The organism is Streptococcus sp. CF4-3 (assembly GCF_024295385.1).
GTDB classification, from domain to species: Bacteria; Bacillota; Bacilli; order Lactobacillales; family Streptococcaceae; genus Streptococcus; species Streptococcus infantis_I.
Window position 1 is genome coordinate 57,672 of the sequence record NZ_JANCPN010000001.1, and the last position, 57,671, is coordinate 115,342.

General features: G+C 41.1%; 56 protein-coding genes, 1 tRNA gene and 1 pseudogene (1 of these 58 only partly in view). 18 read left to right on the top strand and 40 right to left on the bottom strand.

The genetic code is table 11. The annotated features are described in order from the left end of the window. The 3 genes from NML75_RS00300 to NML75_RS00310 form a co-directional block, all read left to right on the top strand. Positions 1-473 carry the end of a replication initiation factor domain-containing protein gene (locus NML75_RS00300; protein ID WP_201041726.1) on the top strand. 556 nt of this gene lie to the left of the window's left edge, so 473 of the gene's 1,029 nt are visible here — the last part of the coding sequence; the start codon falls outside the window, past its left edge; the stop codon is at positions 471-473. Between the two features lie 59 nt (positions 474-532). Further along, positions 533-793 carry a helix-turn-helix transcriptional regulator gene (locus NML75_RS00305; protein ID WP_201041725.1) on the top strand — a complete coding sequence of 87 codons (261 nt, stop codon included), beginning with the start codon at positions 533-535 and terminating at the stop codon, positions 791-793. A gap of 70 nt (positions 794-863) precedes the next feature. Beyond that, on the top strand, positions 864-2,081 hold the full coding sequence (locus NML75_RS00310; RefSeq protein WP_201041724.1) for a tyrosine-type recombinase/integrase: 1,218 nt from the start codon (positions 864-866) through the stop codon (positions 2,079-2,081). A gap of 110 nt (positions 2,082-2,191) precedes the next feature. On the opposite strand, the gene rpsI is transcribed toward NML75_RS00310, so the two are convergent. From rpsI to pbp2b, 7 genes are all read right to left on the bottom strand, one after another. After that, positions 2,192-2,584, bottom strand: coding sequence for a 30S ribosomal protein S9 (rpsI, locus tag NML75_RS00315; protein WP_000075969.1), 393 nt, complete (start codon positions 2,582-2,584; stop codon positions 2,192-2,194). A gap of 18 nt (positions 2,585-2,602) precedes the next feature. Then, positions 2,603-3,049, bottom strand: a complete 447-nt coding sequence (gene rplM / locus NML75_RS00320; protein ID WP_002876943.1) for a 50S ribosomal protein L13 — start codon at positions 3,047-3,049, stop codon at positions 2,603-2,605. 158 nt (positions 3,050-3,207) lie between these two features. Further along, on the bottom strand, positions 3,208-3,915 hold the full coding sequence (locus NML75_RS00325; RefSeq protein ID WP_254731104.1) for a YwaF family protein: 708 nt from the start codon (positions 3,913-3,915) through the stop codon (positions 3,208-3,210). A 148-nt stretch (positions 3,916-4,063) separates the two neighbouring features. Then, positions 4,064-5,431, bottom strand: coding sequence for a UDP-N-acetylmuramoyl-tripeptide--D-alanyl-D-alanine ligase (locus tag NML75_RS00330; protein ID WP_254731106.1), 1,368 nt, complete (start codon positions 5,429-5,431; stop codon positions 4,064-4,066). A 53-nt stretch (positions 5,432-5,484) separates the two neighbouring features. Then, positions 5,485-6,528, bottom strand: coding sequence for a D-alanine--D-alanine ligase (locus tag NML75_RS00335; protein WP_254731109.1), 1,044 nt, complete (start codon positions 6,526-6,528; stop codon positions 5,485-5,487). 165 nt (positions 6,529-6,693) lie between these two features. Further along, positions 6,694-7,290 carry a recombination mediator RecR gene (gene recR / locus NML75_RS00340; RefSeq protein ID WP_000966742.1) on the bottom strand — a complete coding sequence of 199 codons (597 nt, stop codon included), beginning with the start codon at positions 7,288-7,290 and terminating at the stop codon, positions 6,694-6,696. Positions 7,291-7,300: 10 nt separating this feature from the next. Next, positions 7,301-9,343, bottom strand: coding sequence for a penicillin-binding protein PBP2B (gene pbp2b / locus NML75_RS00345; protein ID WP_302851142.1), 2,043 nt, complete (start codon positions 9,341-9,343; stop codon positions 7,301-7,303). Positions 9,344-9,535: 192 nt separating this feature from the next. Here pbp2b and NML75_RS00350 point away from each other — a divergent pair, with 192 nt between their 5' ends. Then, complete coding sequence (locus NML75_RS00350) at positions 9,536-10,387, top strand: MurR/RpiR family transcriptional regulator (protein ID WP_254731115.1); 852 nt, start codon at positions 9,536-9,538, stop codon at positions 10,385-10,387. 87 nt (positions 10,388-10,474) lie between these two features. Here NML75_RS00350 and NML75_RS00355 read toward each other — a convergent pair. From NML75_RS00355 to nrdR, 24 genes and pseudogenes are all read right to left on the bottom strand, one after another. Continuing rightward, a pseudogene (locus NML75_RS00355) lies at positions 10,475-12,595 on the bottom strand (alpha-L-fucosidase); the annotation flags it as partial. Positions 12,596-12,789: 194 nt separating this feature from the next. Then, positions 12,790-13,674, bottom strand: coding sequence for an ROK family protein (locus NML75_RS00360; RefSeq protein WP_006149429.1), 885 nt, complete (start codon positions 13,672-13,674; stop codon positions 12,790-12,792). A 15-nt stretch (positions 13,675-13,689) separates the two neighbouring features. Beyond that, on the bottom strand, positions 13,690-14,607 hold the full coding sequence (locus NML75_RS00365) for a dihydrodipicolinate synthase family protein (protein WP_254731121.1): 918 nt from the start codon (positions 14,605-14,607) through the stop codon (positions 13,690-13,692). A gap of 163 nt (positions 14,608-14,770) precedes the next feature. After that, positions 14,771-15,421, bottom strand: a complete 651-nt coding sequence (locus NML75_RS00370) for a YesL family protein (RefSeq protein WP_254731124.1) — start codon at positions 15,419-15,421, stop codon at positions 14,771-14,773. Positions 15,422-15,440: 19 nt separating this feature from the next. After that, on the bottom strand, positions 15,441-15,893 hold the full coding sequence (locus NML75_RS00375) for a YhcH/YjgK/YiaL family protein (protein ID WP_006155741.1): 453 nt from the start codon (positions 15,891-15,893) through the stop codon (positions 15,441-15,443). A 200-nt stretch (positions 15,894-16,093) separates the two neighbouring features. Next, complete coding sequence (locus NML75_RS00380; RefSeq protein WP_004250812.1) at positions 16,094-16,933, bottom strand: carbohydrate ABC transporter permease; 840 nt, start codon at positions 16,931-16,933, stop codon at positions 16,094-16,096. 20 nt (positions 16,934-16,953) lie between these two features. After that, positions 16,954-17,820 (bottom strand): carbohydrate ABC transporter permease, encoded by an 867-nt coding sequence (locus NML75_RS00385; protein ID WP_053092415.1) that lies wholly within the window; start codon positions 17,818-17,820, stop codon positions 16,954-16,956. 234 nt (positions 17,821-18,054) lie between these two features. Next, entirely contained in the window at positions 18,055-19,374 is a 1,320-nt protein-coding gene (locus NML75_RS00390; RefSeq protein WP_074324554.1) for an ABC transporter substrate-binding protein, read from the bottom strand. Between the two features lie 116 nt (positions 19,375-19,490). Then, entirely contained in the window at positions 19,491-20,189 is a 699-nt protein-coding gene (locus NML75_RS00395) for an N-acetylmannosamine-6-phosphate 2-epimerase (RefSeq protein WP_006152943.1), read from the bottom strand. Positions 20,190-20,479: 290 nt separating this feature from the next. After that, a complete protein-coding gene (locus tag NML75_RS00400) occupies positions 20,480-24,157 on the bottom strand; it encodes an SIALI-17 repeat-containing surface protein (RefSeq protein ID WP_254731127.1) in 3,678 nt (1,225 codons plus the stop codon). 355 nt (positions 24,158-24,512) lie between these two features. Beyond that, positions 24,513-25,496 (bottom strand): acetylxylan esterase, encoded by a 984-nt coding sequence (locus tag NML75_RS00405; RefSeq protein ID WP_254731130.1) that lies wholly within the window; start codon positions 25,494-25,496, stop codon positions 24,513-24,515. A gap of 311 nt (positions 25,497-25,807) precedes the next feature. Beyond that, complete coding sequence (gene recG / locus NML75_RS00410) at positions 25,808-27,823, bottom strand: ATP-dependent DNA helicase RecG (RefSeq protein ID WP_254731133.1); 2,016 nt, start codon at positions 27,821-27,823, stop codon at positions 25,808-25,810. Between the two features lie 24 nt (positions 27,824-27,847). Beyond that, positions 27,848-28,951 carry an alanine racemase gene (alr, locus tag NML75_RS00415; RefSeq protein WP_254731137.1) on the bottom strand — a complete coding sequence of 368 codons (1,104 nt, stop codon included), beginning with the start codon at positions 28,949-28,951 and terminating at the stop codon, positions 27,848-27,850. Then, positions 28,941-29,303 (bottom strand): holo-ACP synthase, encoded by a 363-nt coding sequence (gene acpS / locus NML75_RS00420; protein ID WP_254731452.1) that lies wholly within the window; start codon positions 29,301-29,303, stop codon positions 28,941-28,943. The genes alr and acpS overlap by 11 nt, the downstream gene beginning before the upstream one ends. Before the next feature lie 45 nt (positions 29,304-29,348). After that, the gene (locus tag NML75_RS00425) at positions 29,349-30,380 is read right to left on the bottom strand and encodes a 3-deoxy-7-phosphoheptulonate synthase (RefSeq protein WP_049495369.1); all 1,032 of its coding nucleotides are present in this window, start codon (positions 30,378-30,380) and stop codon (positions 29,349-29,351) included. 1 nt (position 30,381) lies between these two features. Next, the gene (locus tag NML75_RS00430) at positions 30,382-31,413 is read right to left on the bottom strand and encodes a 3-deoxy-7-phosphoheptulonate synthase (protein WP_004250795.1); all 1,032 of its coding nucleotides are present in this window, start codon (positions 31,411-31,413) and stop codon (positions 30,382-30,384) included. Positions 31,414-31,493: 80 nt separating this feature from the next. Next, entirely contained in the window at positions 31,494-34,007 is a 2,514-nt protein-coding gene (gene secA, locus NML75_RS00435; RefSeq protein ID WP_254731139.1) for a preprotein translocase subunit SecA, read from the bottom strand. 179 nt (positions 34,008-34,186) lie between these two features. Continuing rightward, positions 34,187-34,780, bottom strand: coding sequence for a LemA family protein (locus NML75_RS00440; protein WP_004250792.1), 594 nt, complete (start codon positions 34,778-34,780; stop codon positions 34,187-34,189). A 38-nt stretch (positions 34,781-34,818) separates the two neighbouring features. Next, complete coding sequence (locus NML75_RS00445; protein WP_254731143.1) at positions 34,819-35,661, bottom strand: TPM domain-containing protein; 843 nt, start codon at positions 35,659-35,661, stop codon at positions 34,819-34,821. 192 nt (positions 35,662-35,853) lie between these two features. Beyond that, complete coding sequence (der, locus tag NML75_RS00450; protein WP_004250788.1) at positions 35,854-37,164, bottom strand: ribosome biogenesis GTPase Der; 1,311 nt, start codon at positions 37,162-37,164, stop codon at positions 35,854-35,856. 13 nt (positions 37,165-37,177) lie between these two features. After that, positions 37,178-37,891: an NADPH-dependent oxidoreductase gene (locus NML75_RS00455; RefSeq protein ID WP_254731146.1), complete on the bottom strand. Its 714-nt coding sequence runs from the start codon at positions 37,889-37,891 to the stop codon at positions 37,178-37,180. Then, positions 37,888-38,784, bottom strand: coding sequence for a primosomal protein DnaI (gene dnaI, locus NML75_RS00460; protein WP_254731152.1), 897 nt, complete (start codon positions 38,782-38,784; stop codon positions 37,888-37,890). The genes NML75_RS00455 and dnaI overlap by 4 nt, the downstream gene beginning before the upstream one ends. After that, complete coding sequence (locus tag NML75_RS00465; RefSeq protein WP_254731156.1) at positions 38,785-39,954, bottom strand: DNA helicase; 1,170 nt, start codon at positions 39,952-39,954, stop codon at positions 38,785-38,787. It abuts the gene before it with no gap. Then, complete coding sequence (gene nrdR / locus NML75_RS00470; RefSeq protein WP_004250782.1) at positions 39,955-40,428, bottom strand: transcriptional regulator NrdR; 474 nt, start codon at positions 40,426-40,428, stop codon at positions 39,955-39,957. Positions 40,429-40,567: 139 nt separating this feature from the next. Between nrdR and NML75_RS00475 the strand changes: the two genes are divergently transcribed. Genes NML75_RS00475 through NML75_RS00485 form a run of 3 tightly spaced genes read left to right on the top strand, consistent with a single transcriptional unit; the run spans position 40,568 to position 42,379 of the window. Continuing rightward, the gene (locus NML75_RS00475) at positions 40,568-40,933 is read left to right on the top strand and encodes a GntR family transcriptional regulator (protein WP_006149409.1); all 366 of its coding nucleotides are present in this window, start codon (positions 40,568-40,570) and stop codon (positions 40,931-40,933) included. A gap of 3 nt (positions 40,934-40,936) precedes the next feature. Then, positions 40,937-41,632: an ABC transporter ATP-binding protein gene (locus NML75_RS00480; protein WP_254731159.1), complete on the top strand. Its 696-nt coding sequence runs from the start codon at positions 40,937-40,939 to the stop codon at positions 41,630-41,632. Positions 41,633-41,647: 15 nt separating this feature from the next. Next, positions 41,648-42,379 (top strand): hypothetical protein, encoded by a 732-nt coding sequence (locus NML75_RS00485; RefSeq protein ID WP_254731162.1) that lies wholly within the window; start codon positions 41,648-41,650, stop codon positions 42,377-42,379. A gap of 83 nt (positions 42,380-42,462) precedes the next feature. On the opposite strand, the gene NML75_RS00490 is transcribed toward NML75_RS00485, so the two are convergent. Both NML75_RS00490 and NML75_RS00495 read right to left on the bottom strand, forming a co-directional pair. After that, a complete protein-coding gene (locus tag NML75_RS00490) occupies positions 42,463-43,158 on the bottom strand; it encodes an LrgB family protein (protein ID WP_254731165.1) in 696 nt (231 codons plus the stop codon). Then, on the bottom strand, positions 43,155-43,529 hold the full coding sequence (locus NML75_RS00495; protein WP_004250774.1) for a CidA/LrgA family protein: 375 nt from the start codon (positions 43,527-43,529) through the stop codon (positions 43,155-43,157). Before NML75_RS00495 ends, NML75_RS00490 begins: the two co-directional genes overlap by 4 nt. Before the next feature lie 180 nt (positions 43,530-43,709). On the opposite strand from NML75_RS00495, the gene NML75_RS00500 reads away from it, so the two are divergent. From NML75_RS00500 to queF, 7 genes are all read left to right on the top strand, one after another. Then, a complete protein-coding gene (locus NML75_RS00500; protein ID WP_254731168.1) occupies positions 43,710-44,090 on the top strand; it encodes a MarR family winged helix-turn-helix transcriptional regulator in 381 nt (126 codons plus the stop codon). A gap of 96 nt (positions 44,091-44,186) precedes the next feature. After that, entirely contained in the window at positions 44,187-44,408 is a 222-nt protein-coding gene (locus tag NML75_RS00505; protein ID WP_004250771.1) for a DUF4649 family protein, read from the top strand. A 14-nt stretch (positions 44,409-44,422) separates the two neighbouring features. Continuing rightward, positions 44,423-44,737: a thioredoxin gene (gene trxA, locus NML75_RS00510; RefSeq protein WP_001029581.1), complete on the top strand. Its 315-nt coding sequence runs from the start codon at positions 44,423-44,425 to the stop codon at positions 44,735-44,737. A 202-nt stretch (positions 44,738-44,939) separates the two neighbouring features. After that, entirely contained in the window at positions 44,940-45,593 is a 654-nt protein-coding gene (queC, locus tag NML75_RS00515) for a 7-cyano-7-deazaguanine synthase QueC (protein ID WP_254731171.1), read from the top strand. Then, positions 45,593-46,036 carry a 6-carboxytetrahydropterin synthase QueD gene (gene queD, locus NML75_RS00520; RefSeq protein ID WP_254731174.1) on the top strand — a complete coding sequence of 148 codons (444 nt, stop codon included), beginning with the start codon at positions 45,593-45,595 and terminating at the stop codon, positions 46,034-46,036. Before queC ends, queD begins: the two co-directional genes overlap by 1 nt. Further along, positions 46,029-46,745, top strand: a complete 717-nt coding sequence (queE, locus tag NML75_RS00525) for a 7-carboxy-7-deazaguanine synthase QueE (protein WP_254731177.1) — start codon at positions 46,029-46,031, stop codon at positions 46,743-46,745. The genes queD and queE overlap by 8 nt, the downstream gene beginning before the upstream one ends. 18 nt (positions 46,746-46,763) lie before the next feature. Beyond that, positions 46,764-47,255 carry a preQ(1) synthase gene (gene queF, locus NML75_RS00530; protein WP_000082589.1) on the top strand — a complete coding sequence of 164 codons (492 nt, stop codon included), beginning with the start codon at positions 46,764-46,766 and terminating at the stop codon, positions 47,253-47,255. 217 nt (positions 47,256-47,472) lie between these two features. Here the strand turns inward: queF and NML75_RS00535 are convergent, their stop codons facing one another. Then, complete coding sequence (locus NML75_RS00535; protein WP_254731180.1) at positions 47,473-48,141, bottom strand: MIP/aquaporin family protein; 669 nt, start codon at positions 48,139-48,141, stop codon at positions 47,473-47,475. 333 nt (positions 48,142-48,474) lie between these two features. Between NML75_RS00535 and NML75_RS00540 the strand changes: the two genes are divergently transcribed. Next, positions 48,475-49,239, top strand: coding sequence for a (S)-acetoin forming diacetyl reductase (locus tag NML75_RS00540; protein WP_004250763.1), 765 nt, complete (start codon positions 48,475-48,477; stop codon positions 49,237-49,239). A gap of 329 nt (positions 49,240-49,568) precedes the next feature. Here the strand turns inward: NML75_RS00540 and pepF are convergent, their stop codons facing one another. From pepF to NML75_RS00570, 6 genes are all read right to left on the bottom strand, one after another. Continuing rightward, positions 49,569-51,365 carry an oligoendopeptidase F gene (gene pepF, locus NML75_RS00545; protein WP_254731183.1) on the bottom strand — a complete coding sequence of 599 codons (1,797 nt, stop codon included), beginning with the start codon at positions 51,363-51,365 and terminating at the stop codon, positions 49,569-49,571. 10 nt (positions 51,366-51,375) lie between these two features. Further along, complete coding sequence (locus NML75_RS00550) at positions 51,376-52,119, bottom strand: 16S rRNA (uracil(1498)-N(3))-methyltransferase (protein WP_254731187.1); 744 nt, start codon at positions 52,117-52,119, stop codon at positions 51,376-51,378. A 1-nt stretch (position 52,120) separates the two neighbouring features. Continuing rightward, positions 52,121-53,071, bottom strand: coding sequence for a 50S ribosomal protein L11 methyltransferase (prmA, locus tag NML75_RS00555; RefSeq protein WP_254731455.1), 951 nt, complete (start codon positions 53,069-53,071; stop codon positions 52,121-52,123). 137 nt (positions 53,072-53,208) lie between these two features. Further along, a complete protein-coding gene (locus NML75_RS00560; RefSeq protein WP_006149392.1) occupies positions 53,209-53,682 on the bottom strand; it encodes a GNAT family N-acetyltransferase in 474 nt (157 codons plus the stop codon). After that, on the bottom strand, positions 53,679-54,107 hold the full coding sequence (locus NML75_RS00565; RefSeq protein ID WP_254731190.1) for an NUDIX hydrolase: 429 nt from the start codon (positions 54,105-54,107) through the stop codon (positions 53,679-53,681). Before NML75_RS00565 ends, NML75_RS00560 begins: the two co-directional genes overlap by 4 nt. Positions 54,108-54,116: 9 nt before the next feature. Then, positions 54,117-54,587: a DUF3013 family protein gene (locus NML75_RS00570; protein WP_254731192.1), complete on the bottom strand. Its 471-nt coding sequence runs from the start codon at positions 54,585-54,587 to the stop codon at positions 54,117-54,119. Between the two features lie 115 nt (positions 54,588-54,702). On the opposite strand from NML75_RS00570, the gene NML75_RS00575 reads away from it, so the two are divergent. The 3 genes from NML75_RS00575 to NML75_RS00585 all read left to right on the top strand — a co-directional run bounded on the left by NML75_RS00575 (position 54,703) and on the right by NML75_RS00585 (position 57,175). Continuing rightward, positions 54,703-55,974, top strand: coding sequence for a replication-associated recombination protein A (locus NML75_RS00575; protein WP_254731458.1), 1,272 nt, complete (start codon positions 54,703-54,705; stop codon positions 55,972-55,974). Positions 55,975-56,236: 262 nt separating this feature from the next. Beyond that, positions 56,237-56,309, top strand: a tRNA-Lys gene (locus NML75_RS00580). A gap of 350 nt (positions 56,310-56,659) precedes the next feature. Further along, positions 56,660-57,175: a DUF308 domain-containing protein gene (locus tag NML75_RS00585; protein ID WP_254731195.1), complete on the top strand. Its 516-nt coding sequence runs from the start codon at positions 56,660-56,662 to the stop codon at positions 57,173-57,175. Positions 57,176-57,671 lie beyond the last annotated feature (496 nt).

Consider the following 57,671-nt stretch of genomic DNA (forward strand, 5'->3'; position numbering starts at 1 on the left):
ATTCTTGGGTCAGAGCAGAGCTACGTTGTTGGCAAGGCAAAGCTAATATCATTGCTCAACAAATATTCCTTAAAAAACCTTTAACAGCCATTTACTTTGAAGCTATCAACGGACACTACCGCTTTGTCAGACCTAATGACAAGGACACCAATAAGCGCAGAAGACAGCCGGTCAAATGGTGGCTTGATTACCTCCAGACGGAAACCAAAACACGCTTGAGTATTGAACGTACCAAGCCAACGCTTAGACAATCAGAACAATGGACGGAAAAACAGGTCTCAAAGACTTTAGCCAAACTCTATGTGGCTAAATATGAAGCAACCACACTTGAAAGAGCAGACCAATTTCTCCAAGACCTCTTAAAGTTGGGATTATCGAAATTTACTAACAGCGATGAAAAGGAGATTGACCAATATGTCCGTGAACACCAGAGCTCCGACACTTGGGGCATACAAAAAGACGACTTGCCGTAAACAAATCGCCTTAGAAATAATAACCGCTAACATTATATCATGAAAGGACAGAAAAGACTATGCAAGTGATTTTACCAGACGAACAAATCCATCAGTTACAACTGTTAATTAGCCAGCTTATAGAAAACGAAATAAAAAATAAATTGGATAGTAACAACATTGAAAGTCCCTTCTTGAACAAACAACAAACTTGTAAGTATCTAGGAATTGCCAATAATACGCTTGATTCTTGGATAAAAAAGGGATTACCAGTTATTCGCATTGGAAAAACTGTCCGCTTTGATAGAGCCGAACTTAATCACTGGTTACAAAATCAGTAGCATTCTAACCGTGGTCTGATATAATGAAGCCACGGTATTTTTCTAGCTCAATTCAAAAAAGGAGAATACTATGTCAATTACAAAAACTAAAAACGGAACTTATCGCTTACGTATCTATGTCCCAGAAGAAGTCAAATCCTCATTGGGAATTAATAAAAAAGTGATTGAAAAACGTTTCAAATTAAGGAGTGAGGCTAAAAAATACGAACTTGAATTACAAAACAAGATTGATAAAATTTTAAGCGGAGAATCAACCTCATTGGAAACAAATGGCTCAATCCTCTTTTCCGATTTTTATCACAATGTTTGGTGGGAATCCTATAAAGCAGGTCAAACAACATCTACCACAAAACCACCTTCACAAGCTACTATTGACGGTACCGAAATTGCCTTTAGAAAACATATCCTACCCTTGCTTGGTAATTATTCCATTGATTTTCTCAATCAAAATAAACAGGTTATCTTGAACCTTTTGACACAAAAGGCAGAAGAATATGCAAACTTTAAAGTCATTAGAAGTTACGTTAATTCTATTTTTGATTGGGCTGAGGAATTGGAATATATCGAAACTAATCGCCTCTCTAAAACAATTAGCCGTATTAAGGCAACTAAAAAAATTAAACTACAAGAGAGTAAAAATGATGAAGATTTATATCTGTCACAATCAGAACTTCAAGCATGGTTCACCGCTTTTGAAGAAGATTTAGAAAACGACAAGCTCCTATTCAAAGATTATGTGTTATTCTATACAACTTTTTTCTTAGGAGATAGGAAATCCGAAAGTTACGCTTTGCAATGGAAACACATTAACCTAAAGAAACAAGAAATTCAGTTAGTGAAAGCCTTGGACAAGTATAAAAATCCAAAATCAACTAAGGGAAATAAAAGGACAACTTTCCATATTCCTATTGAACTAACTGATTTACTCTGTGCTTGGAAAAAACAACAAAAATTGGAATTGGCAAAATTCAATATTATCCAATCTGATGAACAGTATGTTTTTACTTATATTGATACAAAAGGGAATGTTAATAGTCCCTTACACGCTGATTATCTTAATAATAAGATGAAGTCAGTCGAACGCCGTCATAAGGAACTAACACACGCTACACCTCATAAATTACGTCATACGGGTGCAACTCTTGCCAAACAATTTGGCACATCACTAGAGGACATTTCGGAAGCTTTAACGCATAGCGATACTCTCACAACTAAGACCTATGTCAACACTTCAAATGTCATACCAATGGCTGTTGGTGAAATTGCCTACCGTAACCTTAAAAAGTAATGGTGTGAATTTGGTGTGAAAAGTGGTGTGAATTTTGCTAAAAAAACATCAAAAAACACCCCATGGTGTGAACCATGAAGTGTTGATAAATGCTGTATTGTAGCCGTTTCTTAACGTTTAGAGAACTGGCTAGCTTTACGAGCTTTCTTAAGACCTGGTTTCTTACGCTCAACTTTACGTGAGTCACGTGTAAGAAGTCCTGCGCGTTTCAATGAATCGCGGAAGTCTGGGTCTACTTGAAGAAGGGCACGAGCGATACCGTGACGGATAGCTCCTGCTTGACCAGCGTAACCACCACCTACAACGTTAACGAAAACGTCGTATGAACCTACAGTTGAAGTAACTGCGAATGGTTGGTTGATTACAAGACGAAGGTCAGCGTGTGGGATGTACTCTTCAACATCTTTTTTGTTAACAGTGATTTTACCAGTTCCTGGAACAAGGCGAACGCGTGCAACAGCGTTTTTACGACGTCCAGTACCTGCATATTGTGCTTGTGACATACTTTATTGTTCCTTTCCTTAGATAAGTCCTGAAATATCAAGAACTTCTGGTTGTTGTGCAGCGTGAGTGTGCTCAGCTCCAACGAATACTTTCAATTTCATACCTTGAGCGCGGCCAAGAGTATTGTGTGGAAGCATACCTTTAACTGATTTCTCGATCAAACGAACTGCATTTTTAGAACGAAGTTCACCAGCAGAGATTGATTTCAATCCACCTGGGTGGTTTGAGTGAGTGTAGTAGATCTTATCAGTTGCTTTTTTACCAGTCAATTTAACTTTTTCAGCATTGATAACGATTACGAAGTCACCTGTATCAGTGTGTGGTGTGAATGTTGGTTTGTTTTTTCCGCGAAGTACGCTAGCAACAACTGCTGAAAGGCGTCCAAGAGGTACATCAGTTGCGTCAACAACGTACCATTTGCGTTCTACTTGGCCTGGTTTAGCCATGAATGTAGTTTTGTTCATGATTTCTCCTATATGAATGTCGTTTTTGTTTACAGGGCGGATGTTCCGGTCCGCAGGGTATTTGAAAGGTTCCGGGGCCTTACAAATGGGGTAAACAATACCGCCTACTATTGTATCAAAATTCTCAGATAAAAGTCAAGCGGTTGGGAAAATATTTTTTATTTCTGCCAGATTTTCAATCTTCTTTCTGCCTTCTCCTGAGTGATGACTTGAAAACCTTTAGAGAAGAGGAAAATAGCACAAGTCAAAAATAGAGTGACAATGATGTAATTAACCACAAGACCATGGTCTCCCACCAATGGTGGTTTTGTCATAAAACCGTAATCTCCACCCGTCAATAAATTGATTATAAAAATCAAACCATTGAGTAAAGAGGTCAGTATAAGAATACCTTTGAAATCCAAGAGACGAGCATTGTAGTTGTTTAAAAGATAAATCAAGGAATTTCCAAGAAGGGCTAGATGTCCGAAAATAAAGGACAGAATTACAATGTGCGGGAAAGAGTACGCGTCGGGGATTGGATAAACAAAGGCTGCAATCGTCCCGAAGGTTCCAAGCAAAGCAAAATATTGTTTGGTTTTTGAAACACCTGGAAGCAAGAGAACTACAAACATGGCTAATCGGCAATGATAAAAAGGCAAGCTTTCTGACAGCGGGAATTGATTGATCCAATACCAGCTGTAAAGCGAGATTAACTGTATTGCCTGTATAATCTGGAAGAATCGTTGACAAACCTTACTATCACGATAGCGATAAGCAAGATAAATTGTCAAAAACAGTAAGGCAAATGTGCTTGCGTACCAAGTAAATCCAAATTGGGGTGGCTCCGTCGGATGGGTGGTAAATAAAGCATCCCAAATATTCATATAACTTTCCTCATTTTCATATAAGCAGGCCTCTTACTTATCTCCATAGAGCCTAGCTTACATTTATTTCTTATAGTTTTGTGTTCAAAAGAAGCTGATCCTTCGAGACAAATTAACTCTTAAAAATTTTTCCTTAGATAGAAGACCATTAGTCTTCTTGCAAACTTTCTACTAGCTTAGCTAGGTTCATAGAGTTGGAACCTTTAAGTAGAATTTGGTCATTTGCACCAAGACTCTCCTTGACCTGCTTAAGCATGGCTTCAAACTGGTCTTCATCAGCTGTTTTCTTAAAGTAATAAACATGACCGATTGGGAACATTTGACTGGCTAATTGAGCTAGGTCAGCGATATCTTCACCGTAGAAAATAACGGTATCAAGTACATCAGGTGATAGGCTCAAAATCATTTGATTATGGAGTTGAACAGACTGGTCTCCAAGTTCTTTCATATCCGCCAGAACTGCGATTTTCTTACCACCTTCATTAGCTGGGATATCAGAGAAAGTTTCTAAAATCAACTTCATAGCAGTTGGGTTGGCATTGTAAACATCTGATAGGATATCTGCTCCATTGGTAGCTTTTTTCCACTCGGTACGATTTCGGGTCAACTCTAGATTTTGGAAGGCTTGACCAATCTGCTCCTCAGTCACTCCCTCTTGCAGGGCAACGTAAGAAGCAATCATAGCATTAGTCGCATTGTACTTACCTGTTACTGGCAAATCAAGGGATTTCTCCAAGAAATTAGGCTTGAAAGTCAAGCTATCCTTACGCTCAGTTAATTCTGTAATCTCGAGTTCTGCACCCGGACCAAAACGAACTACTTTTTGGTCAGCAGGTAGATAATCCTCTACAATGGGATCAGCTGGCGCCAAAAGCAAGCTACCGTTCCCCATTCCATCAGCAATCTGTAATTTACCTTTGGCAATCTCTGAACGATCTTTGAAAAAGGCTAAATGTGCCTCTCCGACCAGAGTCACAATAGCTGTTTTCGGATGAGCCAGTTCAGACAAAAGATGAATATCTCCCAAGTGATCCTGTCCCATCTCCAAGACCAACTTTTCAGTATCATCCGGCATATGGAGAACTGTATAAGGTAATCCAATCTCGTTATTGTAATTTCCTTGCGTTTTGTAGGTTTTGTAGCTTGTAGAAAGCAAATGAGCCAACATATCCTTGGTCGTTGTCTTCCCATTTGAACCTGTAACAGCAAAGACATCTACTCCTGTTTTTTGAAGGTAATAAGCTGCAAGAGCTTGAAAGGCTGTCAAAACATCCTCTACTAAAATGTAAGGATGACCCGCTACTTCCTTTTCTGACAGGGTTACAGCAGCGCAGTTTTCAAAAGCAGTCTCGATAAAGTCATGACCATCACGCGCCCCCTTGAGTGGCACAAATAGATCACCAGGTCCAATCAAACGACTATCAAACTCAGCCTTGACTAGCGCGCTGTCCGCATAGCTTGTCACATCATTTTTTGCACCGACAACACGCGCAACTTCGTGAATCGTAAGTTTCATGTTTACTCCTTTAAAAAGGGGCAGGGAGTCTTATCCCGCCCTTATAGCTATCTTTACAATAGGTGCGCTTCACGCTTATTAAAGCTTTCCTTAGCAAGCTCAACCAAACGCTCGATTAGTTCTGGATAGCTAATCCCCATATTGTCCCAGAGCAATGGATACATAGACCACTGGGTAAATCCTGGCATGGTGTTGAGCTCATTTAGGAAAACTTCTCCCTTATCTGTATAGAAGAAATCACAACGTGAGAGACCAAGCCCGCCAATAGCACGGAAGGCAGCTTCTGCATTTTTACGCATGACTGCTACTACATCATCATTAATCTTGGCTGGAATATCCATAGTAATCTTGTTATCGATGTATTTTGCTTCGTAGTCATAGAAAGCTACATCCTTGATAACTTCACCAGGTAGAGTGCTCTTGACATCATAGTTTCCTAAAAGTCCAACTTCGATTTCACGCGCAGTGACACCTTGCTCTACCAAGACACGGCTATCATATTTAAAGGCGAGTTCGAGAGCTTGATGGAGTTCCTCTTTATTTTCAGACTTAGAAATACCAACACTAGAACCCATATTAGATGGTTTAGTAAAGACTGGATACCTTAATTTTTCTTCAACTTCTGCGATCTTAGAGGCTAAGTCATCCCCTTCAACAATGGCTACGTAAGGAACTTGGGCAATCCCAGCAGACTCCAAAACACGTTTAGTCGTGATTTTGTCCATAGCAAGGCTTGAAGACAAGATGTTGCAACCGACATAAGGCATTTTCAAGACTTCTAGGAAACCTTGAACGGAACCGTCTTCTCCCATAGGTCCATGAAGAACTGGAAAAACAACTGCGCCTTCTTCGTAGATAGCACTTGGAGCAATTTTCTTGTCCCAATCAATCGTTTCATTGGTCATGAGACGTTCATCTTGGCCAGGAGTTTGGGTAAATTCTTGGGTTTTGATGAAATCACCAGACTGGCTGATAAAGAAAGTTTTGACTTCAAAACGGTCATAGTTAACCGCACGCATGACACTCTCAGCTGACAATACAGACACTTCACGCTCTGCACTTCGTCCACCATATAATAGAATAATTGTTTGTTTCATATGATTGTCCTATTTCTACTAGAATACTCGCTTTTTAGTATATCACATTTGTTTATTTTTTTAAACTTGAATAGTACAAAAGAGACTGGATTAAAAATAAATCCAGTCTCTTGATTTTTTGAAATCTTATCTGCTAGCTAATTGCCTGTTCTATATTCTTACAGACTAAAGTTCTGTACGATTTTCAATAGCTCTTAGGAGCGTTACTTCATCTGCATATTCGATATCAGCTCCGACTGCTAGACCTCGTGCTAGACGAGTAACCTTAATCCCTGCAGGTTTGAGAAGCCGAGAGAGATACATGGAGGTCGCTTCCCCATCAGCTGTTGCATTGGTAGCTACGATGACCTCTGAAACCTCACTGTCCATCAGACGAGTCATAAGACTCTTAAGGTTGATATCATCCGGACTAATTCCATTCATGGGTGAAATCAACCCATGCAAAACATGGTATAACCCATGATATTCCTGAATATTTTCCATAGCAGCTACATCTCGACTATCCTCTAGGACGAGGATAGTTGTTTGGTCCCGACTTGGATCTGTGCAGATAGAACAGGGATCTTCATCGGTTAAACGTCCACAGATAGAACAATAGGTCAACTCTCTTTTAGCTGAAAGGAGATTTTTAGCAAATTCGTTGACGTCATCATCCGGCATTCCAATAGTATAAAAGGCTAGACGGGTTGCTGTCTTAATCCCAATACCAGGAAGTTTGGAATAACTGTCAATCAACTTAGCAATAGGTGTTGGATAAAGCATGGCTTCCTTTCTAATTCATTGGATGGTGTTGGTTATATAAATTGATAATGTCGCGAGCAATTGCTGGCCCAACATTTTTGGTTAAATTGGTATTATGAGGAAAGACTACTGCAACTGCAATTTGAGGATTTTCTGTTGGAGCATAGGCCACGGCATTGGTATTATTAGCTTCTTGACCACCAGCTACATAGCTTTCAGCTGTACCGGTCTTACCACTGATAGAAACAGTGGCGCCATCTGAAAACGCCCGTCCTGTCGTAAGGGGACTAGTTCCATGCGATACTTGGTAAAATCCTTGGTGCAAGATTGCCATATCTGATTCAGAAATATTGACCTTGTTGATTTCCTTGGTATCTATTGCTTGGATTAATTCCCCAAGGCCACCCTTATCATTGTTGTCGTAGACTCCTTCCACGATATGAGGAGCTAAGCGGACACCATTATTGGCAATGGTTGCAACGTACTGAGCTAACTGCATCGGTGTATAGTTATCAAACTGACCAAATGCATTGTACAGATAATTAGCTAAATCAAATTCTTTAGGGATAAATCCTGTTGATTCCTCGGGCAAGTCAATACCTGTAGAAGCACCCAAACCATACTCACTAAAAGTCGCGCGTAGTTTTCCCATGGCAGACTCAAGTTGGTTGGTTTTGACTGTCATATTTGGTTGATAGGTCTGACCCATCATTCCTAGCGCAGTTTGAACCATGTAGGCATTAGATGAATATTCTAGAGCCTCAACGGCTGTAACCGGAAAGGAACCGTAATAAGGGGTATACCAGGAATTGATAGGGGCAGAACCTTGGAAGACGATTGGTTGGTCTGTCAAGGTTTGGTTGCCTGACAAGACTCCATTTTCCCAACCAGAACTGATGGTTGCCGCCTTAACGACAGACCCTGGTACAAAAACATTGGTCACTGTTCCTAGTGAGTCTGGTGTCAAGTCTCCTGTTTCTAGATTGTGTTTAATTCCTGACATTGCCAATACAGCACCTGTCTTAGGATTAAGGGCTACTGCATAAACACCTTCTGAGTATTTAGCACCACCATTTGCAAGTTCAGAATTAAAATAACTCTTTAAGAGGCTGTCTACGCTATCTTGGAAGGCCAAATCAATGGTTAATTTGATGTTTTTTCCCTTGCTACCTTCTTCTATATTCTCTACGCTCTCCATGTCTCCATGCTTGTCCAAATGGATTTCCTTGACGGTCCGTTTCCCTTGCAAGACTTCTTCGTATTGTTTTTCAAGATAGGAAGTCCCGACGCGATCATTGAGCGAATAACCTTTTTTCAAATAAGCGTCTACTTCTTCTGCTGGAAGACCTGATTTTTCACTAGAAACAGTTCCGACAATAGATGAAAGAGAAGTTTCTAAGACCTTTCGATCCCATGAGGTAGAGATAGAAATACCTGGCAATTCCTTTGAAGCAGAAGCAATTACAGCTACCTGTGTATCACTCAAAGGATCTGTTTGAATATTCCCGGTTGCAAAATTACCAACTGCATTGAGCTGGTTAAAGAGGTAGATAACCTTCTTTTCATCCTCTGAATAGTTCAGTTGATCAGAAGTGATACTCTCAGCAGCATTGTTATAAAGTTGAGCTTCGGACAGCTGATTGCCATCAGAATCAAAACGTTTATCCTTAGGAAGAGCTTCAACTGTTTTCTTATAAGCTTCGGCATCCGCCAAGTAGTAGTCTGCCATTTGTCGGTCCGTCAACTCTGGAGAAGTGACTGTGACATAAGTCAACAATTTTTTAGAAATATCCTTCAAATCAGCCGCAGTCATCTTGTTACTTCGTGTGAATGAAACAACTTGTTTAACGGTGTTTTGGACTAAAGGTTTTCCTGTTGCATCATAAATTTCTCCACGAGCGGAACCCATGGTTACTCGAGTTTGGCTAGCAGAAGCTAGTTTATTTTCATAAAAATCCTTATGAAGAACTTGCATATAAAGCAAACGGCCAATAATTGTTAAAAAAAGCAAAATGACGATTGCAAATAACAAATTAAGCCGTATCGGTATCGAGTGGCTATTGAATTTTCTCATACACATCAATCTCATTTCTAATCAAAATCACACTCTTCATTGTACCATAATTTAATCAGAAAATTATGGTAAAAGAAAAGACTTTTCCTTTTTGGCCCAAAAATTATTTTCTATGATATAATGGAAGTGTGCACTATTTTATTTGTTAGATTTATCAAATAAATTCAGGCAAATAGCTGTCAAAGGAGTCCCATGAATAAGCAAGATATTTCTACAATCATTGAGCTTCACTTTGAAGAAATGACCGATTTAGAGCAAGAAATTGCCCGCTATTTTCTGCAGGCAGATACCATAAATGATGACTTATCCTCTCAACAAGTCACGCAAAAACTTCATATTTCCCAGGCGGCGCTCACTCGTTTTGCCAAGAAGTGTGGTTTTAAGGGCTATCGAGAATTCATCTTCAAATATCAACAACAAAAAGACACTCTTTCTGCTCCTCAACAGGATATGAATCCTTTGACTCAGAGAGTTCTCAGAAGTTATGCAAATGTGCGAGATTTTTCTCAAGGATTGATTGACGATGAGCAGTTGGAACGTGTAGCTCAGATGATTGAGCAATCCGAACGAGTGTATTTTTTCGGAACTGGGAGTTCTGGTCTAGTCGCACGTGAGATGAAGCTACGTTTTATGAGATTGGGTGTCGTCTGTGAAGCCTTAACAGATCCAGACGGTTTTGCCTGGACGACTAGTATCATTGATGAAAAATGTTTGGTCTTTGGTTTTTCCCTCTCAGGAACAACACCGTCCATCATCGATAGCCTATTAGATGCCCAGGACATGGGAGCTAAGACGGTTCTATTTACAAGTTCACCGAATAAGGATACTCAAGCCTTTACAGAAACTATTTTAGTCGCAGGTCAAAACCAAGCCTCTTATATCCAACGAATTTCTGCTCAGATTCCAATGCTGATTATCATTGATTTACTCTACGCTTATTTCCTAGAGATTGATCGTGAAAGTAAAGAAAAAATCTTTAATAGCTATTGGGAGAATAATAGACTGAATGGTTATCGTAGAAATCACAGAAAGGGAAAATCCTAAATTGATAAAATCAATTTAGGATTTTTTATCATTCAAAATTTTTTGCATAAAATCTCGATAGACATTTATCTATACTCGCTAATTTTTCTAAAATAATTCAGCTTTCATCACTCGAATCGTAGCTTCTGAAGCAAAACCAAGAAGGGAATTGTCAGAAACGCTAGTCATTTTCACTTTGAAGTCAAAGATTGAATCAGCTTGCTCTGTAAAGTCGATCGTTGGAATCGTGATTGTTTTCTCAGTTTCACCATCTTGGAAGGTTAAGTCAGCTGTTGTGTCCTTGTACACTTTACCATGAACCCCTGTTCCTGGCTCTGTTACAACATGGACTGTTGCTGCTCCTTTGCTACCACCAACACGTTTAATCGTTACAGTAACCGGTTGACCTTTTTGAACTTCATAGGTCGTTTCTTTCATCTCAAACATACCTTTACCAGCATTGTTGAGCGTGTAGATACCTTCCGTTGCAATAGCTTTACCAGTTTTGTTAACGAGTTTGATGGTATGTTCACCTGGAGCCAAGTCTTCAGTTTCATAAACCATCTGGCTACGTTTACGAGCTGCATTATTCGTTTGTACGTCTGCAACCTTTTGACCATCCACGTAAACGGACATTTCACCGTGGTTTGGATCAACTGTAGACACTACATATGCTTTTGTTCCAGCGAAACGGTAGGTTACGCTAGCATCTTTTTGGTTAGTCCACATAGATGTTCCGCGGACGCCTTCAGATTCATCATACCAAGTTGTATTCTCTTTATCAGCAGTTGTATTTGAATGGTAATCTAGTCCTAGAGGGTAACCATCTGTCTTCTCGATACTGCTTGGTGTCTTATAAACAGAGAAGTTTGTCAAGATTGGAGTCGCTTGTGCACCAGTAATAGTTACACGAATCTTTTGTGCCTCTACTGGTTGACCTTGGATAAGACGACGATAACCAACAGTTGACCCTTCACCATATGGAACCCAACGACCATTGAGTTCAACTTCAACCTTGAAGCCAGAGATACGTTGACCCTTAGCGATATCTTCTTTGAGTTCGACTACGTCAAAGCGTCTCTTTTGTCCAAGATCGACAGTAAATTCACCTGTCTTAGCATCATTTGCTAGTGCCCAGCTCGTATCATCCTTACCATCTGTCAAATGACTTGCTTGATACAAGTGATTCTTACGAGTAGAGCTTGCAGTTACAGTTGCTCCCTTAGCGAAGTCAGTCGCATACATTTGATCCAAGGTTGCTCGGAATTCTTTCAAGCGAGCCACATCTGCTTCTGCGAATTTACCTTCTTTATTAGGTGGAATATTGAGGAGAAGTGGCGTTCCACGACCAACAGACTTGAAGTAGATATCCATCAAATCTTTGATTGATTTTGGCTGTTGATTGTCATGGTAGAACCAACCTGATCGGATAGAAACGTCTGCTTCACCAACTGAGTACATATCTCCTTCTGGATCTCCATGGTTGAGATATTCATTCTTCACATCATCAGTGATTTTAGCTTTCTTGACCTTATGCCAAACTGGATCTCCGGCGATACCACGTTCATTACCGATCCAACGGACACTTGTTGGTTGAGCAGAGAAGATGGCGATGTCTCCTTCAGCTTCCTTGATGTACTTGAACCACTCATCAAAGGCATAAGTTACTTTTTGAGCTCCGCTACCACGCGCACCGTCCATCCAAACTTCGATAAACTTACCATTGTTTCCGTATTTAGGATTTCCAAGGATTTCCTTGAGTTGGTTGAGGTAGTATTCGTTGTACTCTTTCTCAGTTGCAACATGATATTTAGGATGGTTGGCATCCCATGGTGATAGGTAAACACCCATATTCATGTCATACTTAGTCGCTGATTTAGAGATTTCTTCGAGAAGGTCACCCTTACCATCTTTCCATGGACTTGCAGCCACCGTATGGTCTGTATATTTAGATGGATAAATCACAAATCCGTCATGGTGTTTTACAACCATGATTGTTCGTTTGAATCCAGCATCCTTCAAAGTCTTAATCCACTGATCTGTATCAAGATTTGTTGGATTGAAGTACTGAGGATTTTCTCTACCATTTCCCCACTCAGAGTTGGTATAAGTATTCATACCATAGTGGATGAAGGCAGCCAATTCTTCCTTGTGGTAGTCCAATTGAGCCTTGCTTGGAAGTGGACCGTAAGCAGCAATTTCTGTTTCTTGATCCTCAGGGGAGCTTACTTTACTGTTATATTTTTCTTGTTGATTATAGGTCAATGATTGCTCTCCTTTAGTCCATATCTATTGGTGTTACTGATATATATTTGAATTAACTTAAATATACTATATCGAAGTCAAAAATGCAAGATACCTTGCCAGCAGTAAGCAAGTTAGTATTTGCCTTTATTTAAAAATCCTAAATTGGCAAGGCCAATTTAGGATTGTTTTGTTTTGAAATGATAATAAGCACCGAGCATGCCAGCAGTATTCTGATGGTGGGCAAATTCAAGTCGAGTCTTGTCTGCTAAGCTTGGAACAAGCGAATCTTTCAAAGCCTTACGGATTTTTGGTTTCAAAATTGCTTCTTGCCCCATGATCCCACCACCAAGGATGACAACTTCTGGATTGGCAACATAACAAATATTTGCGAGACCCTTACCAAGGTAATCCACCATACGGTCAATCCCCTCCATACAGAGTTTATTGCCTTCGGTAGCTTCTTTGAAAATTCTGCGACCGTTCCACTGTTCCACTTCATCTCCATGTGCATCAGCCACATACTTAACAAGAGCTGTCGTAGACGCTAAATCCTGGAAAGCTCCATCCTGCATATGTAGATAACCAACCTCACAGGCAGAATTACTAAAGCCATGAAAAACTTGGCCATCTATGATCAAGCAACCACCGATACCAGTCCCAATCGTCAAGCAAAGGGTAATATTTGCACCCTTTCCTGAACCAGAGACAGCTTCAGCAAGCCCTGCACAGTTAACATCATTTTCAATTTCACAAGGAATGTTAAAGCTTTCTTCAATTTCCTTTTTAAATTGGGTTCCGGCATAATTTGGAATCTGTGGACCAGCGTAGAAAATCTCACCCTTATCAGGATCGACCATTCCCGCCGAGGAAATGGCTACACCTGACACTGGTCCTTTTTCTAGATAGCTAGCTACGATATCTTTTGTTTTCTGTAAGATGTGTGGACCACCCTTGTGAGCCTCAGTCGCTACTTCGTTAGTCTCTACAAGTTGTCCCTCTTGGTCAATTAAACCGTATTTGATATTAGTTCCACCAATATCAATTGCAACGTAATTAGTCATAAAGCCTCCTATTGATTAGAGGAAACGCTCCTTAGTTTCACGAATCAATTGAGCAGCTGCTTCTACAACTGGACGATCTTCTTCGGTCACTGGTGTAAGTGGAGAACGAACTGATCCGATGTTAAGTCCTTCATTGATTTTCAAGACTTCTTTAATGACACAGTACATATTACCATGGGCTGCAGTCAATTTGTCGATGATAGCGTTGATAGCGTATTGCAATTCACGCGCTGTTTCTAAGTCTTTATCCGCAATCAATTGGTTGAGTTTCAAGAAGAGTTCTGGCATAGCACCATAAGTACCACCGATACCAGCTTTTGCTCCCATGAGACGTCCGCCTAGGAATTGTTCGTCTGGACCGTTAAAGACGATATGGTCATCGCCACCAAGGCTAACGAATGTTTGGATATCTTGAACTGGCATTGAAGAATTTTTAACACCAATGACACGTGGGTTTTTCAACATTTCTGTGTAAAGACTTGGAGTCAAAGCAACACCTGCCAATTGAGGAATGTTGTAGATAACATAGTCTGTATTTGGTGCTGCAGCACTGATGTCGTTCCAGTATTTAGCAACTGAGTACTCAGGCAAACGGAAGTAAATTGGTGGGATTGTTGCAATAGCATCAACACCCAAGCTTTCTGCATGACGAGCCAATTCAATACTATCTTTTGTATTGTTGCAAGCTACGTGAGCAATGATGGTCAATTTACCTTTAGCAACTGCCATAACTTCTTCCAAGATCAATTTACGGTCTTCTACACTTTGGTAGATACACTCACCTGAAGAACCATTAACGTAAAGTCCTTGAACACCTTTATCAATAAAGTATTGTACCAAGGCACGAGTACGTTCTGGGCTAACTTCACCCGCATCATCATAACATGCGTAGAAGGCAGGAATGACACCTTCATATTTTTTTAAATCTGACATAGATTTCTCCTAAGATTTCTTTTTTCTGCTTTGAGCAGATGATTTTTTACTATTTTAGTATACACCTTGTAAAAAGCGCTTTCAATACATCTCAGCCACTTAGATTTTAATTTCTATTCATCTCCCATAGCTTTTCTTGTTTGAAAGTAGTTTCATGTCGTTTTCAATCTGCCTGATATTTAGCAAACAATTTTTCCATTAATCCAGCTTGGCAAAAGGCAAGAAGACCAAAGCCAAAGAGTAGAAATGCTGAACCACCAAGCACTAGAGTAAAGCCTGATAGATAAAGAAGCATAATGATTAACAAAATAATTGCAAGCATCAAGAAGAACCATACGAAGTTAAAGCTGACCAAAAGCAAGCCCTTTTGAAGAACTTCTTTCCAAGTTAATTCATAGCGTGCAGCAATTGGATAGCTAGCCAACATAACTAAGGTTAAAAATATCAGAATTCCCAAGCAAATAGCTTTAATGAGCTGAAAGGCAACACCAGTTTGACTCCAAAATAGTGATAAGTCAACCACACTGATTAAAAAGATTCCTAATTCCAGCAAACCTAACTGAAAACCTAATTTCAAATTTTGCTTAAAGGCTCTAATATAGATTTTGAAAACAGGAATACGACGGCTGCGCTTCACTTCAAAGATTGTCTGATAGAGACTGATTTTAGCTACTCCAATAGTCACAATAGGCAAACAAGACACAACAAAGAGTAGGTTAACCGTCACGATATCTAAAACTTTCTCGCAAAAACGCATCAGAAAGTTATCCGTATCGAATGCCGCTTTTATCAATTCAGATCCTTTATGTGCCATTGTTTCTCCTCCTAACTGACTAATCGATTAAAATTTTAAATAAATATTTGCGAACTTTATCTTCCATACCTGCATAACCGTTAGGCTGATGAGGTTCTCCTGGGAAGAAAACTGCAAAATTGTGATATCCTAACAAGAGTGGGTATTGTTCGTGACAATGAACAAAACCAATATCGCTAGCTTCATCAAAGGCTACAGCCTCATCTTTGATGCGAGAACCGTAGCTAGAATACTCATGTCCTTCAACTAACAAATGTAAGTCTGCATAGTTTTTATGATGCTCAAAGCGATCATTTTCTTCTTTATTGAGAACATTTTCCTGTACAACTAAGAAGACCTTATCTCCATCAATATCGTATTTACCCAATTCAAAAGTATCTTTACGATGCTCATAGAGATAATCAATAGCCTTATCCAGATTTGGGTGAATTCCCTTGTAAAAGCTAATGTTTTTTAAATCATCAAAAATCATAGTAATTTCCTTTACCTGATTGTTATCTTTAGACACAAAATGTCTAGCCAGTAAGTTTATAAGTGTCTAACAAAACTTCATGAAGTAACCAACTCCTCTCCATTTTGTAGACACTTATATATCCTGTATTCTCTTAGTCTATCAACTATACTTCTGTATACTGATAAACAGATTGTACTATATTCAATTTTCGCAGAGTATTAACCTTTAACGGCTCCCATAGTAATACCTTGAGTGAAGGATTTTTGGAAGACAAGGAAGACTGTTACGATTGGCACAGCTGCAAGAGCAGCCCCTGCCATGATCAAACCGTAGTTAGTTGCCATCTCAGCCTGCATAGTCGCAACCCCGAGTGAGATGGTCAAGTTGTTACGAGATGTCAACATAACCAACTGCATGAAGTAGTCATTCCATGTATTGATGAAGGTAAAGATTGCAAGAGCTGCAAATCCTGGTTTCACGATTGGGAAGGCTACGCTCCAGAAAGTACGAATCTCACCACACCCATCAATCTTAGCAGATTCGAGCAATTCTGTTGGAATGTTTTCACTGAACTGTTTCATGAGGAAGACCCCAAACGGCCATCCGATTAAAGGCAAGATAACCGCCCAAAGAGTGTCATGGATTCCCATGAAGTTGACGATACGTACCAATGGTACAAGGACAACTTGTTTTGGAAGAGCCATGGCAGCGATAAAGATAGCGAAGAGAATGCGTTGTCCATAGAAACGTTTCTTAGCCAATACATAACCTGCTAGGGAAGAAGTCGCACAAACCAAGAACATAGTTACCAATGAAATGAAGACTGAGTTCCACATCCATTGCAAGGCTGGGTTTTGCACCATCAATTGTTGGAAGTTCTCCATTGTTGGAGCTTTAGGGAACCATTGTGGTGGAATCATAATGGTATCCGGTTGTGATTTGAATGCACCTGTCAAAATCCAGTAGAATGGAAAGATAAACAGTACAGTCAATAAAAGCAAGAAGATGGTTGAAATAACAGTGAAGGCTGTTAAAGGTTTCTTTTGTGTAGATTGCATAGCTGTCTCCTTTCTATTAATTAATATTCTACGTCGTTTCCGAGTACTTTAAATTGAACAAAGCTGACAATTGCGATCATAACTGCCAAGAATACACCAATAGTATTGGCATAACCATACTCAGTCAATTGGAAGGCTTTCTCGTATAGGTAGTACATAAGTGTACTTGTTGAGTAGTTTGGACCACCTGAAGTCAAAAGCTGAATCAAAGCGAAACACTGGAATGAGTTGATTGTTGTAATGATTGCGATATAAAGAGTTGTTGGAAGGAGGCTTGGCCATTTAATCTTCCAGAAAACTTGTAACTCAGTTGCTCCGTCGACACGCGCCGCTTCAACAAGAGAGTTATCAATATTACCCATTGCAGCGATGTAGAGGATGATTGGTTGACCAACTGATGTTGTCAAAAGAATAATCATAATCGCCATCAAAGCCCAGTTTTTATCACCCAACCAAGAAATGTTTTGGCTAATGATATGGCTTGACTTAAGCACGAAATTCAAAATACCTGATAGAGGATCATAAATCCATTTCCATACAACCGTTACGGCAACACTACCTGTTACAACAGGAAGGAAGAATACGAAACGATAGAAGGATCTAGCAACTGCATTTTGTTGGTAAGTTTGTGATGCCACAAATAGTGAGAAGAGTACAACGACTGGTACAGATCCGATAACTAAGATTACGGTATTAATCAAAGATTTTGTAAAGACAGGATCTTTAAACATGCGGATGTAGTTGTCAAGTCCCACAAACTCAAAGCTAGTCATCGAGTAGTTAAAGAAACTAGTGATGAATCCCATGATCATTGGAGCTAGGACAAAGACGGTAAAGAAGATTAATACTGGTGCTAAGAAAGCATAAGAAACAATTGTTTCTCTCATGCGAATTTTATTGACTTTCACAGTCGGCACCTCACTTTCAAATAGTTTTTGTTTTTTTGATTGTTGTCTGACATTGATGTAAAATCAAAATGAAATTTTTTCCAAGAAAAGCCTATGTAAGAACTTCATTTTAATTTTGACCTGTCAGTTCCTTACTTTTTTTAAACAAAACTCCCCCTTTTCGTACACAGATGTGCACAGGGAAAAGGGGGGATTTTACTTTTTATTTAGGGCTTATTGTTTAGCTGCTTTTTTGATTGTTTCATTCGCTTTTTCAGTGAATGCCTTCAAAGCTGCAGCAGGTTCTTGGTCACCATTAGATACTGCTTGCAACATTGGGAACCATAGAGTTCTCATTTCAGCAAATCCGTCGATTGTGTTGTAGTATGGAGAGTAGTATTGAGTCCAACCACTGATTGTTTCCATACGTTTGTCGTCGTAAAGTTTTCCAAATGAAGTACGAACTGGGAAGGCACCTGTACGAACTACGTCTTTAGGACCCCACTCTTTATCATCTGCGATGAATTGGATGAATTTCTTAGCAGCAGCAACTTTCTTTTCATCCTTGTTGTTAAATACTGCAAATCCGTTTACAAGGTACTCAAGAGCTGGTTTGCCTGAATCAGATGGGAATGGTACTTCTACCACTTCAACTTTACTTGCTTCCAAGAGTTTAGCTTGGATACCGTTTTGAGCTGGTGCCCAAAGGATTGTGTATGATGTTTGACCGTTTGCAAAGTTTTGGATGTCTGCTCCACCGTCAAATTGTGAACCGTTGTTCAACAAACCATCTTTAATCCAGCTAGTTGCTTTTTCAAGACCTTTGACGAACTTAGGATCGTCAGTTGTGTATTTAGTAACTTCTTTGTCTGTTACAGAACCGCCGTATAGGTTAGCGATGAAGGCACGTGTTCCTTGGTCTCCCCCTTGACCAGAACTGAACAATGAACCTGGAGTGTATCCTTTGTCTTTAAGTGCTTTCAAGACTTTTTCAAAATCATCTGTTGTCCAACCTTCTTTAACAAGGTTAGCTACACCAGCATCTTCCAACATTTTCTTGTTCATAGCCATGTAGAATGGTGCAGAACTGATTGGATACATGTATGCTTTATCACCAGCTTTACTTGCTTGAATGATGTTTTCATTGTTAACATCTTTAACAAATTCATCTGTAAAGAGGTCATTCAACTCAGCTAATTTACCATTTTTACCGTAATTAATGATACGACCTGGTGCATCGAAAAGTACATCTGGAGCAGTTCCAGCTTCAATAGCTGTCGTGATTTTTTCTGGACCAGATTTGAAGTCGATTGTTTCTAGTTTAACTTTGATATCTGGGTTTGCTTTTTCGAAAGCTTCGATGATAGATTTTTCATAAGTTCCTACACCGTCACCAGATTTTTCTTGAGTGAAGACTGGGAAAGCCCACCAAGTGATTTCAGTTTTCCCTGCATCACTTGCAGCGTCTTTTTTAGCGTCTGATTTGCCACAAGCAGCAAGAGATAGAACAGCAGCACCCGCAAGTACTGTACAAGCTAGTTTTCTAAATTTCATTAGTATTCTCCTAAATGATGATATGCGTATCCGAAACGGATAATGAGTATTGACAACTTTGTATACGTTTACATTTTATTTTACTAATCAACCACTCTCCTCGTGTTTTAATTGTCTTATTTGAGACCTGCAACAAATCGTTCCGTGATCTCTTTTGGTCTAGTAATAGCACCACCAACTACGATGCCTCGCACTCCGTAACCTAGGATTTGCTTAGCCTGTTCTGGTGTATGAATTTTTCCTTCTGCGATGACGTCTACACCTGCATCGCATAGTTTCTTGATGAGTTCAAAATCTGGACCATCCACTTTTGGACTATAAGATGTGTAGCCTGACAAGGTTGTTCCGACAAAATCGATTCCCGCCTCAACTGCTGTTAGTCCTTCTTCAAAGGTACTTGTGTCAGCCATCAAGAGTTGGTTTGGATATTTTTCTTTGATTTGACGGATAAATTCTTGAATCTCTAGGCCATCATGGCGTTCTCTCTTGGTACAATCTAGAGCGATTACCTCAATATCTAGAGCTGCTAGTTCATCAACTTCTTTCATAGTAGCTGTGATGAATGGTTCCTGTGGTGGATAATCACGTTTGATAATTCCGATAATCGGAAGATTTGTGACCTCTTTGATTTCCTTAATATCTCGAACACTATTTGCTCGGATACCGACGGCTCCACCTTGCTCAGCCGCTTTGACTAGCAAGGGCATTACACCTCCCGCTTCTGTATAAAGCGGTTCGTGAGGAAGTGCCTGACAAGAAACGATGATCCCATCTTTAATCTGCTCAATCAAAGCTTCTTTACTGATCTGTGGCATCCACTTTCCTCCTTTTCTTTTTTCTTATGAGCCTATTATATATCATTTTTAAAGCGCTTTCAACAACTTGTGCTAGAATAGATTGAAGTTTCAAAACAATTTTATGAAATAGAATCTCCTGAAAGTAGTTTCAGGGGAAAATACCCGAATTTGAATTGCCTCCCATCCGCTTATTTCCACTAGAATCTTTGCTTTCTGCAAATAAAGAGCCTGTAACGAATGAACGTTACAGACCCTTCTAATATAAGTCTAAACCTTTTTATAGAGACTTTTTAGATTCAATGTTGCCATTAATCTTCTTTTTTCTTAGCCATTCCAAACAAACCGAGAAGCATTCCAACCATTCCTACAGATACTAGAGAAGTTGAAACCTCACTTCCTGTTGCAGGGAGGGTTGGTTGTTGTGCTTGAGCTGCTGGAGCTTGATAGGTCTTGTCTTGCTGTGCTACAAAAGTGACAAGCGATTTTTCTTCAAACTTATATTCCGGAAGTTCGTTTTTGGCTGCTTCAACTGCATATACTCCGCCTGTGAATTCTGAAAGTTCATGCTTAAGGGCTTGAACTGCATTTGCTCCACCTGCAAATTCTGGAAGCTCATGCTTGAGCGCTTCAACTGCGTTTACTCCGCCTGTGAATTCTGGAAGCTCATGCTTAAGGGCTTGAACTGCGTTTACTCCGCCTGTGAATTCTGGAAGCTCATGCTTAAGGACTTGAACTGCATTTGCTCCACCTGCAAATTCTGGAAGCTCATTTTTGAGCGCTTCAACTGCGTTTACTCCGCCTGTGAATTCTGGAAGCTCATGAACTGCAGCTTCGACTGCATTGACACCACCTTCGAATTCTGGGACTTCTACTGTTGGCGCTGCTTCTTCACCTACTGTTCCAATAGGTTCAGTGTACTCAGGGAGCTCTGTTACAGCCGCTTCGTCGCCATTTACACCACCTTCAAACTCAGGGACTTCTACTGTTGGTGCTGCTTCGTCACCTACTGTTCCAATAGCATCAGTATACTCTGGAAGCTCTGTTATAGTTGCTTCTTCGCCATTTACACCACCTGTGGATTCCGGAACTTCTACTGTTGGTGCTGTTTCCTCACCCGCTGTTCCAATGGCTTCTGTATACTCAGGCGCCTCTGTTACAGCTGCTTCGTCACCATTTACACCACCTTCGAATTCTGGGACTTCATGTACTGCCACTTCGTCACCATTGACGCCTCCAGTGAACTCTGGAACTTCATGAATAGCAGGTTCTTTACTATTAATTCCACCAGGAATTCCTGCCTCATCAAGGCTAACTGGCAAATTATGCATGCTCTCAATCGCACCATCAACTATCTCTGTAACTTCTTGGCCAATATCTTCTTTTTTGACAACAAATAGCAGTGTTTTTGTATCGTACTGAGTTAAGAAGGTTGCTAGGTTTCCATTCGCTAATTTAAGAACAGGAGCTTGGTTTACCAAGACTTCTGAATCAAATTCTAGTGCAACAATATTGTTACCCATATCTACTGCACTTTTTACTTTTGCTTTAGTTGGAGCAATCATATCCTTGCTCAAGAAATCCCAGTTGAATTTCTTATAAGACAAAGTATATTCATTTTGATTGGCATCTGCATGCTCATAAAGTAAGCCAAATTCACCATTACCAAGATCTTGCAATGAGTTATAGGCAAATTTACCGCTTTGAATTGGATTGTGTTTAAGCCAAGTTAATTCTCCGTTAGCTTCCACACGTGCCAAGTGTACCAAACCGTTGTAACGTCCTGGCCCACCTGCGTTACTGAGGACAATATATTCCTTACCATCTTGTACAGTATGAATAGCTGACATTTGAACATATACATCTTTGACATCTGAATAGCGTTTTACATCTTTTTCCCAAGTAGCTCCGCCATCTTTACTTGTTGCAACCTGCAAATCTCCTGTCAATCCACGCATGAAGAGTTTGAGGTCTCCGTTGTTCAACTGAACAACAGTTGACTCAGTATTTTGAGCAACTGGATTATTCATAGTTGAAGAGTGAATTGTTTGGTTACCTACTGGGCGGTTATCATTGACAGCTTCACCTGCTTGCCAAGTTTCACCATGGTCATCCGAGTAAATGACGCGTGAAGACTGAGAACCACTCAAGTAAGATACGTTATTTGTAGTATAGACTGGGATAACGAGACGACCTTTGTGAGGTCCTGAATGCAAGGCGATCCCTGTACCAGGTCCAGTACCTAAGAAGTGCATCCAGTTCTTGCGGATACCGTATGTAATATCTTTAGGTGCAGACCATGTTTTTCCATCATCATCACTATAAGACATCCAGAGATAGTTGGTATTTGAAACTCTAAAGATATTCTTGTCACTGTATTCGAAATAGACATTACCAATTAGTTCTTCACCCTTGTATAAATCACCCTTATCGCTATAAGCTGGTTGTTTAGGAGCAACTACAACACGGTATTCTGTTTTTCTATTTTCAGGGTCAAAAACTTCACCATTTTCACGGATAGTATAACGTCCCGCATCACCTTGTTTGTACAAGACTTGGTAAACCTTATCACCGATTTGCTCATAGGCTTGTGGTGCTTTCCCTGGTAGAGAGAATACTGCCTTCCCTTCGAGGAACATATCATAAATTGAGAAGATTCTCTTAGTTTCAGGATCTTGGACTAAAGCCATGTCAATATTAACTGGTGATGGCCATTCTGGATTTTTAGCTTTCTCATTGTCACGAGGATTAGAGATGGTAATTCTATCTCCCCATGTCTTCCCATTGTCATCACTACGACGAACGACCATACCGATATCACCCCAGTCAGAGTGATGCAAGCGTCTTTCATCCGTTCCGGCAATCAAGGTACCTTTATCTGTCTTAAGAAGTGCAGGTATACGGTAACTTGCAATACCATCTTTATTTGGCTTGCGGTTCACACCACCTTCAAATACATCCAGTTTATCCGTAACTTTTGCTCCTTCAGGAAGTTTCTTCTCTAACTCTCCTCTTTCAAAAAGTTGGCTACGTTTTTTAACTTCTTCTGGAGAAAGGGCACGATCATAAACAGTTAGATTACGAACATTAAGATTTGATCCCCAGAAGTTTTTGCCTGTACGTTTTGTTGTACCGATTTGAACATGATTAACATCTGGCATATCTTGGATAAAACGACCAGACTGAGGACTTGTTCGAGACAAGACACCATTTACATAGACGCGAACCTGACCTTTTGGTTGGTCTACATTTGGTCTTTCAACTGTAAAGGTTACAGAGTTCCACTGACCTGGCTTAATCTTCAAAGGAGCAGTTTTATAATCACCATAGAATTGGTTTCCATTTGCATCACGACCTTCAACGATAGCCGTGTTATCAAGGATGGCCATTGTGAAGTACTCATTTACTTTGGTATCACTGGAGACTGAGAAGAGGTTGTAAAAACGTGGAGCAGACGCATCTGGTTTAAATTCCATGTGAATGGTAGCGTTCTGAAGCTTTTTCAATTTATCAAGTTCATCATTCAAATCAACTCGTTGACCATTTGTTGCATTGGTCTCTACATCTTCTTTTTCAACAACAACATTGGCATTTTCTAATTCTCTTGCGTAGAAGTCACGTGGAACACTACCGACTTTTTCGTCCTCAGTATCCGCTACTGGAGTCTCTGCTGGTTTTTCAGTTTCTGTCGGATTTTCAGAGCCTGGATTTGCTTGCAGCTCCTCACGGTTTACCTCAGTTCCTTTATCTGTCGCTGCTGCCAACTTATCAGCAAGTTCCTTATCTATGTTAGCCAGATTTCCTGATTCTACTTCTTTTGGCAATTCTGGCAAAGCTTGTCCAGCTGTTTCACCACTGGTTGCTGGAGCTTCTTGAGCTAAAACTGGCGACGCACCAAAAACAACTGCCCCAATGACTACTGATGCAGCTCCTACTGTTAACTTTCTAATTCCAAAACGTTGTTTCCGTTCAAAATCTCTCTGTGTCATATATTCCCTTCCGTCTTTCACAAAAAAAATAAAGCGCTTTCTTTTTTATTGAAAATTTTTTGCCTCCAGGGCATAAATCATGTAAAGAAACTGTATTATTGATGGGTTTTTCCCATTCTTTTCATCTGAATTTCTGTTGCATTTTTATACTTTATATCTTAAAGCAAGCAACAATTTTACTCCTTTCAAATTGATACTACACTTATTATATAATAAATATTCTAAATAATAGCCTTAGTAATCTATAATAGAATTTACTTTCATATATATTTCTATGCTTCAAACTTTTCGAAACTACTTTCTTTAATCTCTCAAAAAGAAAGCCCTGTTTTAGCAGGGCTCTTTTTACATATTTCTAACGACCTACATAGGTAAAGGGAATCTCACTACCACACAACCAGTTGTAAACCTGGTCATTGACATGGACATTCATAGCCTCGTGGGCATATTCTGGCATGAGACGATAGCTCTTTTCACAAGTCAAACGATTGTAAATAGCAAACTGGGTGATTGGATAGCAGACATCGTCATCAAACCCTGTAATCATTCTCACATCACCTTTAATGCGATGGGCAAAGTTTTTCACATCGATATAACCAAGTGTCTCCATGATCTGCTCTTCTGTTTCGTGGAAAGGATCATGGAACTTAAAGTAACGAAAAAGCTCATCATAAGCTTCGCTGGTATTCCCAATTTCTAATACTCGTCTAAAGTCTGACAAGAATGGATAGATGGCAACTGTTCGCTTGATACGTGGATTGAGACCAGCAGCCACTAAAGCCAAGGCTCCTCCTTGAGAAGCACCATAACTGGCCAATTGCCCCTCATCTACTTGCGGGAAGCTAGCGACAATTTCAACCAATTGATAAATATCTAAATAGACATCTTTATAGAAGAGTTGCTCTTTTCCTTCTACTGCGCCACGGATGATTTGACCCTTAACTGTATTTCCGAGAGGCGAACGTAAGCCATCTTGTGAGTATCCAGATTGCCCACGAACATCCATCGATACAACCCCATAACCAGCGACGGTATAGGCTAGCATATCTGTCCAATCCCAACAACGTCCCATATAGCCATGGAAGTGGAAAATAACTGGTACTTTCTCTTCTGATTTTGGTAAGACCACACGCGCGTAGACAAGGCCATCACGTGTACCTTTAAAGGTTAACTCATAGCACTTAACATTTGGAATATGAAAGTCACCTTCCTCTAGTTGGTAATCTGGCAAGACCGAAACCTTGTCAATCTCACCATCCCAAAAAGCATCAAAATCCTGAGGTACTTCATCTCTTCCTTTATATGTTTTCATTTCTTCTACTAATGCTGGATTTCTCATAGAATTCTCCTTTGTTTTGTAACCGTTATCATAACTGTAGCACATATGGAGAAGCAATGCAAGAAAGAAAGGAAAACGGAAAGTGGATTTAATGTCCGACCCCAGCAAGAATCCTCTTGAAAGTAGTTTTAGATATATAAAAAAGAGCGTTGCCACTCTTTTTCTTAGTATTTAGGAGAAGGTTGAGTTTCCTTTTGAAATGTCTTTTGGTAATTTACTTTAATAGTCATGAGAGAGTCCTCATTTCTTTTTGATGACTCAAGTATAGATACTCACCCTAAAAGCAAACTTAGCATTTTCTTAGAAAAAGCTTAATCCAGATATTCTTTCTTCTCTAGATGTAAGGCAATCATGTGCCACTCTGGGTCCTCTCGCCAATTTGGGAGGGAGCTGATATAGCTAGCTACCTTTCTAGCTTCCTCAAGGATTGGGAAGTCTTCGATGATATCAGCTACATGGAACTCTGGTAAACCTGACTGTTTAGTCCCAAAAATTTCACCAGAACCCCGCATTTTCAAATCTTCCTCCGCAAGGACAAAACCATTGGTCGTTTCCGTCATGATACGCATGCGGTCTTTCCCAGAGTCAGTTTTTGGATTGGCCACTAGAACTGCATAGGACTGCTTATCTCCACGACCGACACGTCCTCTAAGCTGGTGAAGTTGACTAAGTCCGAAACGGTCAGCATCCATGATAATCATGACTGTCGCATTTGGAACATTGACCCCAACTTCGATAACCGTTGTAGAGACCAGGATATCTGTCTTTCTCTCTTTGAAATCCTGCATAATCTGGTCTTTTTCATCACTCTTCATCTTCCCATGTAAGAGAGCAACTTTTGCTTTTCCTTCAAAATGAGCCGTTAACTCTTCTGACAGAGCAATGGCATTTTTAAGATCCAAGGCTTCAGATTCTTCAATCAAAGGAGAGATAACATAGACTTGGGAGCCTTTCTGAATCTCACCCTCCAACCAAGTCAAGACCTGGGGCAACTGTTCATGTTTAATCCAGCGCGTTACGATGGGTTTACGCCCTGCTGGCATCTGGTCAATAATAGAAACATCCATATCCCCAAAGGCAGTAATGGCTAAGGTCCGTGGTATGGGAGTTGCCGTCATCATGAGGACATCTGGATTTTCACCTTTTTCCCGTAAAATACGCCTTTGCCCTACACCAAAGCGGTGTTGCTCATCGATGATAATCAAGCCGAGTCGGGCATAGTCCACGCCGTCTTGTATAAGAGCATGGGTTCCGATAATCACATCGGCTTCCCCTTTGGCAATGGTTTCCAAGACCTTGCGTTTTTCTGCAGCTTTCAATGAACCTGTTAGGAGAGCTAATTTCAAATCAGGAAAGAGACTCTCTAGACTTTCAAAATGCTGCTCTGCTAGGATCTCTGTCGGAACCATGAGGGCAGCCTGATACCCTGCCGTTACGGCTGCGTACATCGCTAGACCTGCAACCACTGTCTTCCCACTTCCTACATCCCCTTGTAAGAGTCGATTCATGTGATGGTCCGACTTCATATCTGTTAGAATTTCTTGTAGGCTTTTTTCTTGGGCTTGGGTCAAGGCAAAAGGCAATTTCTCTTTCACTGCAGTTAGTTTTTCCTGAGACCAATTTAGGACCAGACCACTTCCATGAACCTTATTTTCAGACTTGAGGGTCTGTAATTGCATTTGGAAATAAAAGAGTTCCTCAAATTTGATTCGACGGAGAGCCTGTTTGTATTCTGCCAAATCCTTAGGAAAATGCATGGCACGAACAGCCTGACTACGGGGCATGAGTTTGTATTTATCTAGCAAGGACTGGGGGATGTTTTCTTCTATCAAGAGGTCCAGTCCTTGATCAAAGGCGGTCTTGATGACTTTAACAAGTCCTGCTTGACTGACGCCTTGCGCTAGGCGATAGACAGGCTGGAGGTCATCCTCGACTTGGGCTAAAACCTTCATTCCTGTGAGGCTTGCCTTGGCACGATCCCACTTGCCAAAGACAGCCAAGGTTGCTCCTAGTTCAATCTTGTCAGCTAGGTAGGGTTGATTGAAGAAATTAACTGCAAAAACAACCTCCCCCTGCTTGAGGCTAAAACGTAGGCGATTACGCTTAAAACCATAATATTGAACACTAGCTGGTGTCACTACCTGACCAGATAAAACAGCCTTTTCACCGTCTTCTAGCTCTAGCACCTGCTTAGTCTTAAAATCTTCATAACGGAAAGGGAAGTAGAGCAAGAGATCTTGCAAGTTTTCAATTCCTAGTTTGGCATATTTCTCTGCTGATTTAGGTCCTACTCCTGGTAAGACATGCAAGGGTTGATGTAAATTCATGCTCTTCTCCTTTCCTTCTATTTCTTAATAATATTCTCTTGGAATTCGATCACTGAGGAGACAAACCACCTCATAATTGATGGTTCCTCGGTAAACTGCTACATCTGTTGCAGTAATTTCTTTATCACCGTTCGAGCCAATTAAAATTACCTTGGTACCCAATGGGTAAAGCTTAGGTAAGCGAATGGTGATTTGGTCCATGGATACACGCCCTACAATGGGACACAATTGGCCATCCACCAGAACTGAAAAATTCTGCATGTCTCGTGTCCAACCATCTGCATAACCGATTGGCAAAGTGGCAATGACTTGCTCACTGTCTGCCTGATAAGTCGCTCCGTAGCCCATACAAGCTCCAGCCTCTACTGTTTTGACATGAACGATGGCTGACTCCAAAGTTAAGGCTGGTTTTAGTTCATAAGGCAATTCCAAAACTTGTCCACTTGGATTGAGACCATACATGGAATCCCCCATGCGAACAGCATTAAAAATCGTTTCCGCATGCCATAAAGTAGTTGCGGAGTTACTAGCATGAACGAATTTTGGCACTTCTTGCAAATCATCTAGGATTCCCTTGAAATACTCTAGTTGTTGCTTAAAGTAGCTATCTGACTCTTCATCTGCAGTAGCAAAGTGCGTAAAGATTCCCTCGACAGAGGCACCATGTCCCTTTAGTAAAGCTTGAGCTTGTGCTGCCTCGTTTGCACTTCTAAAACCAATTCGTCCCATGCCTGAGTCAATCTTAAGGTGAACGGTTAAACCAGCCAAGTCTGACTCAGTATCAAGAAGATTTTCAAGCCATTCCAATCCCGCCACTGTCAAGGTAATATCAAAATCCTTAGCCAATGAAAAAGATTCAACCTCAGATACTCCCAAAATAAGGATTTTCTTAGAAATCCCTGCCTGACGGAGTTCGATGGCTTCATCAATATTTGACACACAAAAGCCATCTACATCATCCTGGATAGCTCTTGCAACAGCTATCGCTCCATGTCCATAGGCATTGGCTTTCACAACCGCCCATTTGAGGGTGCCTTTAGGAATGTGTGCTCCCATCTGTTGGATATTGTAGCGGATTGCTTCTAGATTAATAAGGGCCTTGGTTGGTCTATGTGGACTAGTTTTCATGATTTTCCTCCAAAATAACACTAGCTGTCACAAAGTGTTCTGTATGGCTAATTGATAACCAAACATTTCCTGAAAATGGGGATTTGCTGAAGTAGGGAGCTCCCTTCTCATCGTTCAAGACTTCCAAATCCTGAAAGCCTAGCTTCCCAATTCCCGTTCCCATAGCCTTTGAGAAAGCCTCTTTAGCTGACCAACGGCCAGCCAAATACTCGACCTGTTTGCGACCTTTGAGACTGGCAAAGCGCTCCATTTCCTTGTCTGTCAAGACACGCTGCGCAAAGCCTTTTCTTTTTTCAACTGCATTTTGTATAGAAGCTAATTCTTCAATATCAATTCCGTGTCCAACTATCATTTTCATCAAAAGGAGTTGAGATTCCCCCAACTCCATCCTTTTCACTTATTTTGTTAAGGTAGAATAGATTTCTTCTACTAAAGCTACTGTATTTTCCCAGCCCAAACATGGGTCTGTAATGGAACGTCCAAAGATTTCTGGCTGGTTTTGGCGCCCATCTGCTAAGTAAGACTCGATCATGAAGCCTCGAATTGTCTTCTTAATCTTTTCATTCCAGTCACGGTTGAGAAGAGTTTGGCGAACAATGCGAACTTGCTCCATATACTGTTTTCCTGAATTATCATGGTTGGTATCAATCATGATAAAGGGATTTTCGAGCCCCATAGACTCGTAGCGACCGATGGCATCTAGAAGAGTTTCATAGTAGAAGTTAGGTTCATTCTTCCCATATTCATTCATAGCTCCACGAAGGATGACGTGAGCCAAAGGATTTCCTGAAGTTTCAACTTCTTGACCATGAAAGAGAAAGGTTTGTTTGTTTTGTGCTGCATAAATAGCATTAAACATCACAGATAGGTTTCCAGATGTTGGGTTCTTCATTCCCACTGGTGCATCGATTCCTGAAGCTACAAAACGGTGTTCTTGGTCTTCTACTGAACGCGCACCCACTGCATGATAGCTCACCAAGTCGTCAACCAAGACGAGATTGGCTGGATAAAGCATTTCATCTGCTGTAGTCAATCCTGTTTCTGTAATCACCCGATAATGAAGCTGACGTACAGCCTGTAAACCATTGATTAAGCTTGGAGCTTTAGAAGTATCTGGCTGATGAACCAAGCCCTTGTAGCCATCTCCATTGGTACGTGGTTTGGCCGTGTAAACACGCATAACCATGAAAATCTTATCTGCCACTTTTTTCTGCAAGTCTGCTAAACGACGGGCATACTCTAGGACTGCTTCTTCATTATCAGACGAACAAGGCCCAATGACCAAAAGGATACGATCATCCTTACCTGAAAGGATATCTGCTAATTCTTGATCACGATTTTCCTTATGTTGCAAGGTTTCTGCAGATAGCCGTGTTTCCGCCTTAATCGCTTCAATATCGATTTCTTGACCTTTCTCGATAAATGCCATATTATTCTCCTAGTCTTTGGTAGATTTCGCGAACAAGAGCTTCCGTATTTTCCCATCCTAGACATGGATCCGTGATAGATTTGCCAAATACCTCTGGTTCATTTTGACGACCATCTTCTAGATATGACTCAATCATGAAACCACGAACATATTTTTTAATCTTTTCATTCCAATCACGGTTAATTAAAGTCTGGCGAACGATACGAATCTGCTCCATATACTGTTTACCTGAGTTATCATGGTTGGTATCAATAATGATGAATGGATTCTCAAGTCCCATCTTTTCATACTGAGCAATAGTATCCATCAAATTATCGTAGTAGTAGTTGGGAATGTTCTTCCCGTACTCGTTAAGAGCTCCACGGAGAATAGCATGCGATAGAGGATTTCCAGTAGTTTCGACTTCTTTCCCTAGGAAAAGAAAACTCTGCTTGTTTTGAGCTGCATAAATACCGTTGAACATGACATTGAGATTTCCAGAGGTTGGATTTTTAAAACCTGTCGCAAAATCTGCTCCACTAGCTACAAAACGGTGTTGTTGATCTTCAACTGAACGGGCTCCAACTGCCATATAAGAAATCAAATCATCTACTAAAGGAAGGTTCTCTGGGTACAACATTTCATCTGCTGTTGTCATGCCTGTTTCAGAAATAACACGATAGTGCAGATGACGAACCGCCTTGATTCCATTGATGAGGCTAGGCGCTTCTTTGGCATTTGGTTGGTGAATCAAGCCCTTATATCCATCACCATTAGTACGTGGTTTAGCAGTATAGACACGCATGACCATAAAGACGCGGTCTTTAACTTCTTCCTGAAGTTTTGACAAACGCTTAGCGTACTCTAGGACTGCTTCTTCATTGTCAGACGAGCAAGGACCAATCACTAACAAGATGCGTTGGTCTTCCCCACGAATAATTGCTTCAAGCTCTTGATCACGTTGGAGTTTGTTCGCAAGTACTTGTCCTTCTAGTTTAGACAAACTACGAACTTCATCAATATTAATTTTAGGGCTTTTTGCTGTAAATACCATTATCCATCTCCTTATAAAGCAAACGGACGCCAAGCGAAAATTCACTTTTCACTAGGCATCCGCCTGAAAATTAATCATTCTTAACGTCGTTTACCATGACAGTTTTTAAATTTCTTACCAGATCCACATGGGCATAAGTCATTACGTTTTACTTGACTGAGATCCAAATCAGCTGGAAGATCTTTCTGTTGCGCAGCAATATTTCGAGTTGCTGTCGTACTGATATGATGTTCAGTTTGTGGTCGTTCTTGTTCATGAATTTGTGCTTTCATCATCAAGCGAGTCACATCAAACTCAATCGAACCAATCATATCATTAAACATACGGAAGCCTTCCGCTTGATATTCCACGACAGGGTTGTTTTGGGCATAACCACGAAGACCAACTGCATTTCTCAACTGATCAAGGGCATCGATATGGTCAGTCCACTTGTTATCTACAACACGTAGAATCAAGACTTTCTGGAATTCTTTCACAGCTTCTTCATCACGAAGTTTAGCAACTTGGCTATCGTAGACTTTCAATGCACGTTGGTATAGTTCATCCTTGATAGCTTGGTCAGACAAACCTTCTAGGTCTGAAAGTGAAATCGAATCTTCTGGAAGCAAGTTGTACTTGGCAAAGTTCAAGATTGCTTCAAGTTTTTCATCTTGTTTAGAACGAGCATGCCCATCGACAATTCGTCCAATCGTACGACGAATCATGGCGTGAATTTCAGGAGCCAAGTCACGTTCTGCAGTGATAACATCATAGCGTTGTGCGTAAATGATCTCACGTTGTTCACGCATAACATCATCATATTGGAGGACTTGTTTACGAGTATCGTAGTTATTTCCTTCAACACGTTTTTGCGCTGCTTCGACCTGACGTGTCAACATACGAGATTCGATGGCTTCGTCAGACATGTTAAGACGTTCAAAGACACCCTTCAAACGTTCTGAACCGAAACGCTTCATCAAATCATCTTCGAGTGACAAGTAGAACTGTGACTCACCTGGGTCACCTTGACGACCTGAACGTCCACGAAGCTGGTTATCGATACGACGGCTCTCATGACGTTCTGTACCGATGACACAAAGACCACCAAGTTCACGAACCCCTTCACCAAGCTTAATATCGGTACCACGACCGGCCATGTTGGTTGCGATAGTGATCGCACCACGTTGACCAGCGTTCATGATGATTTGCGCTTCTCTATAGTGGTTTTTAGCATTCAATACTTCGTGAGGTACGCCTGCTTCAACCAATTTCTTAGAAAGAAAATCACTGGTTTCAACGGCAACAGTACCTACCAAGACTGGTTGACCTTTTTGGTAACGCGCCTTAACATCTTCTACTACAGCCTTGAATTTTGCATCGAGACTAGCGTAAAGAAGGTCTGAATGGTCGATACGTTGGATCGGACGGTTAGTAGGAATTGGAATAACACGAATGTTGTAGATTTCGCGGAATTCTTCTTCTTCTGTTTTACCAGTCCCTGTCATACCTGCCAATTTTTTATACATACGGAAAAGGTTTTGGTAGGTAATCGATGCTGATGTCTTGGTTTCATCTTGGATTGGGACACCTTCTTTAGCTTCAATCGCTTGGTGCAAACCATCAGAGTAACGACGACCTTCCATGGTACGACCTGTAAATTGGTCGACAATCAGGATTTCTTGTTCTTCGCTGACCACATAGTCAATATCAAGAATCATGATGTAGTTGGCACGAAGGGCGTTGTCGATAAAGTGAGTCAAAGCCACATTTTCGATATCATAAAGATTTTCTAGTTTGAAGAAGCTTTCAGCCTTGTCGATACCAGAATCAGACAAACCGATTGTCTTAGACTGAATATCAATGATGTAGTCATCTTTATCCAAAGACTTCACAAAGTGGTCAGCCATATGGTAAAGTTGGCTTGTTTCAACTGCATTAGCTCCTGAAACGATCAATGGTGTACGAGCTTCGTCGATCAAGATAGAGTCAACCTCATCGACCAAGGCATAGTTGAGCGGACGTTGAACCATGTTCTCTGCACGAACAACCATGTTGTCACGAAGATAGTCGAAACCAATTTCTGAGTTCGTTGAGTAAGTAATATCACAGAGATAAGCTTCTTTTTTCTCCATTGGAGATTTTGCAGCCAAATTGATCCCTACTGACAAACCAAGCCATGAGTACAATTCACCCATTTCAGTCGCGTCACGTTCTGTAAGGTACTCGTTGACGGTAACTACGTGGACACCTTTCCCTGAAAGGGCATTAAGGTATACCGGCATTGTCGCTGTCAAGGTTTTCCCTTCACCTGTACGCATTTCTGGAACGTCACCGTGGTGAAGAACGATACCACCCATAACCTGAACCTTGTATGGGAAAAGTCCAAGAACACGCTTAGCTCCCTCACGTACAACCGCAAAGGCTTCGTACAAGAGTTGATCAAGCGTTTCACCATTTTGATAACGTTGCTTAAATTCTTCTGTCTTAGCTTGCAACTGCTCGTCTGTCAAAGCAGCCATTTCATCTTCGTATTTGAGGACTTTATCAGCCATCTTTTCTAAGCGGCGAAGTTCCCCTTTATCATTTTCGATGATTGTTTTTAATAAATTTGCCATTTTTTTCCTTACTTTAAATTCTGAATATTTTAGAATGTTCTTTTTATTGTAGCATATTTGCCCAGCTTTTTCAAGAAAGAATCCGTGTTTATACAAGCTAAAAAAGGCTCATTTAGAGCCTTTTTTTGTAAATGTTCAAACTATTGCTAATCATTGATTTTCTTTTAGAAATTTCAAGCCTACTCTTTGGTTGTAGAAGTACTAAAGTCAACCTTTGGAGCTGTCTTAGCTTCTTCGCTTTCTTTAAAGGTTTCTGCCTCTTTAAAGTTCATCATATTAGCGAAAAGAACTGTTGGGAAGCTTCTTAATTTTTGATTGTATTCTGTTGCCACTTTGTTGTAATCCTTGCGGGCTACAAAGATACGATTTTCACTTCCAGCCAGTTCTGTCATGAGTTGTTCCACATTTTGATTGCTCTTGAGTTCTGGATAATTTTCTGTTAGCGATATCAAACGTGAAATAGCTGAACTCAACTCTCCTTGAGCTTCTTGATTTTCTTTTGAAGTCACGGAGCCATTCCCAATTTTAGCACGAGCTTCCGCAATCTTGGTGAAAACCTCTGTCTCATGGTTCATCTGGCCTTTTACAGACTCTACCAAATTTCCAATCAAGTCAGAACGACGTTGAAGAGCTGTCGCTACATCGGCTTGCGCTTGTTCGACCTTGGTTTGTTCAGAGACAAGTCCGTTATAAGTGCCTACTACTGAGCAACCGCCAAGCAAGATAATAGCCAGTAAAATACTCAACACATAAATAATTCCTTTATTTTTCATATCTAAACCTACTTATTTCCTTAAATTTTATACGAGCATCACCAATCATCGGATGAACCACCGCCATCGAAGCCGCCACCATCCCAGCTACTAGAAGAGTCTGAGCCTGAATCTGACCAAGAAGAACCTGAGTCGGATGAGTCACTAAACCACCATCCTCCGTCAGAGGAACCTCCTCCTCGGCCACCGCCGCCTCCTCTAATAATGGCTATAAATACGATAATGAAATAAATGATTATCCCGACTCCGAACACATTGTCCATAGGGTCACTGTTCTTACGATGACTAGATGAGTTACTATTGCGACTCGATTTTTTGCCACTGATACTTTCAGAATAACGTTTGATATCAGAGGAGTCATCATCAGACGAGAAGGTTCCACTTCCTCTATAAAACTGATTGTCCAAGGCTTTGGCAATCGCTAGAATTCCTTTACCATAGTCACCAGTTTTAAAATCTGTACGGCTGGCTGCCAAGATCTGCTTGGTTTGATAGTCCGTTATTCTAATGGCGGTGTTATTACTGGTTTCAATTCTTGATTTACGGTCTTGAACAGCTACTACAATGAGACTTCCAAAATTATCTCCTGAATAGCCAATCTTCCAAGCCCTGGCAGTTTCATTAGCCACCGTTTCAATGCTTTCTCCTTCCAGACTATCTACGATATAGACACCTATTTGGAGCTTTTCTGCCTTTTGACTATTGGCTTCATTCAAATCACGAATCTGAGTAACTACTTCCTCTGTCAAATAATGATTTGGGTCATAGATACCATAGTCTGGTTTTTCAGGTGCAGTGAATGCTGACAAGAAGAGAAATACCATCAGCAATCCAAGTAGACGCACCAAGAAAGGATTCTTTAACAATCTATCTTTTTTCATAATAACCTCCTTGTGCAAGGAAAATTGTTTAGAGCATTATAGCATTTTGAATCTTACAAAGAAAGTACGTTTCCATTACAAAACCGTGACAAGGACTAGGAAAATGATGTTAATTTGATGACAGATTTAGATCTACGTTCTTGGTATCAGCTACAAAAAAGAAGGTCTGAAAACCTTCTTCTTTTTGTCATTTTATTTTCGTTTTCTTGCGATCAGATGGATTGGCGTCCCCTCAAATACAAAGGCCTTGCGGATTTGATTTTCCAAGAAACGCAAGTAAGAGAAGTGCATAAGTTCTTCTTCGTTGACAAAAATCACAAAGGTCGGTGGTTTAGTTGCCACTTGAGTCGCATAGAAGATTTTGAGACGTTTCCCTTTGTCTGTCGGTGTTGGGTTGATGGCTATAGCATCCATAATGACATCATTCAAGACTGCTGATGGGATACGGGTATTTTGACTCTCGCTGATTTGTTTAATCATCTCTGGAAGTTTGTGGAGACGTTGCTTGGTCAAAGCCGAAACAAAGATAATCGGTGCGTAAGGCAGATATTGGAACTGCTCACGGATATCCTCTTCCCAGTTTTTCATGGTATGGTTATCTTTTTCAAGAGTATCCCACTTGTTAACTACGATGATCATCCCTTTACCCGCTTCGTGTGCAAATCCTGCGATACGCTTATCATACTCACGGATGCCTTCTTCGGCATTGAGGACCATCAAGACTACATCTGAACGGTCAATAGCTCGCATGGCACGCATGACTGAGTATTTCTCTGTGTTTTCATAGACTTTACCAGACTTACGCATACCAGCCGTATCAATCATGGTAAACTCTTGGCCATCCGCATCTGTAAAATGTGTATCAATGGCATCACGAGTTGTACCAGCAACAGGACTGGCAATTACGCGATCTTCTCCCAAAATGGCATTGATCAAGCTAGATTTTCCGACATTCGGGCGACCAATCAAACTGAATTTAATGACATCTGGATTTTCATCTTCGACTTCATGTGGAAGATTTTCGACGATGGCATCTAATACATCCCCTGTACCAATCCCGTGCACAGATGAAATTGGCAATGGTTCTCCCAAGCCAAGAGCATAGAAATCATAGATATCATTTCGCATCTCTGGATTATCAACTTTGTTAACTGCAAGGATAACAGGTTTATGAGTTTTATAGAGTTTACGGGCTACGTATTCGTCAGCATCTGTGATGCCTTCTTTTCCGGAAACTACAAAAACGATGACATCAGCTTCTTCCATGGCAATCTCTGCCTGGTGCTTGATTTGTTCCATAAATGGAGCATCAACATCATCAATCCCTCCAGTGTCAATCATACTGAAAGAACGGTTAAGCCATTCACCAGTAGCATAGATACGGTCCCGTGTCACTCCTTCGACATCTTCTACGATTGAGATGCGTTCCCCTGCAATACGGTTAAACAGGGTTGATTTCCCAACATTGGGACGTCCTACGATGGCAACAGTTGGTAAGGCCATGTTTTCTCACTTTCTACAATAAGTTCTTTTGTTCAAGATTTTCTCTAGTTGAGCTTGGTTCAGGCTGACCGAATTGCTCTGCAAGACGTTGACTCCAAGTGGTAGTCGCACGAGCTCCTGCATATTCGGCCTGCACACGGTCATAGGCTTCAATAGCCTCAGCTGTTTGTTCTTGGTATTCTTCCTCAAAAACAACATTCTCTAGTGGCAATCTTGGTTTTACATCATGTTTTTGGTTCGGCACACCAAGTGCAATCCCAAAAACTGGGTAGGTATAGTCAGGAAGGTTGAACAATTCTGCTATTTCAACAGATTTGTAACGCACCAAACCGATGATTACTCCACCATAGCCAAGGCTTTCTGCCGCAAGCAAGGTATTCTGTCCAGCCAAGGCGGCATCTACTGCAGTAATGAGGAGTCCTTCCACCCCTTGAGGTTGGAAAGTATCGGTATGGAGACGAGCCCCTTTTTCTGCACGGTTTAAATCTCCTACAAAGAGGAGGAAGGCGGCAGACTGACGAATCGCTTCCTGAGGAACTAGCTCAAAAAGAGCATCTTTCTTTTCTTGACTTCTGACTAGAATCACAGAATAAGATTGGAAATTTTTCCAAGAAGAAGCCATTTGGGCAGCTGATAAAATCTCATTCAAGTCCTCTTGAGGAATCGCTTCTTCTTTAAATCTGCGAACCGAGGTATGAGATTTCATTAATGTGATTGTTTCGCTCATCGGCGATTTTCTCCTTCTAGTCGTGTTTCTTCTGCTAAATAACGGATACGCTCCATAACGCGTCTAGCTTCCCATGTTTCATCGTTTCCGTTCTTGCCTTTAGCAAAATGTTTTTCCAAATCTTCAAAGTTGAAGTTGGAGGTGAAAAAGGTCGGTAAATCTTCCTGCATACGATATTGGAGGATAACCTGCAGGATCTCGTCACGCACCCAAGCTGTTGATTGCTCAGCACCAATATCATCTAAAATCAAAACTTCAGCCAGCTTAATCTCGTCCACCAAGGTCTTAACATTGCCATCACCGATAGCATTTTTGACATCAATGACAAAGCTAGGATAGTGAAGAAGAGTTGATGAAACCCCACGTTTTTCTGACAAATCATGGGCTAGGGCAGCCACCATAAAGCTCTTTCCAACTCCAAAGTCTCCATAGAGATAGAGACCTTTACGGACTTCTGGATATTGCTCAACAAAGGTAAAGAGCTTTTCAAAAACTGGCAAACGTCCCAAATCATCCAAATCAACTTGAGCCAAACTAGCTTTTTTAAGACTAGCTGGAAGATTAATCAGTCTGAGACGGTTCTTGATAGCCGCTTCTTTCTCAGCCGCAATCAGTTCCGGAGTTTCCTCATAGGATACATCTGCGTAACCATGATTCATAACTAGAATGGGCTTATAGCCACGCGCGATATAGTCGGTATCTCCACGAAGGAACTTATCTCGCTCGGTGATGTATTGGTTAAACTTAGAGATACTACGATTCAATTCCTCTTGACTGAGAGATTCCTTCTGGATAAAAGCCGCAACATCAGGATCTTTTACAATCTGCTGGACCAGGTCCTGGTATTGAAAACGGCTGGGATGATCTTTAAGCACATCTCCTACACTTTCCATCTAGTCTCCTCCTTTTCCTAATCGATCTAACATTTCTTTTTTCTTACGTTCTAACTCCAAGCGAGTTTCTTCGCTGGTTTCATTTTTATATTCTGGATTACTCCATTTAGGAACATTAGTTTTTGCCGGGCTTGTATTGGCCGATTTTTGTTCCTGCCCCTTTTGATTCTTCTCTCTGATTCGAAGCACAGCTTCCTCAGCAGATCTAATCTTGTTATAAGAGTAATCATTGGCAACTTTCATGGCATATTTTTCATTGAGATTGGCCGAATCAACCTTGTTGAAGGTCAAAAGTATAACAACATTAATAACTTCATCAAGCAGTCCCAAATCCGCCATCTGTTTTAGCAAATCGCGTTCGGCTTGGATAATCCCAGCATTTCGGGTTTGTTTGATTCCCGCTAAAAATTGCAAGGCCGTTTTACTTTTAGCTTCTCGGATAATGGTCGCTTCTTGGGGACTAAAGTCCGATGAAACAGACTCTTGTGCTAATTTTTCGCGCATACGTTTGACAGAAATAACTTGCGAAACAGCTGTTGATTTGGCCAATTGATAGGTTTCAAACCAGGTCCATTTTTTCTCATCAGCAATTTTAAATAACTCTAAGACATCTGACTGTTCATCTTGGAAACGGAGATTATCTCTCGCCATAAGTTGACGAAAATGCTCCAAATCAAAATCATCTTTAAAATCAGCTTTTACTGGTGTCTCATCATGACTAGCCAATTCTTCTATCTCTGGAAAGGCCTGACTCAAAGGAACGGCCAAAGGCTCTCCATCTGCCTGCTCTTGGCGCAAATCAGAAACTGCTGGCTCACCGATTTTTTTCTCCAATAAGGTACGATAAACCGTATGACGCAAGAAATCTGAGCTAGAAAGCGTTGGATGAATAGCAAGTTCATAGCCGTCACCCTTTTGATAGAGGGTAACCAAATTGAAGGCTGATAAGATTTTAAAAGCCTTTAAAAGCCTGTCCATCCCAAAATTGAGATGATTGAGGATAGCTGCAAAAAGGTGTTCTTTTTGTCCATCATCCCAAAAAGCTAAGGTATAAAGGTAAAGACTCAGCGCATCCTGACCGATAATCGGGAGGTAGCACTGCACCAAAGTTGTGGGATCTTGCGACACCCGATTATTCTTTAGAAAAGAAAAACGATCATTAGGCTTCATTTATTTTTCCTTTTTCTTCTTTGAAGATTGCGTAATTTGTTTGAGAAGATTTTCGAGCTCACTCACGTCTTTAAAGCTACGATAGACGCTGGCGAAACGAACGTAAGTGATTTCATCCAGTTCAGCCAATTCTTCCATGACCAGAGAACCAATATCTTCACTTTGAATTTCATTATCATTGCGACTGAGGAGTTTTTGTTCGATACGATTGACCACCATGCCAATCTCATCACTAGACACCGGACGTTTTTGAGCCGAACGAATAATCCCGTTAAAGATTTTATCTCTGGAGAACTGCTCCCGTGTGCCATCCTTCTTGACCACAACCAGCGTTCTTTCTTCTACACGTTCATAGGTTGTGAAACGATGTTGACACTCTTCGCACTCACGTCTTCTTCTAATCGTATTTCCTTCTTCAGCCTGACGGCTATCGATAACACTTGATTTAGTGGCGCCACATTTTGGACAACGCATGCCTTCCCCTCCTTGTCGTTTTCTTTTCATTATACCATTTTTTGAGCAATTCCCAAAATAATTCTCCTTTTGACTTGACAAGTTTATTGTTTTGTTGTATTATTTAAGTGATACAAAAAATTGTAGAAAGGAGACCGTGATGTCCTGGACATTTGATAACAACAAACCCATTTATTTGCAGATAATGGATAAGATCAAACTGCAAATCGTTTCCCATAAACTAGAACCCAACCAACAACTGCCAACTGTCAGAGAACTGGCTAGCGAGGCTGGCGTCAATCCTAATACCATCCAACGTGCCCTATCAGATCTAGAAAGAGAAGGCTTTGTATACACCAAGCGGACTGCAGGTCGTTTTGTCACCGAGGACTTGGACCTAATCCTCCAATCCCGGAAGCAACTATCAGAAGAACAGCTGCAGCAATTTGTAACAGGCATGGTAGAATTTGGCTATGAAAAAGAAGAACTACCAACTGTTTTGAGAGATTATATTGAAGGAGTTTAGACTATGACCTTGTTAACGTTTGAAAATGTTTCAAAATTCTATGGAGCAAGCCCTGCTCTTCAAAATGTTTCCCTTGAAATCCCAGCAGGAAAGATTGTGGGTCTCCTTGGCCCAAACGGTTCTGGAAAAACAACCCTGATTAAACTAATCAACGGCTTGTTACAACCTGATGGTGGGCGTATTCTTATCAACGATATGAAACCAAGCCCAGCAACTAAGGCTATCGTTTCTTATCTACCTGATACGACCTATCTCAACGAACAGATGAAGGTCAAAGAAGCTCTTACCTTTTTCAAGACCTTCTATAAAGATTTCAATCTGGAGCGTGCTCAAGGTCTTCTTCGTGACCTTGGCATCGACGAGAATAGCCGTTTCAAGAAACTCTCAAAAGGGAACAAAGAAAAGGTTCAGTTAATCCTTGTCATGAGTCGTGATGCTCGTCTATACGTCCTTGACGAACCAATCGGTGGTGTCGATCCTGCAGCTCGTGACTACATCTTGAACACCATCATCAACAACTACTCTCCAACTTCGACTGTCTTGATTTCAACTCACTTGATTTCAGACATCGAACCAATCTTGGATGAGATTGTCTTCCTCAAGGATGGAAAAGTTGTCCGTCAAGGAAATGTGGATGATATTCGCTACGAATCAGGAGAGTCTATCGACCAGCTCTTCCGTCACGAATTCAAAGCCTAGTTAAAGGAGATTCTTATGTTTTGGAATTTAGTTCGTTATGAATTTAAAAATGTCAACAAATGGTTTTTAGCCCTCTATGCTGCTGTACTATCCCTATCTGTCATCATAGGAATTCAGGGCAGCACCCTTACTAGCACCTATTATCAAGACAAGGGTGTTGTCATGTTAGTATTTCTATCTCTGGTTTTTGGGGGTCTGGTTATTACTTTGAGTATCTCAACCTTGATTTTGATTATTCAACGATTTAAGGGAAGCGTTTACGATCGTCGTGGCTATTTAACTCTCACCCTGCCAGTATCTGAACACCAGATCCTCTCCGCTAAACTTCTTGGAGCCTTTGTTTGGTCTTTGGCAAGTACAGTGGTTTTCCTTTTTAGTCTTTACATCATCATATCCATGATTCAACCAGACGTCTTAATATCCAACGTTGCCGAGTTTATTCTCAAAAATTATCAAGATGATTTCTGGTTAGCCTTGATTTCGTATATCGTTAACACTCTTGCAAGTATCCTTTGTATCTACTTTTCTATCTCTATTGGTCAACTCTTTAATGAATACCGTACAGCTCTTGCGGTTGTCGCCTACATCGCTATCCAAATAGTCCTTGGTTTTATCACCCTAAATCTTCGCATCGATTTCGACTACAATTGGGTATTATCCTTTGAAATTTTCAAGGACTTAATCCTTAGCGTCGGCTTCTATCTCGGCACCTACTACATCTTAAAGAACAAAGTAAACTTACAATAATGAATGAAGCCCCTAGCAAAAAAATTTGCTGGGGGTGTTTTATTCTTAATTAAACAGATAAAAGGCCAAGAAATACTTGACCTTTAACTCAATATTAAACCAGCTACGATGGGACTGATAAAGACATACAGCAGACCTGTGACACCGATTGCCAAACCAGCCATGGCACCAGCGACTGATCCGTAACGGAAGGCTGTCCCAGTTCCAACCGCATGACCTGTTCCTCCCAGGGCCAGTCCAACAGCTACTGGGTCGTCTATTTTTAGCCATTTTAAAAGTGTTGGTCCAATAACGCTAGTCAAAATCCCAGTTGCTACCACAACTACCAAGGTGATCGTCGCTATCCCTTGTAGCTTATCCGTAATTCCAACTGCCATGGCCGTCGTTACAGACTTTGGGAAAAGCGAAATCGCCAAGAAAAAATCCATACCGAAAATTTTTGCAACTAAAGCTGTAAAAACTGTATTTACAACAACAGCAAGGAAACTACTGAGTAGAATACTTCTAACATGGTGTTTCATGAGGTGAAAACTCTTATAAAGAGGAATTCCTAAAGCTACTGTTGAGGGTACAATCAAGTTATTGAGGTAGACCCCACCTTGATAATAGGCAACATAAGAAATACCAGTCAGTTTTAGAAAAACAATGATAAATAAAGTTGCTAGCAACAAGGGAGTGGTCAGAGGATGAGGGTACCGTCTAAAGATAATCATGCCTCCAAGATAAGCCAAAATGGACAAGGCTATCCCAAAAAGTGGATTGGATACAAATTCGCTCATTTAGCACCTCTTTCTTCATAATCTCCTTCATAACGCTTTTTGATAAACTGAACTACAAGCGCAATCAAGATAATATTGATAACTGCTGCAAAAAAGACAATCAAGACAATGGGCAATAAATAAGGAGCAATCACATCAAATTTCTCCATAATCCCAACTGCAGGAGGTAGAAAGAGGATAGTCATATTAGCTAGGAGAAAATTCCCAACCATGTTGACATGACGTACCCGCAACCACTTGAACTGCAAGGCTAAAAATAAAATAATTAAACCGATAATACTTCCAGGAATTGGCAAATGGAAAAAGCTAGAGATTCCCTCACCAATCAGTGAAATGACAAAGAGAATCATTAACTGAACATATAATTTCATCGTTTACTCCACAAATAGACTTTCTGCATACCAGTTTACTCTTTTTTCAGAAAATTTCAAGGAAATACACAAGAAACATCCTTCTTGCTATCTATTCTAAAAAGTTGTATACTAATTGCGTGCGCAAGCATCTCAGATAGGTAAATCTGTTTATAACTACCATATAGAAAGGAGATTGATATGACTTACTTAGAAAAATGGTTTGACTTCAACCGCCGACAAGTAGAGCTAGAAGCTCTTTTAGAGCAAACGATTGCTGAGCAGAGTGACCAAAGCCTAACGCTCAAAGAATTCTATCTCTTGCACTTTTTAAATCAGGCTCAAGAAAAATCTTTGAGACAGATTGACCTGCCGGACAAACTCCATCTGAGTCCAAGCGCAGTATCACGAATGGTGGCACGCCTAGAAGCCAAAAACTGTGCTTTACTTAGTCGGAGATGTTGTGACCAGGATAAGCGAGCTAGTTTTATCTGCCTCACTAAGGAGGGTCAGACAACTCTTGCCTGTCTACAAAAAGCTGTAGAAGAAAGCCTTGAAACAAAAGCAAGTTGGCTTTCCTAAAATTTTTACAAAAAAACTTGCGTGCGCAATCAATTTTCTTGACATTCCTTTTTCTGAGGAGTAAAATGAAAATATGATTTAGCAAAGGAGAATCCTATGATTGAAATCACTTATCTTGATGCCAGCAAGCAAGAGAGAACCATGACCTTCGAGTCATACGAAGAATTTGAACGTTCTCAACATGCCTGCCTGATTGGTGTCGCAGACTACTACCCTGTCCAAAAAGTAACCTACAAGGGACATGATTTGGACTACCATGGGACTTATGGAGATGTTTTCTTCTATCTCATGAAACAAGATTTAAGCCAATATAATTAAAAAGGAGAAATACTATGGCAAAAGCAATTACAGATGCAACATTCGAACAAGAAACTAAAGACGGATTGGTCTTGGTAGACTTCTGGGCTACTTGGTGTGGTCCATGTCGTATGCAAGGTCCAATCTTGGACAAATTGTCTGAAGAACTTTCAGAAGATGTCTTGAAGATCGTTAAAATGGACGTTGACGAAAATCCGAATACAGCTCGTGCATTTGGTATCATGTCTATCCCTACTCTTCTCTTCAAGAAAGATGGACAAGTTGTTAAACAAGTTGCTGGTGTTCACACAGCAGAACAAATCAAAGCTATCGTTGCTGAATTGAGCTAATCAAAGGAGAGACCAAATGCATTCATTTGGTCTCTTTTTTCTTGCCCTTTGCCATTTTTCAAAAAATATGCTAGACTGTAACTAGAATATTACGATGTTTGGGACATGCCATCGCTAAAAAAAACCTCTACTTGGTATTTTTTAGCTCCCTCTGGGGAGCTTTTTGCGTGCTCTGAACATTTCCCATTTTGGAAGGAGTACTATGAAACGTCAATCAGCCTTGGTCGTCTTTAGTGGCGGACAAGATTCAACAACCTGCCTTTTCTGGGCCAAGCAACACTATGAAAGGGTCGAAGCCGTTACCTTTGCCTACGGTCAACGCCACCATTTAGAAATTCAAGTGGCCAAAGAAATCGCTGAGGAACAAGGAATTCATCATCATATCCTAGATATGTCTCTGCTAGGACAAATTACTGAAAATGCCTTGACTTCAGATTTAGAAATTGAGCAAAAAGAAGGAGAGGTTCCTAATACTTTCGTTGACGGTCGCAATCATCTCTTTCTGTCCTTTGCGGCAGTCCTTGCCAAGCAGCGTGGAATTACGGATATCGTGACAGGAGTGTGCGAAACAGACTTCTCAGGTTATCCTGACTGTCGGGATGTCTTTGTCAAATCACTCAATGTCACGCTCAACCTTGCTATGGATTACGACTTTGTGATCCAAACGCCTCTCATGTGGCTAGACAAGGCTGAAACTTGGGAATTAGCTGACCAACTTGGTGCCTTTGACTACGTTCGTGAGAAGACCTTGACCTGCTACAATGGGATTATCGGTACTGGTTGTGGAGCTTGTCCTGCCTGCCATCTACGCCAACATGGTTTAGAGGTTTATCTCTCTCAGAAAGGAGAGGCCTGATGTTTTTTGCCCCCAAAGAAATCAAACAAGAAACTGGGGAATCTCTTGTCTATAATCCTCACAGAACCTTAGTCTCAAAAGAATTTACCTTCGATGCTGCCCACCACCTCTTTCACTATGAAGGAAAATGCAAATCCCTACACGGTCACACCTATCATCTACAAATCGCTGTCAGTGGATTTTTAGATGATAGAGGTATGACCCACGATTTCGGAGACATCAAAGCTATCTACAAGGACTACTTAGAGCCCCACTTGGATCATCGCTATCTCAATGAAACCCTGCCCTACATGAATACGACTGCTGAAAATATGGTTTACTGGATTTTCCAAACCATGAGCCAAGAGTTGCCAGACGAGCGCGGTCTCCGTTTGGAATATGTTCGCCTCTATGAAACTCCGACTGCCTTTGCAGAGTTTAGACGGGAGTGGTTAGATGACTAAGGAACGTGTCCTCAAACTACCAGTTCTAGAAATTTTTGGGCCTACCTTTCAAGGTGAAGGTCGAGCTATTGGCCAGAAAACCATGTTTGTCCGCACTGCTGGTTGCGACTACCACTGCGACTGGTGCGACTCCGCCTTTACTTGGGATGGTTCTGAAAAGCCAACTCGCATGACAGCTGATGAAGTAATCGCTGAGTTAGACAAACTAGGAAGCTACGACTATGTCACCCTATCTGGGGGAAATCCTGCTATCCTAGCAGCCAATATGGCTCAACTGGTCACCAAACTCAAGGAACGTGGGGTCACTCTGGCTGTTGAGACCCAGGGATCCCGCTGGCAAAATTGGTTAAAAGATATCGACCAAGTCACTCTGAGTCCTAAGCCTCCTTCCTCCAAGATGGAAGTCAACTTTGAGACCTTGGACTTTATCGTTTCACAACTAGACCCAGACAAAGTAACCTTTAAAATCCCTGTCTTTGATGATGCAGATCTAGCCTTTGCCAAAGGTATTCAAGAACGCTACCAACCAGATGTCCTCTTCTTATCGGCAGGAAATCCTGAACCCAAGGCTACAGGCAATATTGTCCAAGACCAACTGGACCGCCTCAAAGAACTCTGGGAACGTGTCGCTGCCGACGATAGCTGGAGCAATGTCCGCATCCTTCCTCAACTCCATACCCTCCTCTACGACAACCAACGTGGTGTTTAAGATTAGAAAGAAAAAATCATGTCACAACAAGAAGAAATGAAAAACCTCAGCCTCCTCGGCAACAAAGAAACCAACTACATTTTCGAATATCAACCCGAAGTCCTCGAATCCTTTGATAATCGTCATGTGGAAAATGACTATTTCATCAAGTTCAACTGCCCTGAATTTACCTCACTTTGTCCCATCACTGCTCAGCCAGACTTTGCAACTATTTATATTTCCTACATTCCTGACAAGCTCTGTGTCGAGTCAAAATCCCTCAAACTCTACCTCTTTAGCTACCGAAACCATGGAGATTTTCATGAAAACTGTATCAACACTATCGGGAAAGACTTGGTCAACTTGCTAGACCCTCGCTATTTAGAAGTCTGGGGAAAATTTACACCTCGCGGTGGCATTTCAATCGACCCCTACTACAACTACGGTAGACCTGGAACCAAGTATGAAGGATTGGCAGAACAACGCCTCTTCCAACACGACCTCTATCCAGAGAAAATTGACAACCGTTAAACTCATACTCAATGAAAATCAAAGAGCATACTAGGAAGCTAGCCGCAGGTTGCTCAAAGCACTGCTTTAAGGTTGTAGATAAGACTGACGAAGTCAGCTCAAAACACTGTTTTGAGGTTGTAGATGGAAGCTGACGTGGTTTGAAGAGATTTTCGAAGAGTATAATACGAAAAAGCCCTGTTCCTCAAGATGAGAAGCAAGGCTTTTTAAGTTTCAATTATTCTTCAGTTCCAAAAAAGTTTTTAGCAACAAGGGCTGCAAGAACTCCACCAACGATTGGTGCAAGGATGAAAATCCAAACTTGTTGAAGAGCTGCGCCACCTACCAATACAGCAGGAGCCAAGCTACGAGCTGGGTTTACTGAAAGTCCAGTGATGTTCAAGCCAGCTAGAATCAAAGCAGTCAATGACAAACCGATCACCAAACCAGCGATTGCGCCATTCCCTTTGCTTGCTGAAGTTACAGTCATGATGACCAAAACAAACAAGAAGGTTGCGATTGTTTCAAACAAGAAACCACCAAAGACAGTTACACCATTTGCCAAGGCATTTTCACCAAGACTTGCAGTTGACATACCTGAATTTGCCAAGAGGAAGAATACAGATCCTGATGCAAGGAAAGCACCGACTACTTGACCAAGGATGTAGTTTACAAGCTCTGAAGATGACAAACGTTTGTTCACAAACATAGCGATAGAAACAGCTGGGTTCAAGTGAGCACCTGAAACAGTTCCGATTGAGAAAGCTGCGACTACGATTGCCAAACCAAAGGCAAGAGCAATTCCAAGGTGTCCAAGACCTTCAACACCATTTCCAAAAACAACAGCTCCTGTTCCGATGAACACAAGCATAAAAGTACCGATTAATTCAGCAACAAATTTTTTCATATTAAGTCTCCTTTTTTCAAACTATGTATTAGTCTATCAGAAGAAGGAAAGGGTTTCAAGAAAAGTGCTTGGAAAATATCGTGCGCTTTCCCCTTTACGCGATAGTTTTATTTTTCTAACTCTAAATCTCACACAGGAAAGTTTTCGATTATTTTGATCTTGAAAAATATTCATTTTTCCAAAAACCAGTCTTTGTTTGACACTAATTTCACAAAGGTATATACTAAAAAGCGATAGGACTTCTTTTAGAAGTCTATCACAACTCACTTATAACCCTTTGCTGTTCTTTTATGAACGTTGAAATGGTATCACGGATACCAAAGGAGGAATCATATGTCTAAAGTAGCTATTGTTACAGGTGCAGGTCAAGGAATCGGTTTTGCAATCGCAAAACGCTTGGTCCAAGATGGTTTTAAGGTTGGGGTATTAGACTACAATGCTGAAACAGCTGAAAAGGCAGTTGCTGAGTTGTCAGCAGAGAATGCTTTAGCTGTTGTGGCTGATGTATCTAAACAAGCAGAGGTTGCTGCAGCTTTCCAAAAAGTTGTAGACCATTTCGGAGACTTGAACGTTGTGGTAAACAACGCTGGTGTCGCTCCGACTACACCTCTAGATACGATTACAGAAGAACAGTTCAATCGTACCTTTGCTATTAACGTCGGTGGGGTAATCTGGGGAGCACAAGCTGCTCAAGCTCAATTCAAAGCACTTGGTCACGGTGGTAAAATCATCAACGCTACTTCTCAAGCAGGTGTTGTTGGAAATCCAAACTTGACTGTTTATGGTGGTACAAAATTCGCTGTTCGTGGTATTACTCAAACATTGGCGCGTGATTTAGCTGACTCAGGCATCACTGTTAATGCGTATGCACCTGGTATCGTTAAGACTCCAATGATGTATGATATCGCTCACGAAGTTGGGAAAAATGCAGGAAAAGACGACGAATGGGGTATGCAAACATTCGCAAAAGATATTACATTGAAACGCCTATCTGAGCCAGAAGATGTCGCTGCAGCGGTTAGCTTCCTTGCTGGACCAGATTCAAACTACATTACAGGTCAAACCATTATCGTCGATGGTGGTATGCAATTCCATTAAGATACATAAAAAGAGGTTGGAAAATGATCCAACCTCTTTTAATTGTTTTAATTATCAGTTAGAGAGATACTTTCTCAGTATCTCTAAATTTCTAGTAATTTACCAAGTATCCATTCCTAAATGGCTTTATACTCTTTAAACCCAGAATTCTTAATTAAAAACAATTAGATATAAAATGAAGTAAATAATTATCAATACCAACTCTACTGCAAGTTCAAATCTAACATCACGACCTTCAACTGCATTTTTGAAAATAGCTACAGCTAAGCCAAATATAATGATAATTAACAATCCCAAGATCATTATTCTAAAACAACCTTCCTATTCCTTTACTCTCCCAACTGGGCACTATAAACTATAATCTGATCAACCGTATCAGACAAGAACTGAATCGTATCACTGAGTGGTTTATCCGTTGAGATATCGGCTCCGATAATCATAGCTGACTCAAGTGGTGTCTTGCTACCACCTGATTTGAGGAGATTGAGCCAGTCTCTAGCTCCATTCTCAGAGTTTTTAAGATGAAGGTAACCAGCAGTCGAGATGACTAGTCCTGCAGAGTATGTATAGCTATATAAGCCCATATAGTAGTGAGCTTGGCGTATCCAAGTCAAGGCTGCATCATCATCAATCTCAATAGCATCTCCCCAGAAGTCCATCAAGACCTCCTTCATAATGCTGTTAAGTTTGCTTGCCCCAAAGGTTTCTCCTTCTTCAATCAGTGTATACACCTTACGCTGAAAGGCTGCTTCCAGAAGGTGAGTGATGAAGTTATGGAAATAGGTATCTGTCAAGCGGTGGGCAAGAGCGAAGCGTTTCTGACGTGAATCATCAGACTGGTGTTCCAGGTAATCGCTTAACAGCAATTCATTGAAAGTCGATGGCGCTTCAACATAGTAGGTCGACATGTGGGCGTTGAAGTAACTCTGGTGATTGTCTGAAAAGATAAATTGACCAGAGTGACCAATTTCATGAATCAAGGTATAAACATCACTCAAACGACCTGTCCAGCTCATGAGAACATAAGGATGCACACGGTATGGATCAGCTGCATAGCCACCAGAGTCCTTACCACTATTAGCAGCGAAATCAACCCATCGCTCTTCTTGGTAACGAGCGATTTCTTGACAGTATTCTTGCCCCAGTGGTGCGACAGACTTCATGACCAAATCGTAGGCATCATCAATGCTGACCTCTGGATTTAGAGCACTATCCAAATCCAATTTCCAATCAGCAAAGGTCATCTTTTCAAGACCATTTACCTTGGCAACATGCTTGAGGTATCTCTGAGCGACTGGTGCAAAGTCATTCATGATAAGGTCAATCTGGCGGTCAAACATGGCACGGTCTACTTCTTGCTCAGCTAAAAGATAGTCGAATACTGAGTCATAACCTTTCATATCTGCCAATAATTTCTCAGACTTGACCTGAGCAAGATAGGCTGCAGCTGCGGTGTTTTGATGCTTACGTAGTCCTTCGGAGAAGGAACGGAATGATTTCTCACGAACTTCAGCATCCTCGTGATTTTGGTAGAAATTTTCATAGGTCACAAAGCTATTTTTGTAAGTCTTCCCATGGGCTTCAAAGTCAGCCATTTCAAAGTCGCCAGCTCGCATTTTAGTATAGATATCCTGTGGACTATAGAAAACTTCACCCAGATTAGTCAAGGCCTTCTCCACATCAGCCCCAAGATAGTGGGCTTTTTTGATTTTTGCCTGACGAATAGCCGACGTCAAATGTGGTAAGTTACCCAAACGGTCAAAGACTTCCTCATCTGCAGCCACTAAGGCATCATTAAAGAAGGTTAAGGCGACACTGGCATCTGTCTCAAAGTCCATTCCAGCTTGGGCAATATTGGCAAAATCTTCATTAGCATAGTCTGTCGTCTGAGGCATAAAGGCGTAATTACCGATATGACTCATCTGGATGTAGATTTGCTCCAATTCCGCAAAAGCTTTCTCGAAATCTTCAAAAGTGTGAAGATTGCCCTTATAGTCACGACTAAATTGATTGATATCTTCACCCGCCTTCTCAATCGCACGCAAGAAATCCTCGCGATCTTGGTATAGGGCTGTCAAATCCCAAAGCTCCTTTTCAGGAAATTCTGAACGGTGTTTTTGTTCCATCTTTCTCCTCTTATTTCTCTAATTCTAATAAAACACTAAGGGCTGACAGGGCATAAAGTGGCGCTGTTTCGGCTCGTAGGATGCGAGGGCCAAGTCCTGCCAAAACTGCTCCCTTAACTTCAAAAGACTCAATTTCTGCAGGGGATAAACCACCTTCTGGACCAAAGATAAAGAGCATTTTAGCTCCTTTATCAAGAGCAGCGACAGCTTGTACGAGCGCTGCTGATTCTCCTTCTTTGGCTGACTCTTCATAAGCTACCACGATACGATCAAACTGATCAAGTTGTGCTAAGAAGTCTGATCTTCTCTCAAACAGCTTTATGCTTGGAACAAAGTTCCGCTTGCTTTGTTCTGCTGCTCCAAGGGCGATTTTTTCTAGTTTCTCGACCTTTTTGCCCAATTTCTTGCCGTCCCATTTGGCGACTGACCAGTCTGCAGGAAAGGCCCAAATCTGACTAGCACCCAGTTCCGTCACTTTTTGAGTGATGAACTCTAGCTTATCTCCCTTGGGAAAGCCAGAGGCAATGGTCACTTGGACTGGCAGTTCCACATTGTCAGCTAATTCTTCAACCAACTCAAACTGACGTGCTTCCACATTTACTACGCGCGCCAAGCGCTTAATACCATCATCAAAGACCAAAGTAACCTCATCATTTTCCTTCAGGCGCATGACCTGAAACATGTGCTTGCTGGTTTCCTTGTCCTCGATAGTGACAGGAGAGATTGCACTCCCCTTGACAAAATACTGCTGCATGCTAGCCTCCAATCACACCATAAATATCCTTGGTTTTCTTGAAGACACAGGCATTCCACTCCCCTTGGATCATGTGGGTTTCAAGGAAAAATCCAGCTGCTTCTGCTGACTCACGCACCATGTTCCACTTGTCCTTGATAATGCCACTCATGATCAGGTAGCCTTCATCCTTGACCAAACGATAAGCATCATCCGTCAGATGAATGAGGATATCCGCCAAGATATTAGCCACGATGACGTCTGCCTTAATCTCCACGCCTTTAAGCAAATCGCCTGGCGCCACATGGATATTTTCCATGCTAGGATTGAGCTCAATATTTTCCTGAGCGACTCGAACCGCTACATCATCTAGGTCATAGGCAAAGATTTCCTTGGCACCTAGGAGTGAGCTTGCAATAGAAAGAACCCCTGAACCAGTCCCTACATCTAGCACTGTTTCGCCACCACGAAGGACCTGCTCCAAGGCAAAAAGACTCATCTTAGTCGTCGGGTGTGTTCCAGTCCCAAAGGCCATACCTGGATCTAGCTTGATAATCTTTTCTCCCGCTGTTGCTTCATAGTCCGTCCATGATGGCACAATGGTCAAATCATGAGTGATACGAGCAGGTTCATAGTATTTCTTCCAGTTGTCTGCCCAGTCTTCCTCAGCCAAGGCAGTCGTACCAATCTTGACTTCTCCTAAGTCCATAAAGTCCGTCAATTCTGCTAAGCGATCCTGCAAGTCCGCTTCAACCGTTGCCACATCAACCGTTTCCGGATAGTAGGCTGTGACCACAATTTCTTCTTGTTGCTCGACCTCAGGGAAAATTTCACCGAAACGGTCCACATTTCCAACATAGTCCATGCTATCTTCAATTGCTACCCCTTGGGCACCCAGCTCAATCAAGAGATTAGAGACCAACTCCTCTCCCTCACGCTTGACTGTAACCTTTAACTCTTGCCATGTTTCCATCATTAAGATACCAAGCCCGTAAAACACAAAGCCAAAATAAGAAACTCTCTGAAGACGTTTGTGTCTAAGAGAAGTTTATCTTTTTGGCACCGTGTTTAGGGCGGGTTCAGTTTAGAAATTTAACTGAACCATCCTTTCTATTTGTCAATCAATTTTTTCATGTAGACCATATCCATACCTTCTTTTTCAGGCTCGATATGAGTTTGACGGTAGCCATTTTTCTTGTAGAAGGCAACCATTCCCGCATCCTGTAATACCGTACACAAATCCCATTGTGTGATGGTTGGAAATTCTTTTTCCAGCAAGCTTAAACCTTTAGATCCATACCCTTTTCCTTGATAGGGAGGTAAAATCGCTGCCGTTCCTAACCAAGCTTTCGTTAACTCGTCATTGGTCTGAATTCGAAGAAATCCAATTTTATCTTCGTTTTCTTTGACAAAGTAGTAATAGCTATTGGGACGCTCGACTAGTTTCCACTTAATTCGTTCACGGTCCTCCAGATAGGGATCATATTCATCTTGGTATTTGTCATATACAGCCTTAAAGCTAGCTATTTGAATCGCAATGACGTCCTCTAAATCCTCTGCTCCTGTTCGTTCAAGTCTTATCATAAACTCTCCTCCAAATAATCCCTCAATCTCCCCTGTAGCTGAGGCACTACTTTACTGGATGTCAAAAATTCCTCAATGTTCATCAGTTTATAGGCCTGACCTTCATCTCCAAAGACAATACTGTCAAACTGATCCTGACTTAACTGACCGACCATAAATACTGACTGTCTGCCTTCATAGAGCATGCTGGGATAGACCTTGCTCCAGAGCAGGCAATCTTCGGTCAAGTAAATGCCTAGTTCCTCATAAACTTCACGCGCCGCGCATTCAAATGGGCTTTCGTCCCCTTCACGACCACCACCTGGCAACTCCCACATATTTGGCCAAGGGATATTTTCCTTGTCATCACGTAAGATAGTCAAGACCTTATCCCCACAAAATAAGGCAATCTTGCAGCCTGTGAAATCAGAAATCTCTAGCTCCATGCTAGACTCCTAATATCTCGGATAAGGGTAAAATTCTCCTTCTTCCAATCCAACTTTTCCTTCTTCAAAGACTTCTTGGTTCCATTCCATGACGAATTCTTCTGCTTCTGGGTCTTCCAAAAAGTCCATGAGGGCATCTAGTCCAACTTCTGCAGTATCTTTAAGGAATAGCGCAAAATAAGCTAAAAATTCACGAGAAAAACCTTTCTTCGGCAGGTAAGGGATGACTGTGAGATAGTCTTCTGCATTAACTGTTGACTTGGCAGGATTGTAAAAAAGTACCGCTTCTTCAAAAAGGATATCATCTGACGAAACCTCTCCGTCTTCATCTAACATCTCCACCCTTGCAGGATTTTGCGCCTCTAGCAGAAAACTCACTTCAACCGCATGATTGCGCTTGTCCCAGCTAATCTCATAATCAAAAGGAAAGTTCTTGTCCAACTCTTCTTGTAAAACATCTAAAAATCCGTATGTTGCCATGTTGTCCTCTTTCTATACGACTCTTAAATCGCCCCGAATACTCGGAAATATGCTAAAATAGATACTACCATCTTACCACATTCGTATCAGAAAATCCATGTTAGAAAGGACTGCTATGCCAGACAATCTCGCGCTTCGCATGCGCCCCAAAACCATCGACCAGGTCATCGGTCAGGAGCATCTAGTTGGACCAGGCAAGATTATCCGCCGTATGGTGGAAGCCAATCGCCTATCCTCTATGATACTCTACGGACCTCCAGGAATTGGTAAAACCAGTATTGCCTCGGCCATCGCTGGAACGACCAAGTATGCTTTTCGGACCTTCAATGCCACTGTTGATAGTAAAAAACGTCTCCAAGAAATCGCTGAGGAAGCTAAATTCTCAGGTGGCCTTGTACTGCTACTAGATGAGATTCATCGTCTTGACAAGACTAAACAAGACTTTCTCTTGCCTCTCCTAGAAAGTGGACTGGTCATCATGATCGGGGCGACAACTGAAAATCCTTTCTTTTCTGTCACGCCAGCCATTCGTAGCCGTGTTCAGATTTTTGAGTTGGAACCCTTGTCTAACCAAGATGTCAAAGAGGCCATTCAAATCGCCCTGACTGACCCTGAACGAGGCTTTGATTTCCCTGTTGAGTTAGATGATGATGCCCTTGATTTTATCGCAACATCTACCAACGGTGATCTCCGTTCTGCCTTTAACTCGCTGGATTTGGCAGTTCTCTCCACTCCAGCTAATGACAAAGGTATACGTCATATCACGCTTGACATCATGGAAAATAGTCTGCAACGGAGTTACATTACTATGGACAAGGATGGAGACGGGCACTATGATGTTCTATCTGCCCTTCAAAAGTCTATTCGCGGATCAGATGTGGACGCTAGTCTCCACTATGCTGCTCGCTTGATAGAGGCCGGTGACCTTCCTAGCCTAGCTCGTCGTTTGACTGTGATTGCTTATGAAGATATCGGTTTGGCCAATCCCGAAGCCCAGATTCATACCGTGACTGCTCTGGATGCAGCACAGAGGATCGGTTTCCCCGAAGCCCGCATCCTCATTGCCAATGTTGTGATTGATTTGGCCCTTTCTCCAAAATCCAACTCAGCCTATGTAGCTATGGACAAGGCTCTGTCTGACCTTAAAACCTCAGGTCACCTACCAATCCCACGTCACCTGCGAGATGGCCACTATAGTGGTAGCAAGGAATTAGGCAATGCCCAAAACTACCTCTATCCACATAACTACCCAGGTCACTGGGTCAAACAAGAGTACTTGCCAGAAAAAATTCGCAACCATAGCTACTTCTCACCAGAAGATAGTGGAAAATACGAACGTGCCCTGGCTCAACGCAAGGAAACCATTGATAAATTACGAAACTTATGAAATCCTTTTCAAAATTTTTAATTTTCCCTTGATTTTTTTTGAAAAAGTGGTATCATATAATCATAGAAACGCTGTGGTGTACGACTTCACATTTAAGTGTTGACCGACTATTTTTTGTATTATTAGGGAAACAAAAGTCTTCTAACAGCATGTAGGCCGTCTCACACGGAAACAGCTTCAGTTAGAGCGAGTTGCCCACCTGCTTAATTGCGCGGGTTCAATACAAACCGTGAAGTTTCGGCACCAATACAGCTTTTTATTTGCCTCCTTAGCTCAGTTGGTAGAGCAGTAGACTCTTAATCTATGGGTCGCAGGTTCGAGTCCTGCAGGGGGCATCTAAATCAACAGGAAGAAGCCTTGATTTACAAGGCTTTTTTGCTTGTCTGTAACTGATTTGCCCCATCATTTGCCCCACTTTTAAATCTATCTTTTCTTTTTGAATCAAATTACATCTTAACAAATAGTGTAAAGCCAGTTACTTTTGCTTTGATGCCATACAATATTTTCATGTAGAGAAGACAAATTTTATCTTCTCTTTTTATTTTCAAAATAATAAAAACTGATTTTCTTTTCATGAATCAGACTGAAACTTCCAAATTTTCCATTTAGTTTATTGATATTTCCTCTAAAAAGGTGTATAATATTTTTACTATTAAACTATACTATATAACAGGATGGTCTTGAAATGAAATTTTCTAATCGTTTATCGCTATTCCTTGCAGGAGTTATTTTTGTCCTTTTAGCACTCTTTCTATTTACAAACCCAGTAGCTAATCTTGTTGCTTACAGCTGGTGGATTTCATTTGGTTTACTGGTTTCTTCTATAGCAGCTATTTTAGGCTATTTCTCTGCACCAAAAGAGCTTCGCTCACCTGTTTATCTTTTCCAAGGATTTGTTAGTCTTCTCTTAGCTCTTTACCTCGTTGCTTATGGCTTTGTGACCCTGCCGGTCGTCATTCCGACCATTGTAGGAATTTGGTTAATTGTAGAAGCCATTATTGCTTTCTTTAAAGGCAATCGTCTAAGATTGATTTTCCCTATTATTGGTAGCAATATCATGTGGGTAGCCTTGCTTGAATTTTTACTAGGTCTAGTGATTCTGTTCAATCCAGTGGCTACAGGTGTCTTTGTCGTTTATGTCATTGCCTTTTCATTTTTAGTTACTGGCTTCACCTACATTATTGAGGCCTTTCGTAAATAGTCTAGTTGCTATTTCTATCGCATTCAAAAAAGCTGGGAAATCATATTCTCAGCTTTTTCGTCTCTTTAATTATCACTTTTTCGCATTCCATTCTGCGTAGAATTGCTCCAAGTATTCTTCCAAAAAGTGATGGCATAGTGCTCTAGCATTCGATAAGTTGCAATAATAACCGGTCGAGAACGGGGCATCGACTCAATCATACCGAAAATAAAAGAGCGAATGTTATCTGCAAAAAGAAAGCTTAGATTCTTTGCGATTTCAACAAAAAAAGCACTGTTTGTACTGACCCCAAAAAGTTAGACAAGTAATTTAAGTGAAGGATTTAGTTCTGTATTTCACAGGACTAATGTAAGTGGCTCATTTGGACTATCCTCCTGTTTTGTTTTGTCACTTACAGTATAGTCCTTTTAGGCTTTTCAGAATTAAAACAGTTTGTTCAAACTGAAAATACAAAATTAGCTCAGGCTTCAATTGTAAAAGCTGAAAATGGTGTTGT

Bases quoted from the DNA above. Each gene is read 5' to 3' on its own strand.
- NML75_RS00305 (WP_201041725.1), top strand. From the start codon at position 533: ATGCAAGTGATTTTACCAGACGAACAAATCCATCAGTTACAACTGTTA.
- NML75_RS00310 (WP_201041724.1), top strand. From the start codon at position 864: ATGTCAATTACAAAAACTAAAAACGGAACTTATCGCTTACGTATCTAT.
- rpsI (WP_000075969.1), bottom strand. From the start codon at position 2,584: ATGTCACAAGCACAATATGCAGGTACTGGACGTCGTAAAAACGCTGTT.
- rplM (WP_002876943.1), bottom strand. From the start codon at position 3,049: ATGAACAAAACTACATTCATGGCTAAACCAGGCCAAGTAGAACGCAAA.
- NML75_RS00325 (WP_254731104.1), bottom strand. From the start codon at position 3,915: ATGAATATTTGGGATGCTTTATTTACCACCCATCCGACGGAGCCACCC.
- NML75_RS00330 (WP_254731106.1), bottom strand. From the start codon at position 5,431: ATGAAACTTACGATTCACGAAGTTGCGCGTGTTGTCGGTGCAAAAAAT.
- NML75_RS00335 (WP_254731109.1), bottom strand. From the start codon at position 6,528: ATGAAACAAACAATTATTCTATTATATGGTGGACGAAGTGCAGAGCGT.
- recR (WP_000966742.1), bottom strand. From the start codon at position 7,290: ATGCTTTATCCAACACCTATTGCTAAGTTGATTGACAGTTATTCCAAA.
- pbp2b (WP_302851142.1), bottom strand. From the start codon at position 9,343: ATGAGAAAATTCAATAGCCACTCGATACCGATACGGCTTAATTTGTTA.
- NML75_RS00350 (WP_254731115.1), top strand. From the start codon at position 9,536: ATGAATAAGCAAGATATTTCTACAATCATTGAGCTTCACTTTGAAGAA.
- NML75_RS00360 (WP_006149429.1), bottom strand. From the start codon at position 13,674: ATGACTAATTACGTTGCAATTGATATTGGTGGAACTAATATCAAATAC.
- NML75_RS00365 (WP_254731121.1), bottom strand. From the start codon at position 14,607: ATGTCAGATTTAAAAAAATATGAAGGTGTCATTCCTGCCTTCTACGCA.
- NML75_RS00370 (WP_254731124.1), bottom strand. From the start codon at position 15,421: ATGGCACATAAAGGATCTGAATTGATAAAAGCGGCATTCGATACGGAT.
- NML75_RS00375 (WP_006155741.1), bottom strand. From the start codon at position 15,893: ATGATTTTTGATGATTTAAAAAACATTAGCTTTTACAAGGGAATTCAC.
- NML75_RS00380 (WP_004250812.1), bottom strand. From the start codon at position 16,933: ATGCAATCTACACAAAAGAAACCTTTAACAGCCTTCACTGTTATTTCA.
- NML75_RS00385 (WP_053092415.1), bottom strand. From the start codon at position 17,820: ATGAGAGAAACAATTGTTTCTTATGCTTTCTTAGCACCAGTATTAATC.
- NML75_RS00390 (WP_074324554.1), bottom strand. From the start codon at position 19,374: ATGAAATTTAGAAAACTAGCTTGTACAGTACTTGCGGGTGCTGCTGTT.
- NML75_RS00395 (WP_006152943.1), bottom strand. From the start codon at position 20,189: ATGCCACAGATCAGTAAAGAAGCTTTGATTGAGCAGATTAAAGATGGG.
- NML75_RS00400 (WP_254731127.1), bottom strand. From the start codon at position 24,157: ATGACACAGAGAGATTTTGAACGGAAACAACGTTTTGGAATTAGAAAG.
- NML75_RS00405 (WP_254731130.1), bottom strand. From the start codon at position 25,496: ATGAGAAATCCAGCATTAGTAGAAGAAATGAAAACATATAAAGGAAGA.
- recG (WP_254731133.1), bottom strand. From the start codon at position 27,823: ATGAATTTACATCAACCCTTGCATGTCTTACCAGGAGTAGGACCTAAA.
- alr (WP_254731137.1), bottom strand. From the start codon at position 28,951: ATGAAAACTAGTCCACATAGACCAACCAAGGCCCTTATTAATCTAGAA.
- acpS (WP_254731452.1), bottom strand. From the start codon at position 29,303: ATGATAGTTGGACACGGAATTGATATTGAAGAATTAGCTTCTATACAA.
- NML75_RS00425 (WP_049495369.1), bottom strand. From the start codon at position 30,380: ATGGCATTTATCGAGAAAGGTCAAGAAATCGATATTGAAGCGATTAAG.
- NML75_RS00430 (WP_004250795.1), bottom strand. From the start codon at position 31,413: ATGGTATTTACAGCAAAAAGCCCTAAAATTAATATTGATGAAGTTCGT.
- secA (WP_254731139.1), bottom strand. From the start codon at position 34,007: ATGGCAAATTTATTAAAAACAATCATCGAAAATGATAAAGGGGAACTT.
- NML75_RS00440 (WP_004250792.1), bottom strand. From the start codon at position 34,780: ATGAAAAATAAAGGAATTATTTATGTGTTGAGTATTTTACTGGCTATT.
- NML75_RS00445 (WP_254731143.1), bottom strand. From the start codon at position 35,661: ATGAAAAAAGATAGATTGTTAAAGAATCCTTTCTTGGTGCGTCTACTT.
- der (WP_004250788.1), bottom strand. From the start codon at position 37,164: ATGGCCTTACCAACTGTTGCCATCGTAGGACGTCCCAATGTTGGGAAA.
- NML75_RS00455 (WP_254731146.1), bottom strand. From the start codon at position 37,891: ATGAGCGAAACAATCACATTAATGAAATCTCATACCTCGGTTCGCAGA.
- dnaI (WP_254731152.1), bottom strand. From the start codon at position 38,784: ATGGAAAGTGTAGGAGATGTGCTTAAAGATCATCCCAGCCGTTTTCAA.
- NML75_RS00465 (WP_254731156.1), bottom strand. From the start codon at position 39,954: ATGAAGCCTAATGATCGTTTTTCTTTTCTAAAGAATAATCGGGTGTCG.
- nrdR (WP_004250782.1), bottom strand. From the start codon at position 40,428: ATGCGTTGTCCAAAATGTGGCGCCACTAAATCAAGTGTTATCGATAGC.
- NML75_RS00475 (WP_006149409.1), top strand. From the start codon at position 40,568: ATGTCCTGGACATTTGATAACAACAAACCCATTTATTTGCAGATAATG.
- NML75_RS00480 (WP_254731159.1), top strand. From the start codon at position 40,937: ATGACCTTGTTAACGTTTGAAAATGTTTCAAAATTCTATGGAGCAAGC.
- NML75_RS00485 (WP_254731162.1), top strand. From the start codon at position 41,648: ATGTTTTGGAATTTAGTTCGTTATGAATTTAAAAATGTCAACAAATGG.
- NML75_RS00490 (WP_254731165.1), bottom strand. From the start codon at position 43,158: ATGAGCGAATTTGTATCCAATCCACTTTTTGGGATAGCCTTGTCCATT.
- NML75_RS00495 (WP_004250774.1), bottom strand. From the start codon at position 43,529: ATGAAATTATATGTTCAGTTAATGATTCTCTTTGTCATTTCACTGATT.
- NML75_RS00500 (WP_254731168.1), top strand. From the start codon at position 43,710: ATGACTTACTTAGAAAAATGGTTTGACTTCAACCGCCGACAAGTAGAG.
- NML75_RS00505 (WP_004250771.1), top strand. From the start codon at position 44,187: ATGATTGAAATCACTTATCTTGATGCCAGCAAGCAAGAGAGAACCATG.
- trxA (WP_001029581.1), top strand. From the start codon at position 44,423: ATGGCAAAAGCAATTACAGATGCAACATTCGAACAAGAAACTAAAGAC.
- queC (WP_254731171.1), top strand. From the start codon at position 44,940: ATGAAACGTCAATCAGCCTTGGTCGTCTTTAGTGGCGGACAAGATTCA.
- queD (WP_254731174.1), top strand. From the start codon at position 45,593: ATGTTTTTTGCCCCCAAAGAAATCAAACAAGAAACTGGGGAATCTCTT.
- queE (WP_254731177.1), top strand. From the start codon at position 46,029: ATGACTAAGGAACGTGTCCTCAAACTACCAGTTCTAGAAATTTTTGGG.
- queF (WP_000082589.1), top strand. From the start codon at position 46,764: ATGTCACAACAAGAAGAAATGAAAAACCTCAGCCTCCTCGGCAACAAA.
- NML75_RS00535 (WP_254731180.1), bottom strand. From the start codon at position 48,141: ATGAAAAAATTTGTTGCTGAATTAATCGGTACTTTTATGCTTGTGTTC.
- NML75_RS00540 (WP_004250763.1), top strand. From the start codon at position 48,475: ATGTCTAAAGTAGCTATTGTTACAGGTGCAGGTCAAGGAATCGGTTTT.
- pepF (WP_254731183.1), bottom strand. From the start codon at position 51,365: ATGGAACAAAAACACCGTTCAGAATTTCCTGAAAAGGAGCTTTGGGAT.
- NML75_RS00550 (WP_254731187.1), bottom strand. From the start codon at position 52,119: ATGCAGCAGTATTTTGTCAAGGGGAGTGCAATCTCTCCTGTCACTATC.
- prmA (WP_254731455.1), bottom strand. From the start codon at position 53,071: ATGGAAACATGGCAAGAGTTAAAGGTTACAGTCAAGCGTGAGGGAGAG.
- NML75_RS00560 (WP_006149392.1), bottom strand. From the start codon at position 53,682: ATGATAAGACTTGAACGAACAGGAGCAGAGGATTTAGAGGACGTCATT.
- NML75_RS00565 (WP_254731190.1), bottom strand. From the start codon at position 54,107: ATGGAGCTAGAGATTTCTGATTTCACAGGCTGCAAGATTGCCTTATTT.
- NML75_RS00570 (WP_254731192.1), bottom strand. From the start codon at position 54,587: ATGGCAACATACGGATTTTTAGATGTTTTACAAGAAGAGTTGGACAAG.
- NML75_RS00575 (WP_254731458.1), top strand. From the start codon at position 54,703: ATGCCAGACAATCTCGCGCTTCGCATGCGCCCCAAAACCATCGACCAG.
- NML75_RS00585 (WP_254731195.1), top strand. From the start codon at position 56,660: ATGAAATTTTCTAATCGTTTATCGCTATTCCTTGCAGGAGTTATTTTT.